The organism is Brevibacterium sp. CT2-23B, assembly GCF_013168765.1.
GTDB lineage: Bacteria > Actinomycetota > Actinomycetes > Actinomycetales > Brevibacteriaceae > Brevibacterium > Brevibacterium sediminis.
Genome location: NZ_JABBYK010000002.1, coordinates 1 through 57671 on the forward strand (window position 1 = coordinate 1; position 57671 = coordinate 57671).

The following is a 57671-nucleotide window of genomic DNA, read 5'->3' on the forward strand; positions in this document are numbered from 1 at the left end:
AGGTTGCTGGGCCGCCGTCAGGTAGGAATTGAGGGGAGAGTCAGCGGACTTCGATGCTGTAGCTGTAGCCCTGCTCGGTGAGGAAGCGGCGGCGCTGAGCGGCAAAATGCTCATCGACGGTATCGGCGGCGACGACCGTGTAGAACGTGGCCGAACCCTTGTCTTCCTTCGGACGCAGGATCCGCCCGAGGCGCTGAGCCTCCTCCTGCCGGGACCCGAACGCTCCGGAGACCTGGATCGCCACCGAGGCGGCCGGCAGATCCACAGAGAAGTTCGCGACCTTCGAGACCACAAGCACCGGGATCTCCCCGGACCGGAACTCGCGGAAGAGCTCCTGGCGCACCGATTCTGGAGTCTGCCCGGTGAGCACGGGCGCACCGAGTTCGGCTCCGATCTCCTCGAGCTGGTCGAGATACTGACCGATGACGAGGATCTGCGCATCCGGGTGATCGGCGACGAGCTCGGAGACGATCGGCAGCTTCGCATCCGAGGTCGCCGCCAACCGGTACCGGTCCTCCCCGTCGGCGCGGGCATACGCTGTTCGGGTTCCGCCGTCGAGCCGGACGCGGACCTCATGGCAGGCGGCCGAAGCGATATAGCCGAGTCGTTCGAGTTCCTTCCATGGCACCTCGTACTGCTTGGGCCCGATGAGGGAGAACACCTCGTCCTCGCGTCCGTCCTCACGCACCAGCGTCGCGGTCAGGCCGAGGCGACGGCGAGCCTGCAAGCTTGCGGTCAGTCGGAAGATCGGCGCCGGAAGCAGATGCACCTCGTCATAGATGACCAGGCCCCAGTCCTTGGCATCGAGGAGCTCGAGGTGGAGGTACGAACCCTTCCTGCGGGTGGTGAGCACCTGGTAGGTGGCGATGGTGATCGGGCGGATCTCCTTCGTCGATCCCGAATATTCGCCGACCTCGTCCTCGGTCAGGGTGGTGCGGCGCAGGATCTCGTCCTTCCACTGCTTGGCCGAGACCGAGTTCGTCACGAGGATGAGCGTCGTCGTCTGTACCCGAGACATGGTGGCCACACCGACGACTGTCTTCCCTGCACCGCACGGCAGAACGACGACCCCGGACTCACCGGACAGCGACTGGTCGATCGCCTGCTTCTGGTAGTCGCGCAGATGCCATTGACCGCCGTGGGCATCATCGGACAGGGAGATCTCGTGGGCTTCACCGTCGACGTAGCCGGCGTGGTCGGAGACCGGGTGGCCCAGCTGCAGCAGGGCGTGTTTGAGCTCCCCGCGCTCGGAGGGGTGGACGAGGACGGATTCGGCATCGATGCGTTTGCCGAACTTGCCGACGAGGTCGGGCTGACCGACGAGCTCATCGAGCAGTCCCGTCTCCGTCGAGGTCAGGGTCAAGCCGTGGATCGGGTGGTCGATGAGGGTGAGCACACCGAAGCGGTCCATGATGTCGACGATGTCGACGAGCAGCTCATGCGGGACCGGGTACTTCGCGAATTCGAGGAGCACATCGACGACGGATTCGGCATCATGGCCGCTGGCGCGAGCGTTCCACAGCCCCAGCGGAGTGATCTCATAGGTGTGGATGTACTCCGGGGTCCGTGACAGCTGCGCAAACGGGGCGATCGCCACGGCCGCCTCGACGGCCAGAGGATGTCCCGATTCCAGCAGCACAGTCCGATCGGACTGCACGATCAACGGACCATTCATTCAATACTTCCCTTCCCGAAGTGTGATGACACCAGAGGACACAACACGTCCATCACCCCGATTGTTCCCGCTCCGAGCTACCTGACGGGGGCCCAGCAACCTGGCGCCAGGTTGCTGGGCCCCCGTCAGGTAGCAATTAGGGGGAGGGGTCGACGGAGACGATGCGGGCGACGGACAGGGAAGCCTCGGCGCCGGTGGTCGTCACCACTCCGCGGACGCGGCCGGCGTTGAGGGTGGTCGGCAGCATCTCGATCGTCCGTTCCTTGCCGTGGGAATCCGCGATCCGGATGAGCACGCGACGCTTCTCCTCCGCCGCTTCCCGCAGCCGATCCATATGCCCTAAAGGCTCATCCGTGCTCACCTGGGCGGCCGCCGCCGGTGCGGACCGCAGGATTCGAATATATTCGCCGAGGTGGCCGTCGCTGACCCGCGGACGTCGCCTCACGCTGACCTCGGGTTCCGATTCGGTGATCACCCGGCGCTTGCGCACCGGCCCGGCCGCCGAATGCAGCAGAGCATGGTGATCCCCGGCCTCGAGCAGATGCATCGTCCGCTCCGGGCCCAGCTGAGCGATCGCCACGGTCGGAGCCAGCCGTTCGAGACCGGCCGGCATCATCGCCTGATCGGAGAGGATGACATCGAGGTCGACCGGGTCGTCGACGATGAGCACCGCCCGGGCCCCTGCCACCCGCACCCGCCGCAGCTTCGAGGCCGTGTTCTGCACGAGGAATTCCAAGGTCGACGGCAGCTCTTCGGCACTGATGCCTGCGAGTTCGGCCAAGGCCTCCTCCGGGGTGGTCCCGGACTGCATGGTGTCTTCGATGGTCTCAGCGTCGATGCGATAGACGGTGCCCTGGCCGCGTGCCTCGACGACGGCATACTTGCGCAGAATATGGTGGACCCGTGGTTCGATCGGGCCGGTGGCCACGGCGGTGAGATCGGACTGGATGAGCACTGTGTCGACCTCGGCCCCCAGCCCCTCGGCGACCGCGGCGATGACATCGCCGGGCACTGTCAGGGCCTCGACGGACACACCCAACGGCAGGATCGAGGGGTCCTGCTCGGCATGCTCGGCCATCGCCCGATCCAGCCCGGCGGCCAGTCGAAGACCGAACCGGCTCGGACCGAAATGATCCGGCTCTTGCAGCGGAGTCGTCGCCAACCCGAAGCTCACACAGGTGTGGAGAACGGCCTCGGTCATTGCGAATTCGTGCGCCGGCAGCAGCGGATGCCGACGCAGCACCTCGGCATGGATCCACCCGGCCGACCGTGCCGAGCCCAGACCGATGTCATGGAGGACGGAGAGCACGGCGAAGCGCAGCAGCGGCATCGCCGGCACCGACAGCCCATAGCCCTTGAACAGGGACTTCTTCGGAGCCGCGAGCACCGTGAGGCGTTCGTTCTCGCTCGCCCCCGCCGCCAGCTGCGTGACGTCGAGCAGATCGCGCAGCCACGCCCCGACCAGCGCCGCCCACAGTTCGGCACGATCGCCGGCGAGGGCGGAGTCGGCATCGTCGGCGGCCGTCCACTGCGGATCGAGCGCATCGTCGAGGACCCCGATGAGGTGCAGCGATTTCGCCGCCTGCAGCAGGGTGATCGTCTGCTCGAGACCCAGTTCGAGGGTGCGGGCGAGTCGGGAGACGTCTCGTTTCGAGATGCCGCCGCTGGTCAGCCGGGAGATCGGGGAGGCGGCGAGCTCATCGACGAGGCCGCGCAGAGATGAGATGACCTCGGCCACGGCGGCCTGTTCGCTGTTGTGGATGAGCGGCTGGCCGATCGTGGCCGTGCTCGCATCGACCGACGAAGGGTTGATCTGCCACGGATATGCCCTGGCTGATTCGGCCGCCGAGGTGGGCAGCAGGGTGATGGCCTCGGACTGGATCCGCCAGTTCCCATCCCCACCGGCCGGCCATGCCAGGCCGAGGCCGCGCAGTCGGGGCAGGGCCGCCTCGGCGAGGGCGGGATCGATATGCGGATTGCCGGTGATCTTGATCTCCGGCGTCGTCCGGGCCGCCTTGGCCAAGGCGATGAAGACCTCGAGCGACTGCGCATCGAGAGCTTCGATGCCGCGGGAGACCCCGATGCGCGAGGACGCGGCCGCGGCCAGGGCCGCCATCGTCGGGGACTCGGGTTGGAGGAGGTCGCGTCGAGTCCGGACGAAGGACTCGAAGTCGGCATCTGCACTGTGGGACAGCCACTGGCTGAAGGTCATTGACATCGCAGATCAGTCTATCGCGAGGGGTACAATGGAGGCGCAGAGAAGGATCAGAGATCGGACGGAAGGACGCGCATTGTCAGCCACTCGAGTCGACACGACCATCGTCGTCGCCGCGGTTGCCGCCGCAGCCATCGGGGCGCTCGGCCTCATCGGCGTCCTCGGCCAGGCCTGGATGGGACTCACGCCCAGTCCGCTGCTGACCTACCTGCCCATGATCCTCGTGCCCATCGCCGTCATCCTCGCCTGCGTGGCCATGATCCGAGCCGCCATCCGACGCAGACAGACCGGGGTGGGCCACCGCTGAAACCATCACTCATGCCTCACCCTGCAGGTTCGGGTACGGGCATGAGCCCCACCCGCACAATGTGATCGAATGGTGCGGATCCCCACCTCGCCGAGGCGGCCGACCACCCAATCGCGTACGCCCCCGTGATCTCCCGCCGCGGACAAGGTGCTCACCGCCACCCTGCACGTGACCTCCACGGACAGGTGAGAGCCAGGGATCACAGCGCCGATGCGATGCCCTCGGTCCCGCAGTCGGCATGGTCTGACTGACGGCGATGAGGGCACACGAGCACAGCGACCACACCACCCGACCTGCTTGCCGGCCGCGGAATCCGACTCCGCAGCCGACCGACACACAGCCCGCACCTGCGGGCACCGTACGATCAGCCCGCTTCAACGGGTACGAACAGACAGAAAGGACATCATGCCCACCGGACGCGTGAAATGGTTCGATGCCGACAAGGGCTTCGGCTTCGTGATCGCCGAGGACGGCTCGCAGGCCTTCCTCCATTCCTCCGTGCTGCCCGAGGGAGTCGAAGTCACCAAGGGCACCCGGCTCGAATACGATGTCGTCGATTCCCGCCGCGGAGCGCAGGTGCTCAAGGCCCGCCCGATCACCACTCCCGGCAAAGTCGCCAAGGCCCGCCGACGTCCGGCCGTGGACATGGCAGTTATGGTTGAAGATGTCATCAAAGTTTTGGATGACCTCAACAACGGACTGCAGCACGGCCGTTACCCGGACCCCACCCATGGGAACAAGGTCGCCAGCCTGCTGCGGGCGATTGCCGACGATTTGGAGTCCTGATGTCATCACTGTTCAGTGATTGGCTGGCCCGGCAGACCGCCGCGCCCGTCGAGAACGACGCCGAACAGACCACCGAGGCGGCCCCCGGCAGCGATGTGCCGACCGCTGCGGGCGAATCGGCCGCCGCTGGAAGTGCGGTCGCCGCGGATTCCGGCACGGCTGCCTCGGCGAAGGCATCGAAGACCGGTCGTCCGCGATCGGGCACGGAGAAGGTCGTCCTCGACGCCCAGCTGGCCGCGGCGATCGACATCGCCCGCACCGCCATCACCGAGGTGGCCGGCACCGCCGTCGTCGGCGAACACCTGGGCACGGTGGCCGAGGCGACCCGCCTGGTCACCCACTACTTCGTGTGCACCGACCCGACCTACCGCGGTTGGCGGTGGGTGGCCGTGCTCGCCCGCGCTCCGCGTGCGAAGAAGGTCACGGTCTGCGAAACCGCGCTGCTGCCCGGGCCCGATGCTCTCGTCGCCCCTGAGTGGGTGCCGTGGGAGGAACGGCTCGAACCCGGCGATATGGGCCCGCGCGACACCCTGCCGAAGCTCGACCAGGATCCGAACCTGCAGCCGGGCTTCCAGCAGACCGAGGACAATTCGGCGGACAACGTCGACCAGATCCAGAACTTCGAATTCGGTCTCGGTCGTGAACGCGTGCTCTCCTCCGACGGGCTGAGCGCGGCTGCGAGCCGATGGGCGGAATCCGACGCCGGACCCGACAGCGAGTTCGCCTCGCGCGCGGCCGGACACTGCGGCAGCTGCGGCTACCTCATGCCGATCGCCGGATCGCTGCGCCAGAAGTTCGGGGTCTGCGCCAATGCGTGGTCGCCGTTCGACGGTCGCGTGGTCGGCCTCGAATCCGGGTGCGGTGCGCATTCGGAGACCGATGTGAGACGGCCGAACAACGAGCCTGCTGAAGCGGTCGTCGACGACTACTCCGGCGAGCTCGAGTTCCAGGAGGGCTGAACCACTCGATGTCCCAGATGTTCCGGTCGCTGTCGGAGCCGAACTACCGGCACTGGTTCGCCGGTGCCCTGATCTCCAACACCGGGACATGGATGCAGCGCACGGCGCAGGACTGGATCGTCCTGACCATGCTCACGGACAACAACGCTTCGGCGCTCGGCCTCACCATGGCGCTGCAGCTGGGACCGCAGCTGATCATGTTCCCGTTCGCGGGAAACCTCGTCGACAAGTTCGACAAACGGCGTCTGCTCATGGTCACTCAGGCGCTGCTGGGATTCATCGGACTCGTCCTCTTCGTCCTCACCATCACCGACGTCATCGTCCTCTGGCACGTCTACGTGCTCGCGTTCACGCTCGGGATGCTCACAACCCTGGACAACCCGGCCAGGCAGGCCTTCGTCTCCGAACTCGTCGGTGAGAAGCTGCTGCCGAATGCCGTCAGCCTCAACTCGGCGTCCTTCAACGGCGCCCGCATGATCGGTCCGGCCGTGGCCGGTGTGCTCACCGCTGTCATCGGGCCCGGTCCCGTCTTCCTCATCAGCGGACTCGGCTTCGCGGCGACGCTCACGGTGCTCCTCCGGCTCGACAAATCGAAGCTGCACCCTTCCGGTCGGCGTGGCAAGGGCGGAGTCCTCGGCGGACTGAAGTATCTGCGCAGACGCCCGGACATCACGGTCGTGCTCGTCGTGCTGTTCATCGTCGCTACCTTCGGATTCAACTTCAACATCTACACGGCGACGATGGCGAAGATCGAATTCGGCAAGGATGCCAGCGGCTTCGGCCTGCTCAACTCCGTCATGGCCATAGGATCGGTGACCGGAGCGCTCGCCTCGGCCAGGCGGGAGAAGCCCCGCCTGCGATTCATCTTCGGAGCCGCCGGCGGATTCGGTGTGGCCGTCGGCGTGGCATCGCTGATGCCCAACTACTATCTCTTCGCCGCCTCGCTGATGTTCGTCGGCTTCGCATCGCTGACGATGATGACCTCGGCGAATGCCTATGTGCAGACGACCACCGCGCCGAACTACCGCGGCCGAGTCATGGCCATCTACGCGGCCGTCGTCATGGGCGGCACCCCGATCGGGGCACCCCTGGCCGGCTGGGTGGCCGATGCCTTCGGACCGCGGATGGCGCTCGTTGTCGGAGCCGCCTCGGGGATCATCGCCTTCGCCGTGGGCCTGCTGTGGATGATCATGGCCAAGGACTTGCGCCTCCACCGGGATCCGAAGTCGCGGATCCGGCTGCACATGAGCTATCAGGGCAGGCCGCCGGGCGGCAGCGGACACTGACGGGTTCGAGCGGGCGGGGCAACTGTCCGCAGGTGGGAGTTCGACCTGGGGCGGTGTCGGGCGGAAGCCGGCACTCTGCGGGGGTTGGCACTCGGCGGGTCCGGAGGTTCGTGTCATAGAATTTCGATCGACCGCCTCGGCGAGGGATTCGAGGGTCGAGCAATGGAAACGGACGGACTGTGACAACTGACATCATCACCTCGGTGCTCGTCGGCCTGGCGATCCTCGTCGGCTGTCTGGGCATCATCGTGCCGGTGCTGCCCGGGTCGATCCTCATCGCCATCGCGGTGCTCATCTGGGCGATCATCATCGGCGGACCGACCGCATGGATCATCTTCGCCATCGTCGCCGTGTTCGTCGCGGCCGGGATGAGTGCCTCGCTCGTGCTCACCGGCCGCAAACTCAAATCCATGCAGGTGCCGAACTCCTCGGTGCTGCTGGGCGGAGTGCTCGCCGTCATCGGATTCTTCGTCATTCCGGTGCTGGGCCTGCCGATCGGCTTCGTCGCCGGCCTCTACCTCGCCGAGTATTCCCGCCTCAAGGACGGAAAGACGGCGTGGAACTCCAGCTGGGAGTCGATCAAGGTGATCGGCCTCGGTGCGGGCATCGAGTTCATCCTCGCGATGCTCGCCGGCATCACCTTCGGCATCGGCGTGCTCATCCACTTCTTCGCCTGAGGCTCGCAAGCATCCGTCACCGTTAGGGCTTAATTGCATCGTTGCAGTGGGGTGTTTTGTCGCGAAGGGTGAGGGATGCCCCAAGTTCCGCCCGTGGCGCATGCATCCGTCACCGGTAGCGGCAATACGTCCTCGGAGTGGCTTCTCCTACCGCGGCAAACGCATCCGACGCACTGAGTGCCATAACACCCCTTTGCAACGGGTCGTTATGGCACTGAGTGGAGGAGTTGCGCGGCCGAGGTGCTGGCGGCCGACACTGGAAACTTGCGTATGCGTTGCGTCCGCAGCCGCCGGTCGCGGCTCTGCGCTACTTGAGGGCGTCGATGACGAAGTCGATGCAGTTAAGCAGTGCCCGCACATCGTCGGGGTCGACGGAGACGAAGGTCGCGATGCGCAGCTGGTTGCGGCCGAGCTTGCGGTAGGGCTCCACGTCGACGACGCCATTGGCCCGCAACACCTTGGCCACAGCAGCAGCATTCACCGACTCATCGAAATCGACGGTGGCCACGACCGACGAACGATCCGCAGCGTCTGCAACATAGGGGTGGGCCGCCTCGGCGGAATCCGCCCAGTCGTAGACGAGCCCGGAGGACTCAGCGGTCCGCTCGGCTGCCCAGGACAGACCGCCGTTGCCGTTGATCCACTCGATCTGTTCGGCGAGCAGCAGCAGGGTTGCGACGGCCGGAGTGTTGTAGGTCTGGTCTTTGGCCGAGTTCTCGATCGCGGTGACGAGGTCGAGCGAGGTCGGGATCCAGCGTCCGGAGTCCTTGATCTCCTGCGCGCGGGCGATCGCGCGCGGCGACATGATCGACACCCACAGTCCGCCGTCGGAGCCCATGTTCTTCTGCGGGGCGAAGTAGTAGACGTCGGTCTCGGCGATGTCGACAGCCAGTCCGCCGGCACCTGAGGTGGCATCGATGACGACGAGGGCATCCTCGGCGATCCCGGTCGGACGTGCGATCCGAGTGGCCACACCGGTCGAGGTCTCATTGTGGGGCCAGGCGAAGACGTCGGCGGCGGACTCTCCGGTGGCCGCCTCGGCGGGGGAGTCCACGAGACCAGCGGCAGCCAGGGCCTCCGGTGTCGGGATCGCAGCGGTGCCAGGTTCGGCGCCCAGGACGAGGGACGACTTCAGGTGCGGGGCGGTGTCGGTGGCCTTTGCGAACTTCTGTCCGAACTCGCCGAAGGTCGCGTGGGCTGCCCGTTCGCGGACGAGGCCGAAGGCCGCGATGTCCCAGAACACGGTGGACCCGCCGTTGCCGAGCACCACTTCGTAGCCCTCGGGCAGGCTGAACAGGTCGGTCAGTCCGGAGCGGATGCGGCCGACGAGGTTCTTCACCGGGGCCTGGCGGTGGCTGGTGCCGAGCACCTTCGTCGCAGCAGCGTTGAGTGCCTCGATCTGAGCGGGGCGGATGCGGGCCGGGCCGGACCCGAAGCGTCCGTCGGCGGGCAGGAGGTTCTTCGGGATCTCAATATTCGTCGCAGTCACGCTCGGCATTCTACGGCGGGCCCGCCCGGCGTCCGGGACCGGTCCGTCATGTGACGGACGTGCCGTCTCGACAATCCCGGTTTCGACCGCCCCACCGAGGCGGGGCCCCGCACCCATCGAGGCGGGGCTCGACCGCCCCACCGAAGCGGAACCCGGCTGACTCGTGTCCGTGCCGCGTCGTAGAGTGAAGACATGAGTGAGCCCGTCGATCGTCTCCCACAGACCCGGAAGTCCTATGACTCAGCCGTCTTCGAACACCCGGACACCGCACCCCTGGACCTGCTGCGCCAGTGGTACGACGAGGCGGCCGGCCACGTCCGCGAACCGAATGCGATGACCGTCTCGACCATAGACGAATGGGGCCCGAGCTCGCGCATCGTCCTGCTCAAAGGCCTCGACGAGCGCGGACTCCTGTTCTTCACCGACTACGACTCCGCGAAGGGCCGGCAACTGCGGGCCGACCCCCGCATCGCCGTGAACTTCCCGTGGCAGGACATGGAACGACAGGTCCGCATCCGCGGCCTCGCCGAGGTGGCCGCTCCCGAGGACTCGGACGCGTACTTCGCCGTCCGCCCCCGTGGATCGCAGATCGGGGCGACCGTGTCCAAGCAGTCCCAGCCGGTGACCAGCCGCGAGCAGATGCAAGCCGAATACGATGCCGCGGCGGCTGAGCTCGAGGGTCAGGACGTTCCGCGGCCCGACCATTGGGGCGGATTCCGCGTGCGCGTCTTCGAGATCGAATTCTGGCAGGGCCAGCAGAACCGGTTCCACGACCGCTGGGTCTTCCGCCGCGCCGACGGCAGCCACGAAGCAGCCGACCTCGACGACGCCTCGGCCTGGGAGGTCGTCCGCCTCTACCCCTGAGGCTCTTCCTCAGGGACCTGACCTTCCGTGTTGCAGAACGAATCAGCACAGGGCGCCGGCCACCCAGCACAATGGTCACAACATGCGCACCGCAACCGGGCGCAGACGATGCAAAGGAGCACCCATGACACCCCCAGCACTCAGCACCCAGTACGGGCCCGACGCCGTCTTCGACAACCTCATCGGCGGAGCCCGGGTGCCCAGCGACGACCGGTCGACGAATACGAACCCGTCCGACCCGTCCGATGTGATCGGCCGCTACGCCCGCGCGGATGCCGCCACGGTCGCCTCGGCGATCGATGCCGCCCGCGCTGCCGCCCCGGCCTGGGCGGACCTCGGCACACAGCAGCGATTCGCGATCCTCGACAAGGCCGGCAGCCTCATCGCCGAACGCGCCGACGAACTCGGCGATCTGCTCGCCCGGGAAGAGGGCAAACAGCTCGCCGAAGCCAAGGGCGAGGTGCTGCGCGCCTCCCAGATCTTCAAGTTCTTCGCCGGTGAGACCATTCGCAACACCGGTGAGGTCGTCGACTCGGTCCGCCCCGGGCTCATCGCCGAGATGACGCACGAGCCCATCGGCGTCATCGGCATCATCACCCCGTGGAACTTCCCGATCGCCATCCCGGCCTGGAAGATCGCCCCGGCTCTGGCCTTCGGCAATACGATCGTGTTCAAACCTGCCGAACTCGTCCCCGCCAGTGCGTACGCTCTGGTCGCTATCCTCGCCGAGGCGGGGCTGCCCGATGGGGTCCTCAACCTCGTCATGGGGCCGGGCTCCGTCGTTGGGGAGGCGTTGACCACCTCGGCGAAGGTCGACGCCGTGACCTTCACCGGATCCGTCGCCGTCGGACGGTCCGTCATCGCATCGGCTGCGGCCCACCAGATCAGAGTGCAGTGCGAAATGGGCGGGAAGAATCCGCTCGTCGTGCTCGGCGACGCCGACCTCGAAGCGGCCGCCGAGGCCGCGATCAACGGAGCCTTCTTCTCCACCGGCCAGCGCTGCACCGCGTCCTCCCGCCTCATCGTCACCTCCGATGTCCACGACGAATTCGTCGCGCTGCTCAAGGAGAAGATGGCGGCGCTGACCGTCGGAGACGCCCGCGCCGAGGGCGTCGCCATCGGACCCGTGGTCTCCAAGACCCAGCTCGACCAGGACCTCGATTACATCGCCAAGGCCCGAGCCGAAGGCGGGGAGGTCACCGGCGGTGAGCTCATCGATTCGGACACGGAGGGGTACTTCCTCGCGCCCGCACTCGTCACGGGCACGAAGCCGGGCGACACGATCAACGTCGAAGAGGTCTTCGGTCCGGTCGCCTCGGTGATCGAGGTCGCCGACTACGACGAAGCGCTGGCCGTGGCCAACGACACCGAGTTCGGACTGTCCGCGGGCATCTTCACGACCTCCCTGAAATATTCGACCCACTTCAAGCGTTACGCCGATGCCGGGATGGTCATGGTCAATGCTCCGACTGCAGGAGTGGATTATCACGTGTCCTTCGGCGGACGGAAAGGGTCGAGCTATGGTCCCCGCGAACAGGCTCGGGCGGCACGCGAGTTCTTCACAGTGCACAAGACGACCTACACGAACGCGGGCTGAGCCGGGCGGTGCGAATTCTTCCCGAACGGGCAGATGCAGACCCCGGTCGAGCCGTCAGGCGCTGACCGAGGTCGCCTCCGGGACGGGGCGAATCCTCGAATCACGGGAATTGCTGAACGCACGATAGGATTGGGGCAGATCGCAACGGCCGCGAACGGGTTCGCCTGCGCGGGGCGGGGCAGGGTCGGAACGACCCGAAATGGTGACAACGCCTGAAACGGTCGAAACGACCTGAAGACGAAGAGTGGAGTGGCTGGTCAGAAGTGAACGACCTCATTGATACAACCGAGATGTACCTCAAATCGATCATCGAGCTCGAAGAACAGTCGATCGTGCCTTTGCGTGCCCGCATCGCCGAGCGCCTGGACCATTCCGGCCCCACCGTGTCACAGACCGTGGCGCGGATGGAGCGCGACGGACTGCTCCACGTCGGCAACGACCGCCATCTCGAGCTCACTCCGGAGGGCCGACGGATCGCCACCGACGTCATGCGCAAGCACCGCCTTGCCGAGCGTCTCCTCTCCGATGTCGTCGGACTCGAATGGGAACTCGTCCACGACGAGGCCTGCCGCTGGGAGCACGTGATGAGCGAGCAGGTCGAGCGCAAGCTCGTGACGTTGCTCTCGGAGACCTCCACCGGGCCCTACGGCAACCCGATCCCCGGACTCGACGTCATCGGCGGCGAGGCCTCGAAGACCACCGACGTCATCGACCTCGCCACGGCAGTCGGCCGGGACGGTGCGAAGAAGCTGACGATCGCTTGGCTGGCCGAACCCCTGCAGGTCGATATCCATCTGCTTCAGCAGTTCCAGGTCGCCGGCGTCCTGCCGGGCAGCGACGTCGAAATCTCTCGCAACGGCGAATACATCACCGTGCAGGTGCCCGGCGCGCAGGACGTACTCGACCTGCCAGTCGAGACCGCCTCGCACGTCTTCGCCTACCGAAGCTGAGACGCCCAGAGGCCTCCGCCGATAGCGGCGAGACTGAGTCTCGGTAACGGGACGAGAGGGCGTTTCGGTGACGGCAGCGCTGTGTCTCGATAACGACGAGACCGAGCAACGGTAACGAAAGACCGGGTGCCCGAACCCCGATTCGTTACAAATGACTGTGATCTCTGACCCAGGGAGTGGATTTTCCACCCCTGGGTCACGTCGTATAACGAGAAAATGTTACGAATATTCTACGCCGTTTAGGGCCTCTGACCTGCGTTTTTATGGATAACATCACGGTTCTCCTCCGGTGGTTGTGACAAAAACGTGACAATCAGTCACCGATTGGTTACAGTTGTGGAGGTCGTTCACGCAATGACGACTGCACAGCGAGAACCGAACGCCGCGCTCGCTGTGGGATACCAAGGACCAAGAGCGGCGGTTGGCCCGGAAAGCCAATAGGTGCGAGAGGGAAAACGTGGCAACTAAGCAGCATGGCCGCCGCGCCGCCGATGCCAAGGTCAAGACTCCACTGACCGAACTCACTGAACTTCTGAACGCCAACTCAGGCGTCTTCGGCCGTCGCGCAGCAGTTGTCGCTGCCAGCGGTGGTCTGCTGACCGCCGCAGTGATGCCGGCCGCCGGCCAGGGAGCCGACGACCAGAGCAAGGTCTCCGCAGAAGCCGAGACCACCCAGAAGGTCGATTTCGAGAACCAGACCGTCACCATCGGCGACGACTCGAAGGACAAGAAGGACGACAAGAAGTCCGATTCCTTCGGTGTCGAGAGCAAGGCCATCACCGCTGAAGCTGCTCCGAAGCCCAAGCCGAAGCCCAAGCCGGTCGAAACCTCCACTCCCGCCTCCGACGAATCCGCCGGAACCTCCGACGACACCGCCAACAGCGGATCGTCCGATTCGGGCGAGTCCGACTCCAAGGACTCGGGATCCATCGACGGATCCAAGGCCGAGCAGGTCCTCGCCTGGGCTCAGAAGGGCGTCGGAACCCCCTACGTCATGGGCGGAACCAGCCAGAGCGGCTGGGACTGCTCCGGCTACACCTCGTGGGTCTACAGCCACGTCGGCGTGAACCTGCCCCGCACCTCCGGTGCACAGAAGGGTGCAGGCCAGATCGTCTCGCAGTCCGAAGCCAAGCCCGGTGACCTCATCTGGCACCCCGGCCACGTCGGCATCTACGCCGGTGGCGGACAGATGTACGATGCCGGTTCGCCGAGCTCGGGAACCTCGAAGCGCAGCTACAGCTGGATGGGCAACGTCACTTTCATCCGCGTTCTCTGATCTTCTTTCCGATTGCTCCCCGTGAGACTCGACGGTCCTCGAGTCGCACGGGGAGCTTTCGTATGCCCGGAAACTTCGCGCGCCCGCTCGCACCTACCGGATTCGGTGAACGGAAACCGAAGTTTCCGTGACGCGAGCCGTATGAATTGGGTCACGGGCGCGCGCGGCGTTACTCTGGAGAAGATTGAGTTCCATAAACGGTGGACACCAAGTGGTGTCAACCGCTGATGCGAAGGAAAGCGGATGGGGCATAGTCGAATAATTCGAATAGCCGCTCCAGTCTCTGGTGCGGAGTACATATCTGTCTCCGTGCCCTCTTTCCCAGGCGTCGTGCCCATGAGCACGGCGCCTTTTGTGTTCCCCGGGGCCGGGGCAGCCGGTTTCGGCCCGATAGAGAAGAAGATGAGGGGCGAGATATGAAGACTCTCGTGCTGAACGCCGGTTATGAACCGCTGTCGATCGTTCCGTTCACACGAGCCGTGGTGCTCGTGCTGACCGGAAAGGCGACAGTTCTGGCCGCAGAGGACATTCCGGTGAGATCCGAGCACATGAGTCTCGATCAGCCCTCCGTCATCCTGCTCACCCGCTATGTGCGCCCGCCGAGCAACCGCCGCGTCTCGCTCTCCCGTCGCGGAGTCCTGCGTCGGGACGGCCACCGCTGCGCCTATTGCTCGAAACCGGCGTACACCGTCGACCACGTCGTCCCACGGTCTCGCGGAGGAGCGAACACCTGGGAGAATCTCGTCGCGTGCTGCCGCGAATGCAACAATCGCAAGGGCAATCGCACTCTCAGTGAGATCGGTTGGAAGCTCAGCTTCCTGCCGCAGGAGCCCCGCCTGGGTCAGCTGTGGATGCGTGGGATCGACAAGCCTGTCGAGAAGTGGCGACCATTCCTCGAATACTCCAGCGCTGCTTGACAACAGCTCCAGCGCCGCCTGAAAACGGGCCATCGTCCCAGATAGGGGACCGTGTTGTCCATATGTTGGCGCAATTCGGATAACGATGTGACATAGGTGAAGTTCTCACCGTCAATGTGCTCTAGGGTGGACGAAACAGAAGTTCGCTTCGACCCAAGGAGCTTGCGATGAGTGAGCAGGATCGCCCACAGAACCCCGACCCGGCCCCGGCCGGTGAGCCCGAAGCCGTCATCGTCGGAATCGACGGTTCGCCGCCGAGCCGCAATGCCCTGTCCTGGGCGATCCAAGAGGCACGCTCCCTGGACCGTCCGATCCGCCTCGTCGGCGCCTACACGATCCCGAGCGTGGCCGCGGCCGCCATCGACGTGTCCTATGTGCCCATCGACGACAGCTCGATCCGTGCGGCCGTGACGAACACGCTCAAGGAGGCCGCCGCCGAGGTGAAGGCCGCCGGTGTTCCCGTCGAGGCGGTCATCGAGATCGGAGACGCCGCTGGTGTGCTCATCGACGAATCGAAGACCGGCTGCCTCACCGTCGTCGGCTCCCGCGGGCGCGGGGGCTTCGCCGGTCGTCTCCTCGGCACGGTCTCGAGCGCTCTGCCGGCGCACTCCGCATGCCCGACAGTCGTCGTCCCCTCCTGCTGGGACAACCAGGCCGAGCGCCCCGCGCACCCGACCTCGTCGCGGCCGATCCGACAGGACGGCGTCGAGGTCGAAACCCACGACCCCAATGCCGAGTCGATCGAAGGTCTGCGCTTCGACGGGAAGGTCGTCGTCGGCGTCGACTCGCTCGGCGCCGAATCCCCGGCACTGTGGAAGGCTGCCCGACTGGCTGTGCGCCGTGGATCACCGCTGCACATCGTTGCCGTGATCACCACAACGGTCATCGGTCCCGAGTGGCTGCCGAGCACCGCCGACCTCGAACGCCTCGTCAACGAGGGCGCGGACAAACTCGTCGTCGCCAAACAGCGGCTGGCGGAGGAGTTCCCTGATCTCGACGTCACGTGGACGCTCTTCGACGGCCAGCCCGCCGAGGTGCTCGTCCGAGCCTCTGACACGGCCGAAGTGCTCGTCATCGGCTCGCGTGGCCGCGGCGGATTCGCCGGCCTCCTGCTCGGTTCGACCTCGCAGTCGGTGCTGCCGTACTCGCAGTGCCCGACGATGGTCGTCCGCGTCGCCCGCGATCACGGTCGCCGCAAGAGCAACGAGGCCCCGGCAGAGCCTGGCCTCTAGACCCCGCCTGAGTCCGTGAATCCCGATCACGAGGAGCGGATCCTTCAGGCCGGAAGACAATCACCGAGGCGGCCGATCGATACGATCGGCCGCCTCGGCGATGGTGGGTCTGGGCGACATCTGCAAGTGGATCTTGCTCGGACAGGTGGTTCTGGCGCCCCCGGGCAGATTCGAACTGCCGACACCCGCTTTAGGAGAGCGGTGCTCTATCCCCTGAGCTACGGGGGCCAGGTGGTCGTCCTCAACCACGATCACCCAGTGTAGCGTAGAAGAAACCTCACTGTTCCACGGTGTGCCAGCACCTATTATGGACAGATTCTCGTTAGGGTCGAATTGTGTCGGATTCCGTTAGAGACGAACAGTTCCCAGAACTCGGAGATGTCTTCGCCGAGTGGAAGAAGCAGGCTGCCCATCTGGGCGGTCGCGACACCATGCTTCATTTCCGGGACTCCCGTGACGGCAGTATCGACCTCTCCGGCGCCCACCCCTCCGGCCTGGCACAGCTGCTGGCCGGTCGCGCCACCCGACTCTCCAGCCTCATCCGCGACCACGACATCCTCACGGACGCGCGTCGGCGTGCGAAATCCATCCGGTCGAAGGCAGAGCAGCTCGACAACGAACGCGGCATCCGCACCGCCCACCTGGCGCTCGGATTCGCTTCGTGGACGGAGAAGGACGCGAAGTTCAAGTTCAATGCCCCCGTCGTCATGCGCCACATCACGCTGGTGCCTCGTGGGTCCCGAGTCGAGGACTACGAGATCGTGCTCGACAACGAGATCACGATCAACCCCGCTCTCGTCCAGCATCTGCGCGAGGAATACGACCTCGACGTGCCCGTCGACGAATGGGTCGACGCGACCGGCGGACCGCACGGCTTCGACCCGGGCCCGGCTCTCGACCGCCTGCGCGATCTGGGGCAGAACGTGCCCGGTCTGCGGATCAACCACCGCCTGATCATCTCGACGTTCGCGAACATCGCAAACCCGTTCTCTACCGACTACCTGCCTACCCAGCATCCCGTTCTGCGGGCGCTGGCCGGTGACGAGGACGTGCGTGCCTCCCTCGGCGGGCCCTCGTATGTGCCGCAGCCGGGCGTGCTCCCGGACGAGAAGATCGCCGCCGCCGAGAAGGCCGAAGCCGAGCAGAAGCGAGCCGAAGCGAAGAGAGTCGCCGGCGTCGACGCTGCCGCCGAGTCCGCAGACAAGGACACCGAACCCGCAGGCGGCGAGAAGTCGGCGCCTGAAGCGACCTCCGCGGACGCAGCGAAGTCAGGAGCTGAGACCAAGACTGCGGAAACGGCAGAAGGCGACCCCGCCGAGGATGCTGCTGAGTCCGCTGTTGAGTCGGCAACCAGCGGCGAGAAGACCGGTGAGAAAGCTGCGTCCGAGAAGCCTGCGGCCGAGAATGCTTCGTCCGAGGCAGCTGCCGGTGCCGCTGATGCAGCGGATGCCGATGCCGATGAGGACTACGGTCAGCCGACCGTGCCGATCACCGACGAACCACTCGATGCCGCAGAGCCGGTCACTGCCGCCGAGTCCGCCGTCGACACGACCACCGACGACGAGAAGACGTCGACCGATGCCGAAGCTGTATCGGCGACCAAGTCTGAGAAGACAGCACCCGCGGCTGAAGCCGACGGTGAAGACGTCGTACCCGCTGCGCTTCAGGAGCCGATCACCCCTCTTCCCGACCGGAAGCCGCAGGAGGAATTCCTCGTCATCGACGTCGACGGTGACCAGCAGGCCGTCGTCGACGCTGCCGTGTCCGGTCACTCCGTCGTCGTCGACACCCCGCCCGGAACCGGTGCCACCCAGGTTGCCGTCGCCGTGGCCACCACACTGGCACACACCGGCAAGAGCGTCCTCTTCCTCGCGCAGACCTCCGATGCGCTCGACGATTTCTCTGCTCGCCTCGGCGAGGTCGGACTCTCCGACTTCGCGGTCGACACCCGCGCTGGTTCGGAAGACATCCGCAAACAGCTCATCGGTCTCATCGCCTCGGCAGAGAAGTCCGAACGCCCGGACCTGTCTCACCTGCTGACCGAACTCAACGAACAGCGGGCGACCCTGGCCGACCACGTCTCCTCCCTGCACCGCAGGCGCAAGCCGTGGGACGTCTCCGTCTACGAAACCATGCAGCACCTCGCCGAACTGACCTCCGGTGATGACTCCCCGCAGACACCGGTGCGCTTCGATGACGATATCCTCGGCGCCAGCGACGACCGCCGGAACATCCTGCGCGGCAAACTCGGTGAACTCGCCGGACTGGGTGCTTTCACCCTCGATGTCGAAGACACCGTCTGGTTCGGAGCCGATCTCAAATCCGTCGAAGAGGCCGAAGCCGCACGCACCGTGGCCGAACGCATCGGTCGGATGATCCCCGACCTCGTCGCTGCCACCGAACCGGTGCTGCAGAAGGCGAAACTCAATCCGCGCCGCAATGTCGATGACTGGTCCCGCGCCGTCCGCGTGCTCCTGCGCGTGCGCAAGACGCTCGACAACTTCGCACCCGACATCTACGACCACCGCCTCGATGACCTCATCGCCGCCACTGGCACACCCGAATACCGGGCCGATGTCGGCGTCGAGATGGGCATGATGCAGCGCCGTCGACTGAAGAAGTCGGCCGCGGAGTTCCTCCGGCCCGGCGCCGAGGTGGCTGACCTCCACGAGGCACTCATCGACGTCCGAGCCCAGCGGGTCATCCTGTCGGACCTCGCCGGACATGACGGCCGCCCGCAGATCCCGCGCGGCGTCCTCGAAGCCGACGAGATCCTCCAGAGCGTGGAAGCCGATATGGCCAAGCTCGCCCCGATCCTCGAGACGACGCCGGACGGCGGGGACCTCGGATCGATGCTCATCGAGGAACTTCAGGCACGTGCCGAAGCGATGGGCAGCGATTCGGAGAACCTCGCCGATCTGCCCGAACGGTCCCGCCTGCAGCGTGAACTCGACGGCGAGGGCCTCGGCGATCTCATGGCCGATCTGCGCAGGCGCAAGGTCGACGAGTCACTCGTCGGCCCCGAGTTCGACCTCGCATATTGGGCCTCCGTACTGCAGACCATGGCCGGTGAAGATCCTGCGATCGGCCGCCACGACGGTGCCGCTCTCCACCAGGTGGCCGAAGGCTTCCGCGAGAACGACCGCGCATTCGTCGCCGCCGGTGCCTCCCGACTGCGCTACAACCATGCGCAGGCATGGAAGCGCGGAATCGAATCCGACCCGATCGCCGCCGGAGTCATCAAACAGGAGCTGCTGTCGAAGCACACCTCGACGAAGCGGATCTCCACGCAGGCACCCGAACTGCTGACGACTCTGGCCCCGGTGTGGATGGGCAGCCCGTACACGGTGCCCGAACTCTTCTCCGCTCTGCCTCTCTTCGATGCGGTCGTCATCGCCGATGCCGGACGGCTCTCGGTCGCCGATGTCGTCCCCGGAATCACCCGAGCCCGTCAGGTCATCTCCCTCGGAGACTCCCGCCTGCTCGGACCGCGCCCGTTCTCGATCGCGGTCGATCGCTTCGGCATGGACGACGGGAAACATCCCCGCTCGGTGCAGGACCGCCTCGGCGAGTTCCTGCCGCGGATGCGACTGTCGAACTCCTACCGCTTGTCCCCGGTCGGGCTCATCGACCTGGCCAACCGGCACTTCTACGATTCGACGATTTCGACGCTGCCGACCGCGCATACCGGTGAGGGCAGCGGCCTCGAATTCTCCTATGTCGCCGACGGCAGGGGCCCCACGGACATCGGGACCGGGCGGGTCGAGAGCCCCGACGCCGAGGTCAAACGCGTCGTCGATCTGGTGCTCAAGCACGCGCGGAATCGGTCGCGGGAGTCATTGGCCGTCGTCGCGCTCACCCCGCATCATGCGCAGCGAGTGGCTACGGCGATCTCGCGGGCGATGAAGGATCTGCCGTATGTGGCGGCGTTCTTCAACGATTCTTCGAAGGAACCATTCGTCGTCACCGACGCCGAACGCGTCCAGGGCATGTCGCGCGATGCCGTGATCTTCACCCTCGGCTATGGCCGCACCGTCCACGGTCGCGTCATCCACGACTTCGGTCCGCTGTCCGGGCCGGATGGTCGTCGCATCCTCGCGGCCACGATGACGCGGGCCAGGAAGCGGCTGACCCTGGTCTCGAGCATCGAGGCCGAGGACTTCGATCGCAGCAAACTCAACGGGGGAGCGGTCATGCTCCCACAGCTGCTCGAAGAGGTCGCGACCGGCGGCGTCCACCAGCCCGGACCGCACGGCGAGATCTACGATCCGCTGTTCAATGACATCGCCGACCGGCTGCTGCAGCTCGGCGTCGTCGCTCACGAACACTACAACGGCATCGACCTGGCCGTGGCGAACTCCACCGAGGACGAGCACGGAATGATCATCGCCGTCGCCGGTGACGGACCCGAATACGCGTCGATGCGCAGCCTGCGCCAGCGGGATCGGGTGCTGCCCGAACAGCTGAGCCGCCGAGGCTGGAAGTTCATGCGCGTGTGGTCGACCGATGCGTTCGTCGACCCGCAGACAGAGACCGAGAAGATCTTCGAGACCTGGCGTGCCACCGTGGAGACGATGAGCCCGCAGGCCGTGCTCAACGCGGCACGTGCCGCGTCGGTGGTCGTCGGCCGCACCGGCAGCCGACCGAAGCTCGTGCCCGGTCTGCCGATGCACAAGTACTCCGCCGAAGGCCTCGATCAGATGATCGACTGGATCCAGTCGGATGCGGTCGTGCGCGGCGACGGTGAGATCAAAGATCTGCTGCGCACCGCCCTGGCGCAGAAGGGCAACTCGAGCCGCGGCGATTCCCAATTGCAGGCCGCCGTCGACCGCTACCGCGAACGCCATGCGCAGGCGAAGAAAGTCACGGGCGCTGAGGTGTTCATCCCACGGTCGAACTCGGCCGGCCCTGTCGAAAACGACATCTTGCCGACCTTCGACACCGGTAAGATCCGTGCCGATGAGCTCCGCTCCGCCGGCCTCGTCCAGACCGCAAGCAATGACCAGGTCCCCGAGGCGGCCGACGAGTCCGCCCACGCTGATTCGGTTGATGCGAAGTCTGACAGTGCCGGTGAGGACAGTGCACGTTCGTCCGCGGAGGCAACTGCCACGCACGACTCTGAGGCCGCCAGTGCAGCTGGGGCCGAGTCCGCAGATGCGGGTTCCGCCGACGAGGATTCGACCGCCGCTGACATTGGCGGGTCGGATTCGGCCGAGGCGGAGTCGGGTGAGGCGGAGTCGGCTGAGTCCGGGACGGACGGGACCGCCTCGGCGAAGTCGGGGTCGAAGAACGACGATGCCTGACCGGCCCGCCGGCGCCGAGGATGCTGATTGCGACCGAGAAACGGGCGGCAGTGACCGAGAAACGGTTGATCCCAGTGTCATGGGGGCAGGCGGTGAGCCGGAAGAGCCATCGCACGGGGACGGCGAGTCCGGCGCTGAGCCGGTACAGCCATCACATGGCGACGGCGATGCCGAAACTGATGAGTCTCGGAGGGCCCGGGTCGAAGCGGCGAAGCGTCGATATCGAGCGACTCTGCGCAATGAAGCCGACTCCGGTGGCGGCGGCTTCAGCGAGGACTACTACCGTTCGCAGAAGCCCCCGCACTGGTCATAGCTCCTGATCCGTCTGGTGGCTTCGATCTGTCCGGGCATCTCCGCGCCCTTTACGGTCGGTCAATAGCGCCCGATCGGTCTCAGAAAGGCTGATAGGTTTCAAGCGGGCTGGAGAGGTTTCAGACATGAAGAAGGCCCGCTCTCGGATGAGAGCGGGCCTTCTTCGCGATCGGCTGGTGATCAGTGCCGCGGAGGCTGGTTCGGATCGATCGGACCGTCGGTAGCGGGACCCTCGGCAGGTCCGGCAGGCGAGGCAACCTGGTTGCGCAGGATCTCGCGGATGTCGCCGAGCAGATCCTCGGTGGTCGGAGGAACTTCTTCTTCGGGAGCTCCGCGCTTGCGCAGCTCGTTGAGCTTGTTCATCGGCACGATGATGATGAAGTAGACGATGGCGGCCACGATGAGGAAGTTGATGGCCGCAGTGATGACCGCACCGATATCAAGGGTGGCCTCGGGCACGCCTTCCTTGAGCGGGATCTGCAGGGCCGGTCCCTCAGCGCCACCGACAGCGGCGATGAGCGGGTTGATGATCTTGTCTGAGAAGGCGGTGACGATGGCGGTGAAAGCGCCGCCGATGATGACCGCTGTTGCGAGTTCGACGACATTCCCCTGGAGAATGAAGTCTCTGAATCCCTTAAGCATTAGAGAAACCCTTTCGGTGTGTGTTCACTGAAATGCTGTTATCGAATAGCTCAATTACGTTCCAATAGTACACATGGGTAACTCATTGTCAGCAGAAATGTTCTGCGAGTCTGATCATCGTATTGATGCTGCGGGTAATCGTTGTGATGCTCCGGGTAATCGGAACGCAGTGATGAATGCCGGTCGGGTGAACGCAGACTTCTCCGACCACCGCAGATCAGCAGGGCGGACGGCCCGGCGATGACATGGTTCAGCGAGGGAGGATTGCAAAGCTGATGGGGAGTCCGGCGAACTCGGCGACACGCCCGGCATCATCGGCGGAGAGGATCACGGAAACAAGTTGTCCTGACTCCGCGGCTATTCCTTCGGGTTTGTCGACGAGACGGGCGATCGTCACTTTCTCGACGACGATTTCCGACCCGCCATCGGGCAGGGACGAGAAGAGACGGATCTTCTGCCCCGGCTGGAGCAGTGCCGCCGAGGCGTCATCGGCCAGACGGATCGGCATGAGCAGATCGCGACTGCCTTTCGGCAGCGCCTGCTGATCGAGAACGATCGACGAGGTCAGGGGTGACCCCTTCGACAACCCCGCCGAGGTGGCCCGTCCCTTCACCTCATCAACCGACCTGAATGCCTTGTCGGGGACGAGGTCGGAAGGGAACTGAGTGAGAGTGAGGTCCTGGGCCTTGAGCTCGGTTCCGGGCGCCAGGTCCGACTTCGCGACGACGATCGCCGTTCCTGCGCTGCTCGGTGTGAGCACCCAGACGGCAAGAGCGCAGGCGCATGCGAGGCAGATGGCGGCGAGGATGCGCTGCGGCCGAATGCGAGACGGCCGTGACCAGCTAGAAGACGAGGACCGGATGCGGTGGAAGATGCCCATGCGCCGAGTCTGCGGCGGTGCGCGGCCCGCGGCAAGGGTACGGTACTTGCCTGTGGACAGTTCGTGCCGTCCACAGGCGATCGGTGTTTGAGTGACGAGAGCCGGTTCGGCGCGGTTTCCGGTCGGCTGGCGGCTGAGGCGAATCGCCTCGTGGGTAGAGGCGGTCAGCTGGCGGCTGGGAAGGTGCGCCAGCGACCGGCGTTGTTCAGCTGGCGGCTGGGGTGCTTGCTGCCGAGGAGCTGCTCGATGACGAAGTCGACGAGCTGGAAGATTCCATCGACGACGAGCTCGAGGACTCCTTCGAGGAGGAGTCTGAACTCGAGGAGCTGACGGTGCTCGACTTGCTCGAGCGGGAGTCAGTGGCGTAGAAGCCGGATCCCTTGAAGCTGATGCCCACGGCGCCGAAGACCTTCTTCAGGCGGCCCTGGCATTCCGGGCAGACGGTGAGCGAGTCATCGCTGAAGTCCTGATGAATATCAAAGGCGTGACCACAGCTCTTGCAGGCGTAGGAGTAGACGGGCATTCGAGACCTTTCTTCGACGACAAGATTATAGTGCACGTCGGAACCTCCCCGGAGCACCGGTCCGCAATATGCACAAGGTTATCCACATATCAACACGCGCGAGTGGGTGCTGATTCCCGACGATCAGGCCGTGAAGATGTGAGTTCCGTCGTCGGTGACGGCCTCCGGGATGCGCAGGTCCCAGACTTCTGCGGCGAGACCCTTGAGGTTGAGCTCGTAGGCGAAGCACACCCCGACAACGCGGGGACCCGAGCCAGGAGCTTCCGAACCAGAAGCTGCCGAACCATTGCGTTCCGAACCAGGGGGCTCGGAACCAGGAAGTCCCGATCCGAAAAGGCCCGACCCGAGAGGCTCGGCCCCGTGCGGGCCGAAGGTCCTGTCGTAGAAGCCGCCTCCGTTTCCCAGCCGAGCACCATCGGTGCCGAAGCCCAGGGCGGGGACGAAGACGAGGTCGAGGCCGATCGTGGGGGAGAGCAGCTGGGCGGCGGTGAGCAGCTCACCATCCCGGGCCGGTTCGCGGATTCCCCATCGGCCCTGCGGTCTCAGGCTGGCCATTGAACCAGTGACCTGGCCGAACATCAAAGGTTCGCCCACCTTGGTGACGACGGGCAGGTAGACGGTGCCGCCGGATGCGAGAAACTGATCGAGTGCCGGGTCGAGGTCCGGCTCTCCGGGCAGCGCCGCATAGGCAAGAAGGGAACGAACCGGTGTTTCTCGGATGAGGTCCCACGCAGCGGCCGCCACCGCCCCCGCAGCCGCCGTGGTCCCCGGAGTCGCCTCGATGAGGGAGCGGTCTGCGCGAGCTGCGCGGATGCGGGACCGCAGCTGCGCCTTCGAAGTTTGTGAGTCCACGCATTTCAGACTAACCGGGGTTGGCGGATTCGTTAAGATGACTTCATGAGTGATGAAGTGCAGCGCACCGTTCGCAAGGCCGTGATCCCCGTCGCCGGTCTCGGAACTCGGTTCCTCCCCGCCACGAAAGCCACCCCCAAAGAGATGCTCCCGGTCGTCGATAAGCCGGCGATCCAGTACGTCATCGAGGAAGCCGTCGATGCCGGTCTGCAGGACGTTCTCATGATCACCGGTCGGAACAAGCGGCCGCTGGAGGATCATTTCGACCGGGTTGACGGGCTCGAGGCAGCGCTCGCGCAGAAGGGCGACGACAAGAAGCTCGCCGCGGTGCGCCATCCCTCGGAACTCGCTGATATCCACTATGTGCGCCAGGGCGATCCCAAGGGACTCGGCCATGCCGTGCTCAAGGGGCGTCAGCATGTGGGCAATGAGCCGTTCGCGGTCCTCCTCGGTGATGACCTCATCGATGAGCGCAGCCCGATCCTGCCGAAGATGATCGAGGTCGCGGAGAAGACCGGCGGCAGTGTCGTCGCCCTCATGGAGGTTCCGCCCGAGGCGATCCACCTCTACGGCTGTGCCGCCGTCGAGTCCACTGCTGACGACGAGGTCGTCAAGGTCACCGACCTCGTCGAGAAGCCCGCCACCGAGGATGCTCCGTCGAATCTCGCCATCATCGGCCGCTACGTGCTGGCGCCGGAGATCTTCGATGTCCTCGAGACGACGAAGCCGGGACGCGGCAACGAGATCCAGCTCACCGATGCCCTGCAGGAGCTCGCCGGAGACGACGAGGGCCACGGCGTCTACGGAGTCGTGTTCAAGGGCGCTCGCTACGACACGGGAGACAAGCTCGACTACCTCAAGGCCGTTGTGCAGATCGCATGCGACCGGGAGGACCTCGGCGACGATCTCAAAGCGTGGCTGCGCGAGTTCGTGCCGACGCTGGACTGAGCGCCGACACGGCTCCGAGCCGACCGTCCTGGTTCAGCCCATCCGGGCAGACCGACCTTGATCCCGAGAGCGAGGGCAGCCGTGTGTGGCCCGTCATCCTGACTGATCGACAGTCCGATATCGTGCTGCGACCGCTGCGCCGCCGCGACGAAGAGGCCTGGCGAGAGGTCCGCCGATTCAACCGCGACTGGCTGCGCCCGTGGGATGCGACCCTGCCTGCGCCGGGCCAGGAGCTGCCGGGGTTCCGCACGATGGTGCGGATGCAGGACAAACAGGCCAAACGCGGGCAGACCGTGCCGTTCGCCATCGAGGTCGACGGGAACTTCCGCGGACAGATCACCGTATCGGGACTGAGCTGGGGTTCGATCCTGTCCGGGCAGATCGGTTACTGGATCGACTCGCGCGTGGCCGGGCGCGGTATCACTCCGGTCGCCGTGGCGATGGCCGCCGACCACTGCTTCTTCGCCCTCGGACTCCACCGCATCGAAATCAACATCCGCCCGGAGAACACCGCGAGCCTGCGCGTGGTCGAGAAGCTGGGTCTGCGCGATGAGGGGCTGCGCGAGAAGTACATGCACATCGATGGGCAGTGGTGCGACCACCGCACCTTCGCCCTCCTCGCCGAGGAGGTCCCTCAGGGTCTGCTGGCCGCTTACAGGCACGGCACCGGCGGGTGGTAGACGCGAACCGGGGACGTCCAGCCGCCGCCTGGGAATTCGGTGAACTTCGCCCCAGTTTGACCGACACACCTCGCGTCTTCACGACTTCCCTGATGCCTGCAACTTAGGGTGGCATTGTGGACACCAGCATCATCGTCGTCATCGCCATCGTCGTGGTCTTCGCCGTTGCTGTGCCCGCAATGATTCGGAAGTCCGCGACGGATCTCTCGCGCGTCGAAATCGACACGGTTCCGGACAATGCGGCCGTCGTCTCCGCCGAGACAGCCATCCCCGGGCACGACCATTCGGAGCGCATCCAGGTCTTTCACGACAAACCTCGGAAGGTGCCGTCGGTTCCGACCCCGGACGTCTCACAGGAAGTCGAGGCCCCGAAGCTGAGTCTCTCGGCCTCCACTCCCGAGTTCGCCGTCATCGACGGTCACGCCGAAGCACACACCATCACCGAGGCCGCTGAGCACGCCCAGCTCAACGTCCTTCCCGTTGCGGTCGGTGAAACCTACTCCTCCCTGTCCGCCGACCATGCGGCCGTCGGTCGCGGTGTTGTCGTTTCCAGCGTAGGCGTCGGCACTGACACGGGTGTTCGTGCAGGCGCTGCCACTGACAATGTGCGACTGCTCCACCCCGCGGTCCATGCCGTCTTCAACGACAGCGGCCGCTCCGTCGGGCAGTCGGACAGACAGGGCCGTTCGCCACAGGCCCATCCGCCGCACTCGACCGGCGCGGGGCACAAGGCGTCGACGAGCCGGATGGCTTCGGCCGGCGCCGGTCCAGCTCCTCACGGAGGCGGACCACGTGAAGGCCGGTCCCGGACGGGACGCGGCGGCCACCTCGGCGAGGGGATGGCCGGCACAGATGGACAGAACCGACAGATTTCCAATCCGACCATCGGAACCGATGAGGAACATGCGATGACCGAGCAAGCCACGACCCTGCGGGAGTCACTGAAGTCGCTGAACACCATGGTCAGGGGCTTCTCCCTGGTCTTCCTCGCCTCGGTTCTCGGCATCCTTGTGTCGAGTGTGCTCGCGGCCTTCTCGGTCGTGCACATCGCCTTGGCCGGTGTCTTCCTCGGGCTCGCGGTCGTCACTCTCTTCCTCGTGCGCACGCTCAATCTGCGCAAGCGGGAGGCGAAGAAGAAGCTGCGACGTCTGCAGGAGACCGCACGGTCACGGTCAGCGGGCCAGCCGAAGCGTGCCGCTGAGCCGGAGCACGCCGCCAAGGTCGAGCGTGCCGCCGAGCCGAAGTCGGCCGAACCGTCGACTGCCACGGCACGACAGACTGCCACAGCCAGGACGACTGATGCTCAGCCTGTAGCTGGATCGCAGCCAGCTCGCACGGGCGCGAAGTCCGCGAAGTCGCAGACCGTTCCGGTCAAGCAGCAGCCTCGCACGGCCCCGGCATCGACCTCGAGCGGAACCGCTGCCCGGATCGCCGCGGCCGCCCAGGGCACAAGCGCGGCGGCGAAGGCCGCGCAGGCTCGCGCTGCGATGAACCGCTCCGCCGCGGCGAAGAAGTCCCGCGAAGAGGCCGACACCGGAGAGATCCCGCTCGTGCGCATCCGCAAGGAAGCCGCCGAGGGCCACACCACGCGCCAGGTCCTCCTCACCGGACCGATCCCGGTCGTGAAGGAGAACGCCACCGCAGACGGTGACGCGACTTCCGCCGAGGTGGCCGCCGGCTCGGAGGCCGCCTCGACGTCGGGCACCGTCGCCACCGCGGAATCAACGTCGACGGCAGAGCCAAAGGCGACGAGTACCAACATCGACCGCGAGAACGATGCCGACGCCGCCTCGGCGACGTCTGCAGAGAAGGCTCGGACCGAGTCCACCAAGACCCCGGTCTCTCTCGGAGCCGACCTCCTCACTGAGACCGAAACCGTCGCAGATGCGGCCGGTCGAAAGGAAGTCGATGCGGATGTGCACGCTGCACTTGATGCGGCGGCTCGCACGGTCGAGGACCCGTTCATGCAACGCCTGAAATCGCGCGACGGCTGGTCGCCGACCCCGCTGCCGGTGCCCAGCTATGTCGACGCACCCGAAGCCGAGCATCCGGTGCCCTCGGCATCGGCGGCCGATGCCAGCTCGTACGAAACCGAGGCCCGCAGCCGTGAAGATATCGCGGCTCAGTTCGCCGAAGAGCTCGGCTACCGGCCGGAACTCAGCGACTCCGCCCGCGAGGAAGGACCCCTTGGCCACGGGCGCAAGGCGATCCGGACGACGAAGGCCGCCGACCTCGGTGCAGTCAACGACGTTCTCGCTCGCCGGCGCGCGTGAAGCCCCGAAGTCGCTGAAGCGAGGTCCGCACGGATTTCGCGATGCCGACGCAGAAGCCCCGCCAATCGGCGGGGCTTCTGCGTGCCAGGGTTACGGTGTCCACGAGGGTGAGTCGCTGGCAGCCCGCTTCACGACAGATAGCAGCCGTTCTAAAGCGTGCTGTCTGCCGTGGAGGGTGCCGCCAGCGATCAGGCGCTGAAGACCGACCAGCAGATCGCATCGCGGCGTGCCTGATCTTCCAGCACGAGTTCGCGGACTTCATTCGGCAGCCGGTCACGCTGCCAGTCGCGTTCGGCGCGACCGGCCCCAAGGTCCTTCCCCGATGTCCCTCGGGCCGCTTTGATCGCGTAGGCCGCCGCCCCCAGATCGTGTTCGGCGACGTGTCCGACACAGGCCGACTGCCCCGCCGCATAAGCGGCGAACCGGGCTGGCCCACGCAAGGGTCGTGCCGCACTCATGGCATGACCGCCGAGGGCGCGAGCCTCCATCATCGGCATTTCACCAGCTGCCCACGCCCGGGCGGCGGCAATGGCTTCGCGAGGTCGCTCGTCCTCGGGGCAGACGGCTTCGAAGACCGGCAGGACGTGTTCGGCGCAGTCGGCGGCCCACAGCGCGAGAAGACGGTGGTCGGCATCGGTGAGGGAGCCGCCTCGGCGAATCGTGATCATCCGAGGATCTCGGACCTCCGGCAGGATCACGGATGAACCCGGACGATCACCCTTGCGGCGGGGCAGCTGTTCGTCATTGGGAGCGCCCGCCGAAGTCCTCAGCGATCGACGCCGCGACGGCCTGTAGGCGTGGGACGACGTCGTCCTCGATCGAGAGTCCACGCAGATGGGACGTGTGCAATGAGACATTGAGCGCGGCCAAGGTGGTATCGCCTCGGCGGACGGGCACGGCCAATCCTCGCAGCCCCTCGTCGAGCTCCTGCGATACGAGGCACCATCCCTGTTCGCGGATGCGCTCGAGTTCCCTGCCGAGCTCCTCCCTGGAAGACACTGTCCTGTCGGTGAATGTGGAGATCTCGGTGCGGTCGAGGAAAGCCTGCCGAACCGTCGGCGGCAGCTCGGAAACGAGGATCCGGCCCATCGACGTCGCCCAGGCGGGCAGTCGATTGCCGAGATTGACGGTGACGGTGTGCAGCCGCGGAGCAGTGGCGCGGGCGATGTAGACGATATCGTCCTCATCGAGGATGCTCAGCGTCGCGGATTCGTCGAGATCGTTCGCGAGCCGGTTGAGATGGGGCTGAGCGACCTTCGGAAGGTCGAGCCCGGCGAGGAACCCTGCACCGATGTCGAGCACGCGCGGGGTGAGCGAGAACTGGGTGCCGTCACTGCTGAGATACCCGAGATCGACTAGCGTGAGAAGGAACCTGCGGGCAGCAGCCCGAGTCAGACTCGTCGCCTCGGCAACCTGAGTGACCGTCAGTCGCGGATCGTCAGAAGTGAACGCCAACAGCACCGACAGCGTCTTTTCGGCAGACTTCACGTAATGGTCGCCGGTCGACGCATCTGCTCCTGAATTCTTCTCTGACTTCACCGTCCCAGGGTATCGGCAAGGTCCGATCCATTCTGCATTGTGCGCTATGTGCACACATGTACGTTTACCGCACATCGTGATACTGTGATCTGCGACAAGCACGAGCACGCCCTCATCGCGGAGGAACCGCGAGGCCATCATTCGAAGGGGAATGTCATGTCAGCACCGGACAGCACGCACGCGGGAGCCTCCGCGGAACTCAAGCGGGCCAGGCGGGCCGCCGCCGGGTCGTTCATCGGCGCAGTCGTCGAATGGTACGACTTCCTCCTCTACGGAATCGTCGCCGCACTGGTCTTCGGGGAGCTCTTCTTCCCCGACTACAGTTCCCATGCGGGAACACTCGCCGCATTCGCGACCTTCGGCGTCGGATTCATCTTCCGCCCGCTCGGCGGCATCATCTTCGGCCACTTCGGCGACCGCCTCGGGCGCAAGTCGATGCTCGTGTGGACGATGACGATCATGGGCGTGGCCACTGCTCTCATCGGATTCCTGCCAACCTACCAATCCGTCGGCTGGCTCGCTCCTGCCTTGCTGGTGCTGCTGCGTTGCATCCAGGGGATCGCCGTCGGCGGGGAATGGGGCGGTGCGGCGCTCATGGCCGTCGAAAGCGCACCGTCGAAGCTGCGGGCATTCTTCTCCAGTGGAGTGCAGATCGGATATTCCTTCGGGCTGCTGCTGGCCACCGGGCTCGTGGCTCTGCTCAGCAGCAATTTCTCCGCTGAAGCATTCCTTGCCTGGGGTTGGCGCATTCCGTTCTTCTTCAGTGCCGTCCTCGTCCTCGTCGGGCTGTGGATCCGTGCAGGCGTCGAGGAATCCGAGGAGTACGTCGAGCGTGTGAAGAATGCGAAGACCGACAAGACCGCGAAGCTGCCGATCTTAGAGGCCTTCAAACGCTATCCGGCACAGATCTTCCAAATCGTCGGGCTGCGCTTCATCGAACTGCTGACCATGTACATCGTCACGACCTTTGCTCTGTCGTATTCGACCGAGCAACTCGGGCTCGATCGACAGATCATGCTCAACATCACTCTTCTCGTCGGTGGTCTCGGCATCGTCACGATCCCCGCCTTTGCCTACCTCTCCGACCGCTACGGGCGCCTGCGGGTCTACCTCACCGGCGGCGTCATCGGCCTTGTCGGCACCGTCCCGTTCTTCCTCTTCCTCGAGGCCGGCAACATCGTCGGCATCGTCATCTTCGCCGTTCTGCTCATCAACATCGCCCACGATGCCGTCGTCAGCGTCCAGCAGCCGCTGTTCGCTGAGATGTTCAGTCCCGAATTCCGCTACAGCGGAGCGGGCGTCGGGTACCAGCTCGCCAGTGCCATCGCCGGCGGCTTCACCCCCTTCATCGCGACATTCCTCGTCGGACTCGGCAACGGGACCTGGTACCTCGTGGCGGCCTACCTCGGGGGCGGCTGCCTCATCTCGATCTCGATCGCCATGCACCTCGTGCGCAAATGGCAGATCGGCCGCCGCGCCGAACGCTCCACTGTCGAATCCACTCAGGTCGTGTCCGCCTGATGGTTCGCTGCCCCTCTTTCGCCGCCGCCCTGCCGACCGGTGAGAAGCGCGTCGAAGCGAAGTCTGCCTCGAGCGGAACGATCCAGTCTGTCGAGATCACCGCGCCAGGTCGCGTCGAGGTCCTCACTCGACCGGGACCGCCTGGGCGCCCTGCCTCCGGGCATGTGAGGGTGCGGATGCTCGCGGTGGGAATCTGCGGCACCGATCTCAGCCTGGCCTCCGGTTCGCGGACGCCTCCCGAGCTGCCGTGGCGACTCGGACACGAAGGTATCGGAGAGGTCATCGAGGTGGGGCGCGGGGCCGAGGAATGGGCGATCGGCGACAGAGTCGCGCTTGAACCCAACATCACCTGTGGGCGGTGCGAGTACTGTCTTCGGGGCGTGACCTCGGCATGTGTCTCCCGGCTGAGCGCCGGCGTGCTCACTCAGCCGGGATTCCTCGCCGAGGTGGTCGACCATCCCAGCGGATTCTGCCACCGCGTGCCGGCTGGGATACCTGTGGAGCGCGCCGTATGCGCCGAACCGTTGGCGGTTGCTGCTGCGGCGATCCGCCGCACCGAACTGCAAAGTGGGGAAAACGTCCTCATCATCGGTGCCGGAGCTCAAGGACTGTTGGCAATACTCGTTTTCGTGGATCTCGGCTATCGTCCCTGGGTGAGTGAACCGGACGAGGCCCGGCTCCGATTGGCGGTCGAGCTCGGAGCCCGGGCATTCGTCCCCGGCGCCGGCCCGGCACCTCAGGTCGTCATCGATGCGGCCGGAGTCTCAGAGGGACTCGCGGCAGTCGTCGACCAGCTCTCTCCTTTCGCAAAGGTCACAATCGTCGGAGAGGATCAGGACCGCCTCGGTGCGTCGAGCTTCGATATCGTCCAGCGGCAGCTGAGCATTCGTGGCTCTTTCATCTACGAGCACCCGCAGGATATGGCGACCGCGGTCGCCATGCTCGAGACGCTGCCGACCGAGGCTATCGTCGGCCCGGCACTCTCGCTCGACGAAGCACCCCATCTGCTCGGTATCAATGCCGGCCGTCGGCCCGGGGTCAAACAGTGGGTGGACCTGCGCGGCTGACCGTCCCGGGGGAGCGCCGAGGGAGTCAGCCGCCGTCGAAGATCGCGCGCAGCAGCGGCTTTCCGGGCCCGGGTCAGCTGCGGGGCATCGCCACGTACTTGACCTCGAGGAACTCGTCGATGCCCACACGGCCGCCCTCCCTGCCGAGGCCGGACATCTTCACTCCGCCGAATGGCGCCGCCGGATTCGAAACCAGTCCGGTGTTGAGTCCGACCATGCCGACCTCCATCTTGTCGGCAAGGCCGAGGGCGCGTTCGACGTTCTCGCTGAACAGGTAGCCGACGAGCCCGAACTCTGTCTCATTGGCCAGAGCGATGCCCTCTTCGTCCGAGTCGAAAGTGACGATCGGTGCCACGGGGCCGAAGATCTCCGTGGTGCGGATCTCGGCGTCATCGGGAATGTCGGTCATCACCGTCGGGGTGTAGAAGAACCCATTGCCTTCGATCCGGGACCCTCCGGTGAGGACCTTTGCTCCCTTGGCCACGGCCTCATCGACGAGGCCGGCGACCTTGTCGAGGGAATCCTGATCGACGAGCGGGCCCATCTCGGTGTCCTCGTCGAGGCCGTTGCCGACCTTCATCGCGCCGATGCGTTCGGCCAACCGCGAGGAGAATTCCTCTGCCAGTGAGGAATGGACGAACATGCGGTTCGCCGCGGTGCAGGCCTCGCCGCCGTTGCGCATCTTCGCGACCACCGCGCCTTCGACAGCCTTTTCGATGTCGGCATCGGCGAAGACGACGAACGGAGCGTTGCCCCCGAGCTCCATCGAGGTCTTCATGACTGTGTCGGCAGCCTGCTTGAGCAGCCCCACCCCGACCTCGGTGGACCCGGTGAATGTGACCTTGCGGACGATGCCTGACTCCATCCAGGGAGTGACGACACGGCGCGCAGACTCGGAAGTGACGAGGTTGAGCACCCCGGCGGGGAGTCCGGCTTCGACGAGGACGTCGACGAGCATGAGCGACGTCAGCGGGGTCAGCTTCGCAGGTTTGAACACCATGGTGCAGCCGGCGGCGATGGCGGGACCGATTTTGCGAGCGCCCATGGCAAGAGGGAAGTTCCACGGGGTGATGAGAATGCAGGGACCGACGGGTTCGCGGGAGATGAGCATGCGGTTCTTGCCGTCCGGCGACTGCGAGTAGTCGCCTTCGACGCGCACCGCCTCTTCGGAGAACCAGCGGAAGAATTCGGCGCCGTAGGTGACCTCGCCCTTGGACTCGGCGAAGGGCTTGCCCATCTCGGCGGTCATGACCGCGGCGATGTCGTCGGCACGATCGATGAGCAGTTCGAAGGTCCGCCGCAGGATCTCGGAGCGCTCTCGCGGCGAGGTGGCCGCCCAGCCTGACTGTGTGTCACCGGCGACCTTGATGGCTTCTTCGGCATCGGCGGCGGAGCCGTCGGCCACGGTGGTGATGAGATCGCCTGTCGCGGGATTTCGAACCTCGATGGTCTTGCCGCCTTCGGCCTCTCGCCATCTGCCGCCGATGAACAGTCCGGTGCCCAGCTTGTCGATGATCGGGGTGATGTCCACGACGCGTCCTCCTTGAGTGTCGTCAGTGCAGAACCGCGTGGTCGGCGTGAGAACGTCCCCGCCGCAGTATCGTAACGCGGCCGCTTCCAGTCTAGTCCTCGTCGGGCCACTGCGCCTTGGGCATTTCGCTGCCGTCGCCTGTCAGGCGCCGGACCTGTAGGGCTCATCGCCTCCGGAACCGCCGTCGACCGCATCCGAAGCGCGGGCGATCATCGACAGTGACGCATGAGCCAGCGCACTCGCGGCGATGAGCAGACGATTGGACATCGTGATGCCGCGGATCACGCTCAGGCAGACCCTGTCGCGACTGTGCTCGACGCTGATCGGGCGGACATGAGACTGAGCGATAGGGGCAATGGCCCGGCATTGGGCGACGATCGAATCGACGGTGACCGGGTATCCACCCGCATCGACCACCGCGACGACACGGGCCAGTGCATTCCTCGCTGCCGATTCCTCATCGGGCCAACCGAGGCGATCGATCACCTCGGAGACCAGATCATCGAAGCGGTCAGGGACGGGGGAGGTTGCGGTCGGATGTCCTCCAGAGGCCCGCAGGGCGAACGGCGGGGAACCCGGTGCGCGCTGCGCCGAGGCGGGCAGTCCGGAATTCCCGCGCAAGGCGAGCTCCTGGCATACGCCCATCAGCTCGATCGTCGGCAGCGATTCGTCATCGATGGCGCGGGTGAGTTCAGCGATGTCGGCGATTGGAGTGGCCAGCTCCTCGCGCAGCCAGCGGATGAGCGCCAGCCGGTGCAGATGCGCCTCGTCGTAGACGGCCGTCGTCGCATTCTTCTTCTGTCCAGGCGGCAGAAGCCCCTCGTGGATGTAGTACTTGATACTCGCCGCCGAGACGCCGGCGGCCTTTGCCAATGCGCTGAGCTTCACTGTGCCCCTACTTCTGCGGGTTGCTTTTGCAGGTTTCGTCCTCGACGACGGTGAATGGATAGTGGAAGCGGCGTTCACTATCCATGTTGCCCCACTTGGTTAGTGACACTATCTTAATGACATGTTCTCACTCTTCATCGCCATCCATGCCATCGCCGCCACGGGTGTCGTCCTGCTGGGACCCATCCAGATCATCCGCCGCACCAAGGACCGCAAGCACCGTTTCATCGGACGGTCCTGGGTCATTCTCATGTACTTCGTGTGCACCAGCGGAATGTTCATCTACTCGCTCACCGGTTCCTTCACGCTCTTCCACGCCCTGGCGATCTGGACCTTCATCTCCACCACGCTCGGCGTCATCGCGATCCGCCGTGGCAATGTCCGCCGCCACATCGGAATGATGGTCGGCTCCTATCTGGGTGCACTGATCGCAGGCATCTTTGCCGCTGCAGTCCCCGGACGAGAGATCCCACAGCTGGCAGTCAATGACCCAGGACTGCTGTGGTCACTCGTCGCCGCGGTCATCATCGTGGCAGTCACCGCCTGGGCGATCTTCGTCCTGCGCTTCGTCTCCGGACACGACCGTCAACAGGAGATCGTCGAGAGCGCGAACATCGTGGGCAATGCAGAAGAAGGCGCCAGCGGCGAACCGCTGACGCCCGCGAAATTAAGCGAAGCAGGCCCGGTCACTGCGTAATGACGACTCTGGGGTGCGAGTTGACGTCCCCGGGCAGGGAGCTGACGAGACCGAGCGTGACGCTCAGGCGACGAACTTGTCGAACTCGTCGTTCTTGACCAGGAAATTCTGCACGTAGGAGCACGTCGTCCGGAACTTCAGCCCCTCCTCGGCGCTGGTCTCCAGTGCATAGCGCACCAGCTTGGCGGCCAAGCCACGGCCGCCCCACTCGGGGGACACCTCGGTGTGGGTGAAGATGCGCACCGGGCCGTCGGCGGCGTCATCGGCACTCGCCTCACGGTCGATGTAATCGACGAGACCGATGACCTTTCCGGAGTGGGAGACGGTGAAGCGTTTGGCCGCAGCATCCTCGGTGATGGTGAAGGTCTCTCCCGAGATGTCGATGTCCATGGTCATTCCTCCCGAATGTCCGTGCCGGCGGCACTGCGCGATGGTCGTCGGCGTTCGATCGGCGATCGCCGCTGTCCTGACAACTGACACTATAGTTCTGTTTCTGAGGAAGCGACTAGCCTGGTCTGACGCAGCCGACCGGACGATCTTGAAGGAGTCCCACCTATGACCGCACACCCCTCGGCGACCCTGGTCGACGCGCACCGCCAGAAGCTGCGCGCAGTCGGATTCGAGGTCACCGAACTGACGTCCGCCGACATTCCCGACTACGTCGAGCTCGTGTCTTCGGCCTACCGCGGCGAGGGATCGAAACAGGGGTGGACCACCGAGGCGGACCTGCTCGGGGGACAACGGCTCGACGGTCCGATGGCCGAGGACATGCTCGCCGAGGCGGACTCCCAGATCCTGCTCGCCCGCGATGATCAGGGTCGTGCCGTGGCCAGCGTCTATGTGCGAGAGCCCGAAGACGGGGCCGCCTACCTCGGGGTGCTCGCCGTCTCTCCGCTGGGACAGGGCAAAGGGCTGGGGTCGTTGCTCATCGGCCTCGCCGAGGCGTGGGTGGCCGAACATTGGGGTGCGACGTCGATGCGGATGAGCGTGATCAATAAGCGTGACGAACTCATCGCCTACTACGAACGCCGCGGCTACGTGCGCACCGGCGAAATCGAGCCCTTCCCCTACGGCGACGAACGCTTCGGTCTGCCGAAGGTCGACGACCTCGAATTCGTGTTGCTGGCCAAGCCCTTGAGCTGAGGGGCGGCAGAAGCGTGGTTGCAGCCGAAGAACGGGTTGCAGTCGGAAAATAGGTCAGCATCGGACACTTCTGTTGGAGAAAAGTGACCGATGCTGACCTATTCTTGGAGGCCCTGGAACCTGGCCCTGGCGCTCAGCCTCAGAACATCATGGCGGGCACGACGAGGCCGCCGACGAGCGCGACCGGTCCGATGACGACCATCGACATGCCGAACTTCACGAGGATGCGGGTCAGGCGCGGCTTGTCCTCGACCGGGGCGGTCGCGACGACCGTGGCACCCAGCGTCGAGAACGGTGAGACGTCGACGACCGCCGAGCACACGCCCAGAGCCGCGATGAGTGCCCAGCCGGGAACCCCACCCGCGGCGATGAGCGGCAGAGCCAGCGGCACGAGCGCGGCGAGGATGCCCGTCGTCGATGCGAAGGCCGAGACCAGGCCGCCGACGATGCAGAGGACGAAAGCGGCGATGAGCGGCGAACCGATCGACTCGGCGCCTTCACCGAGCAGGTCGACGGCTCCCATGTTCTGCAGCACGCCGACGAAGGTGATGATGCCGCCGACGAGCAGCACGGTCGGCCAGTCGATCTTCGGGATCGCGACCTTGCCCGTCTTCGGGTCGACGAGCGCGAGGATCGCTCCGAACATGAAGCAGAGCAGGCCGATGTCCGGTTCCTGACCGAGGGCCGCGAGCACGACCACGGTGCCGATGAGGCCGACCATGAAGATCACGGTGAGGATCTGTACGAAGGTGAACGGCTTGGATTCTCCCGCCACGTCGGTGGTGGAGGAGTCGAAGAGCGCTTCGTCTTCGTCATCCTCACCGAAGGCGACACTCGACGCCGAGGCGGAGCCGCGGGAGATCTTCGACTGGGCACTCCCGGCCGAAGCATGCTCGGCGGCCGCCACCGTCGTCTTCGAGAACAGCGACCGACCGTACATGAAGTAGGCGACGACGAGCATAACGAGGTAGACGGCCACGGCGATTCCGAAGAGCAGGAATGGGGAGAGGTCGATGCCGGCATCGTGGGCGGTCGAGTACGTGACGATTCCGTAGAGGCTGGTCGGGGCGAAGCCGCCGGCGCCGATGGCGAAGCAGATCGCCAGTCCCATGAGCGCGTAGTCGACACCGTACTTGCGGGCGACCTGCATTCCCACGGGCATCATCACCAGTCCCGCCAACGGTGCACCCATGGCCGCAATGCAGCCCGTGATGACGAAGAACACCGCGGGCAGCAGCACCGCCGAGGATCCGACGCGTTCGAGGGCCCAGTCGATGATTTTGTCGACGGTCCCGTTCTCCTGCGCGATCGCGAAGAAATAGGTGACCCCGGCCAGCAGGATCATGATGTCCAAGGGGAACTCGGCGATGATGTCGTCGATGGCCATATCGGTGAAGAGGAGCCCGGTTCCGGCCGCGCCGACGAGCATGAGCACGCCGATCTGCACGCCGCGGACAGCGCCGATGGCGAAGAGGGCGACGAATATGAGCAGAGCAATGATCTGAGTGAGCATGATGTCCTTGCGAAGGCTGAAGCGACACTGAGCATCGCTGGCTGATTCGCTGAGAGACTACCAGTGTTACCGGCGGGTACCGCTGAGGCGTGTCCGATCCGTCGGAAAGTCCCGATAGACGGAAAATCCTCCCCAATTGCTACCTGACGGCGGCCCAGCAACCTCGCGCGAGGTTGCTGGGCCGCCGTCAGGTAGCAATTGGGGAGGGTTAGGTGAGGAGGATGGCTCCGCCGAGGGCGATGAGGGCGACGATGATCGTGACGAGTGCGGCCAGGGCGATCGGCCGGGCGCCGAGGTTCTTCAGTGATCGCCACTGCACTCCGCGGCCGAGGGCGAACATCGCCATAGCCAGGCATACTGTCTGGATCCAGCTGAGACCGGTGACCGCGATCTCGGGCAGCAGGCCGAAGGTGCGCAGGGCCGCCATGATGAGGAAGCCGACGACGAAGAGCGGAACGATCGGCGGACGTTTGCCCTGCGCCGGAGTCTGCTTCGCCGCGATCGACACCGGCCCACCGGTCGATACCGCCCCCGCGGCCGATGCACCCGACCCGTTGCTCTCTCCAGTCGACCCCGCGGCTGCTGAGGTTCCGGTGGAACCGGCGGCCGCCTCGGTGCCGGTGTTCGTCAGTGCCTTGTCCTCGCTGCGGCGCACTGCGTAGCTGAACACGGCGACGGTGGGGGCGAGCATGATGACGCGGGCGAGTTTGACGAGGACGGCGATCTCGAGGGCCGCGGGGCCGATGATCCCGCCGATCGCCACGACCTGGGCAACCTCATGGGTAGCGGCACCGCCCCACATTCCGGCGGTCTCCGGGGACAGACCCAGGGCGGTCGAGAGTCCGGGCACGATCGCGATCATCAGGGTGCCGAAGAGGACGACGAGGCCGATCGCGGCCGCCACATCCTCCTTCTTCGACTTCAGAGTCGACTCGACTCCGGCGACGGCGGCGGCACCGCAGATGCCGAATCCGCTCCCGATGAGCACGGCCAGGGGGCGGTCGACCTTGAGCGGTCCCGCCAGGGCCAGGGCCGAAAGGATGCCGGCGGCGACGATGACGGCGGCGAGCACGAGAACGAGCCACCCGAGGTCGAGGATGTCGCCGAGCACCACCTGCGCGCCGAGGGCGACGATGCCCAGGCGCAGCAGCGGCTTCGCGGCGAAGTTGAGTCCGGGCATGAACGCCTCGGGCAGGTTGGGCACGAGATTGCCCAGAAGGATTCCGAGCACGATCGCCACGAGCAGCGGTGAGAGCACGGGGGCGAGCATGGAGATCGGCCACGCGACGGCCGTGGCTGCAGCGGCGACGGCGAGTCCGGGTAAGAGGGAGACGAAGCGGTTCATGACTTCAGTCTGTCAACGCCTGCACGGTCGCAGTAGACGGTGATTTCTTAGCAACCCATATGGATCTGATATGTCATGATGAGCATATGCACGACCTCGGGAATATGAAGAACTGGCCCGAGCTCCAGGCTCTGGGGCTGCTGGTGGCCCTCAGCGGCAACGCCAGGTCGATCGGCCAGGCCGCGGCGAAACTCGATCTCGCCCAGCCGAATGCCTCCCGCAGCCTGCGCAACCTCGAACGCGATCTCAAGGTGCCGCTGCTGCGGCGCTCTCCGCGGGGCACCGAACTCACCGTCGAGGGCCGCGCCGTCGCCGAATGGGCATCGAATGTCATCGAAGCCTACGACACGCTCTACGCCGGGGCCCGCGCGATCCAGGACGCCCGCGCCGGAACCGTCAAGGTCAGCGCTTCGCTGACGGTCGCCGAATACCTCATGCCCCACCACCTCACGACCTTCCGTGCCGCACACCCGACGATCGACATCGGTCTGTCGGTGGAGAACTCCGCGACCGTCATCGACCGGGTGCGCCGGCAGACCTGCGACCTCGGGCTCATCGAATCCGTGTCCCTGCCGCAGGACCTCAACGCCGAGGTGGTCGGCCGTGACCGACTCATGATCGCCTGTGCCCCGGACTTCGCCCACGCTTGGACGAAGCCGGTCACCGCCGAGGAGCTGGCGCAGGTGCCGCTGCTGGTGCGTGAGATCGGTTCGGGCACCAGGGAAGTCATCGACTCGGCACTGCTCGGAGCGGGAGGAGTGCGCGTGGCGGGGGAGTACGGATCGAACTCCGCCCTGCGCATTGCCGCCGCCACATCCGTGGCCCCGGCCGTTCTGTCCGAACTCGCCCTGCGCGATGACTTCCGAGCCGGACGTCTGGTGCCGCTGCCGGTGGCCGACGACGTCGACCTCACCCGCGAGCTCCACGCCGTATGGGCCCGGAACCGACGGCAGTCACCCGGGGCGCGTCTGCTGCTCGAGCACATGATCGACAGTCTCGAGTGACAGGATCCGAACGACGGGACCCGAGTGAAGGGGCCTAAGTGAAGGGGGCTCGAGCAGGTCGAAGTCTCCGCGCCGTCCGAAGCAGCGGACACCGGGCGAACCCTTCAGAGTTTCGGAAAAGTGTCCGAAATATCGCTGTCGATTCCGTGTGATGCGGTGAGGCATATATTGGGGACATGACACAGCCCGAGCCAGCCTCCTCTCCCGCCCGTCATCCCGAGTTCGCTCCGGACACCATCGTCGTCGAGACCGGACGACCTCAGCGCGTCGATGGCGCCTCGGTGAACCCGCCGATCGATCTGTCCTCGACCTTCGTGAGCGCGGGCGACATCTCGAACTCGCCATATGCCTATGCCCGCTTCGACACTCCCGCATGGACGCCCTTCGAAGAGGCGCTCGGTCAGCTCGAACATGCGAGCCTGCCCGGACTGGTCTTCGGCTCCGGCCTGGCGGCGATCTCGGCCGTGATCAGCCTCGTGCCCGCCGGAGGCACCCTGATCATCCCCACCCACAGCTACCAGGGAGCGCTCGCCTCAGCCGAGCAGATCGCTGGGCGGCAGAACTTCGACCTTGTCACCGTTGATATCGCCGACACCGAGGCGGTCATCGCCGCCCTCGACGAAGCGGGGCACGCGACGGCGGGCGAAGCCGCATCCCCGGGGATGCTGTGGATCGAATCGCCGACGAACCCGATGCTCGAGGTCGCCGACGTTCCCGCGCTGACCGCGGCAGCCAAGGACCGTGGATTCCTCGTCTCCGTCGACAACACCTTCGCCACCCCGCTGCTGCAGACTCCGCTCGACCTGGGCGCCGATATCGTCGTGCACTCGGTGACGAAATACCTCGCCGGGCACTCCGACGTCGTCCTCGGTGCGGTCGTGACCAGCAGCACCGGACTGCGCGAAGAACTGCACACGGAACGATCCATGCGGGGCGGAATCGCCGGTCCCTTCGAGGTCTGGCTGGCCCTGCGCGGACTGCGCACCCTGGCGGTGCGCCTCGACCGCGCGCAGGCCAACGCCCAGGTCATCGCCGAGCGCCTCGCCGCCCACCCGGCCGTCGTCGAAACCCGCTACCCGGGCCTGCCGAACGACCCCGGCCACGCCCGCGCGTCCGCGCAGATGAACGGATTCGGCGCGATCATCTCCTTCACCGTCGCGACCGCGGACAAGGCCACCGCCATCGCCGAGGCGGTCCGACTGTGGACGCCGGCGACCTCCCTGGGCGGGGTGGAATCCCTCATCGAACGGCGCCGCCGACACCCCTCGGAACCGGCGACAGTGCCCGAGGGGCTCATTCGGTTGAGCGTCGGCATCGAGAACCTCGACGACCTCTGGGCCGACCTCGAGGCGGCCCTTGCCTGATGAGGCAGACGCCCGACTATGTGCTCGACCGACCCAGCGCGGACGACCTCGACCAGTTCTTCTCCATCGACTCCGACCCGCGGGTCTGGACGCACCTGCCCAGTGGCCGTCTGACCGATGAGGAAGAGGCCGAAGCGATCCTCGTCCGACTGGCCTCGCAGTGGGAACTCGACGGAATCGGACCCTGGATGGTCAGGCAGAAACCGGGCGGGGACATCCTCGGCCATTGCGGCTGCTCGCTGCGCGGAGTCTCCGGCCCCGGTGCCTCACGCGGCACACCCGGAGCGTTCTGGAACCTCGGATACCGGTTCCGGCCCGAAGCGCAGTGGCGTGGCTTGGCGACAGCGGTCTCGCGGGAGGCGATGGAGGCCGCGGCAGACATCGACCCGGAGCTGCCGGTCGTGGCGTATCTGCTCGAGGTCAATACCGCCTCGGCGGAGGTCGCTCGCAGGCTCGGCCTCGAGCTCGTTCACCGCGCACCCGACGCCGGCAATCCCGACCCGACCGCCGTCCGCCTGGTCTTCGCCGACCGGGAACTCACCGCCGCCCAGCTCGACGCCACATTGGCTTGAGCACGACGCATTCCGCCGAGAAACGGGCTGCGTGCCGAGACACGGGTGTGGGCGGGCGTTTCTCGACGCTTGACCCGTTTCTCGGCGAAGAACGAAGCTGCTCGGGCGTGTGACGCAGATCAACTTAACGTACGTTAAAGTGACGGTAGATGCTTCCGCCCGCCCGAGAGCGGACGGAAGCAGAAGCCCCGAAAGCTACCCGGATCATCGGATTCGTACGAAGGAGTCGCATTGTCCACCAGCGTTCTCACCGAAGTCAGCGGCGATGTCACGACCGTGACCATCAACCGTCCGGAGAGCCTCAACGCGCTCAACGAGGAGACATTCCAGGCCATCGGCACGGCTGTCACCGAGGCGGCCGCGAAATCCCGTGCCATCATCCTCACCGGCAGCGAACGGTCCTTCAGCTCCGGAGCGGACCTGCAGGGTGGAGTGGCGAAGCGCGAAGGCATCGACCTCGCCGGGGCGAATAAGATCATCGCCGCGATCCTCGACCTGCCCATCCCCACGATCGCCGCAGTGTCCGGGCCGGCAGCCGGCATCGGCTGTTCCCTCGCCCTGGCCTGCGATTATCTGGTGATGAGCGAGAAGTCCTATCTCATGCTGCCGTTCACGAAGATCGGGCTCATGCCCGACGGGGGCTCCACTGCCCTGGTCGCTGCCTCGGCCGGACGACACCGAGCCCTGCGCCTGGCGCTGACCGGAGAGAAGCTGCAGGCCGCCGACGCCCTCGACTGGGGACTGGCCAGCGAGGTCGTTCCGGGTGGAAGCCACCTGGAACGTGCCGGAGAAGTCGCCGCGGTCTTCGCGCAGGGCCCGACCCGTGCCCTGGCAGCTTCGAAGCGAGCGATCAACCGGGCCAGCCTGGCCGAACTCGACGCGTCCTTCGCCCGCGAGGTCGAAGGACAGGATGCGCTGCGTGCGAGCAACGACTTCGCCGAGGGGGTCGCCGCCTTCCTCGACAAGAGGGCACCCGGCTTCACCGGGGAATGATTGTGGGTCGGCGCGGACGAAACGGTTCATGACTGCCAGACCGCACGCTGGTCCATAGCGGCCGGACCGCAGACCGGTTGATAACTGTTTGACCACGAATCAAGGCATCTGCATCCGCACCGCCTCCCCACCTGATGTGATGGTGACGACCGCCCACCACGAAACCGGCGATCACGATTCTTCTCCCGTCGCGGCCACAGCGACGAGGAGGAACCGGAGCACGAACGAAGGAGTCTCATGCTGACAGGAATCCCGTCCACCCTGGGCGACAGCTACCAGCTCAACACCACCAGCCTCATCCGCCATGCAGCCACCGTCTTCGGCGATGCCGAGGTCGTCTACCGCCGTTCGGACGGATCCTGGGGCCGGTCGAACTACGCCGACGAGTTCAAGCGCATGGCGCAGCTCGCCCACGGCCTCGCCGACCTCGGTGTCGGCGCCGGCTCCATGGTCGGAGTCCTCGACTGGAACTCTCGCCGCCACCTCGAGCTCTACTTCGCCGTGCCCGGTGTGGCCGCGACCATGCTCCAGCTCAACCTGCGCCTGGCTCCCGAGGACCTCGCCTACGTCGTCAGCCACTCGAAGTCGGACTGGATCTTCGTCGACGAATCGCTGCTGACCGTCGCCGAATCGCTGGCCCCGAAGCTCGACGTCAAGGGCTGGGTCGTCATGACCGACAAGCCGATCGCCGAGATCGAGACGAGCCTGACCAGCGTCGTCTCCTACGAAGACCTCATCGCGGAGAAGTCCGAGACCTACGACTGGCCCGTCGTCGACGAGAAGACCGCCGCCTACGCCGGATACACCACCGGCACAACCGGCCGCCCCAAGGGTGTGTACTACTCGCACCGGTCGATCTACCTGCACACAATGGGCGGTCTGGCCGCACTCCACGCGAACTTCGACGACTGCGTCATGCCCATCACCCCGATGTTCCATGTGCTGTCGTGGGGCTTCCCGCAGAATGCTGTGGCCGCCGGCGCCAAGCTCGTCCTGCCCGGCAAGTTCGCCGCCGAGGAATTCGGTGCCATCGCCCAAGCCTTCGTCGAGGAGAAGGTCACCCTGGCCAACGGCGCCCCCGCCATCTTCGGGCCGATGCTGCAGATGATGAAGAAGATGCCGCAGGCCCCGGACCTCAGCGGTGTCCGTCTCGTCTCCGGGTCGTCCGAGCCGCCGCTGTCGATGATGCGCGGGTTCAAGGAGGTCACCGGGGCCGACGTCATCCACGGCTACGGTGCCACCGAAACCACCCCGCTGGCGTCGACGAACTGGAAGATCCGTCCCGGTCTAGACCTCGACGAGGAAGAGAAGTGGGACCTCAAACGCTCGCAGGGCCTGCCGATCATCGGTGTCGAAATGAAGACCGTCGACCCCGAGGGCAATGAGCTGCCACGCGACGGAAAGTCCATGGGCGAGCTCCTCATGCGCGGACCCTGGATCACCGAGTCCTACTACCAGCTGCCCGACAACGCCGACCGGTTCCTCGACGGGTGGTGGCGCTCGGGCGATGTCGGCACCATCGACCAGTACGGCTACCTGAAGATCACCGACCGACTCAAGGACGTCATCAAGTCCGGAGGCGAGTGGATCTCGTCGATCGACATGGAGAACGCGATCCTCGACAACCCCGACGTCAGCGAGGCCGCCGTCATCGGCGTCCCCGACGAGAAGTGGGATGAGCGGCCCGTCGCCTACGTTGTGGCCAACCCCGGCACCGAGGTGACCCGGGACTCGATCGTCGAAACGTTGAGTGCTCGTTTTGCCAAGTGGCAGATGCCCGACGAGGTCAGGGTCGTCGAGGAGATGCCGCGCACCTCGGTGGGCAAACTCGACAAGAAGCTGCTGCGCAAGGACTGGGAAGAGTCCTGATCGCAAGGTTGAGCTAGGCAGGGGCTGATCTGGGCAGGGGCGGTCGAGCCCCGGGCCTGACCGATCACAGCAGCAGCCAGCCGAGCACCCCGGCGCCGATCACCGTCGCCCACGCCGGGACCTTCCACATGGTCCCGGCGACGAAGGCGGCGACGGCCAGCGCCAGGGTCGCAGGCGAGGTGATCCCCTCGACGAACACAGGATCGTAGAGCGCGGCCCCCAGCAGCCCCACGACGGCGGCATTGACTCCGGTCAGTGCCGCCGTCGCCGGTTCCCAGGCACGCAGCCGTTCCCAGAACGGCAGGATCCCGACGACCAGCAGACCCGCCGGAAGGAAGATCGCCAACAGGGCGATACCGGCACCGAGGATGCCGCTCGGTCCCGTCGTCATCGACGCTCCGAGGAACGCCGCGAAGGTGAACAGCGGACCGGGAACGGCCTGTGCTGCACCGTAGCCGGCGAGGAACGTGTCGTGGCCGACCAGACCGGTGGGCACGAGTTCGGCTTCGAGCAACGGCAGGACGACATGACCGCCGCCGAAGACCAGGGCCCCGGCCCGATAGAAGATATCGATGAGGCGAATGGTCGCATCCCCGGTCGCCGCGGTGAGCGCGGGCAGTCCGAGGAGCAGAGCGGCGAAGGCGATGAGGGAGGCGATGCCCAACCGTCTGGCACCGCGGGAGGCGATGCGGCTCTCGGGGGAATGGGGCCCGACCGCGGCAGCTGCTGACTCGGAGGCGGAAACTGAATTGGAATCGACCGCTGTGTAGGGTGCGGCCGCCTCGGCGGAGGATTCCTGCTCTTTCCCACTTTCGTCGGGCCGTTTCAGCCAGACGAGGCCGAGAACTCCGCCGAGGACGATCGCGGCGATCTGGACGAGCGCCGTCGGCACCATCGAATCCGGGATGACGAGCATGAGGATGAGGGCGACAGCGGCGATGCTCGCACGACGAGCATCCGGGGTCAGAGTTTTCGCCATCGACTGCACGGCACCGGCGACGACGGCCACCGCGGCAGCCTTGAGCCCGAGCAGCCACCCGGCATCCCCGAGGTCACCGAAGGCCGAGAGCCCCAACGCGAAGAAGGTGAGCAGAATCGCCGACGGCAGAGTGAAGCTCACCCACGCGGCCGCGAGCCCGGGCAGGCCCGCACGGCGCAGCCCGAGTCCCATGCCGACCTGGCTCGACGCAGGGCCGGGCAGCATCTGGCACAGGGCCACGAGGTCGGCGTACTCACGGTCGTCCAGCCAAGAACGGCGGCTGACGAAGGTCTCGCGGAAGTACCCTAGGTGGGCGACGGGACCGCCGAACGACGTCAGGCCGAGGCGCAGGAACGATCCGGCCACCTCGGCGAGGGGCGCCGGACCAGGCGGCTGTGTGGCCGCCGTATCACTGTTCATCGGTCCTCCGCTTCGCTCAGGTGAACACCTCAGTGAACACGTATCAGGTGACGCCGAGGTGAACGGGACAGCTGCCGGCAGCGCGAGCAGGCTCGCCGCGCCGGGCGAACGGGCAGCGAAGGTGAACGCTCAGGGGTGGTGGAGGAGGTAGGTGCCGCCCTTGAGGCAGGTGTCGACGACCCAGCCGTCGCCGACGAGCCCGGTCAGCGCCGTGCGCAGCGCCAGTCGCCAGCGGCTGGCGAGATCGGCATCCTGTCCGCGCAGGTCCTCGATATCGGAGGGGAAATCCAGCGAGACGAACTCGGTCTCCTTCGGAACCTCGCTCAGCAGCGGCTCCCCGTCGTCATCGGCGCGCAGGCAGGGGAACGCCGATCCGGGATCGACGACCGAGGCGCGTGCCGGACGGTCGAGCGGCCAGGACACCATCATCCGGTCGCTGGCCTGGCCGGAGTTCACCCCATCGCGCATCTGCCCGTAGAAGTCCTCGAGGTATTCGACCATTCCGACGCCCAGACGCTGGAAGTTGAAGTACGCATTGCGGGCGATGAGCGGGTCGAAAGTCCAGGTCATCTCGGTGATGCCGAGGTTGAGGCACCACAGACGCTGGTGCAGCTTCATCGCGGATCCGGCCCCGCAACCGATGATCTGATGGCGGACTCCGGCGATATGCGAGTGCATGACCGAACCCAGAGGCTGGCCGAAGAAGCCGATGGTCACACCGATCATCTCGTCGGGTTCGTCGACGCTGTACGCAGCGGAGACATAGTTGCCGGCGTGGGCGAAGGCGATGATGAGGCTGGGTTCGAACACGTTCGTGCCGGTCTCGTCAACGTTCCAGACTTCGTCGAGCAGCAGTGAGGCCTTGGCCGCCTCGTCGGCGGTGTGGATCTCGCGCACCTTGATGCGTGCGGTCTCGGCCGCGGCGGCGTATTCGTCCTCCGCCAGGGCGATGATCTCCGAGTCCACTGTTCTCAGTTCTGGGTTCGCGCTCATGGTGACATTGTGCCACCAGGACGCGACCTCGGCGGGAGGCACACGGCAACGATTCGACTACGGCGAACGGGCAGGTGTCTGCCGCCGCACGCTTGGGTGAATGCCCTCGCACGCCCCAGTGAACTCCGCCGCTCGAGCAGGTGGGGCGGGTATAGCCTGGTCGCATGAGCTCAACAGTCGCCGTCATCGGCGCCGGAACCATCGGCCGATCGTTCGCCTTCCTCTTCGCCCGCAGCGGGTACACGGTGCGGGTCTTCGACCCGCGTCCCGACCTCGCCGAGGTGGTCGCCGGCTTACAGGCCGACGTCACCGCTGATGCCTCCGCCGAAGATGAGTTGGCCTCTGAAGTCGGCACCGTGGAACTCGCCGAATCCGTCGAGGCCGCAGTGGCAGGTGTCGTCTTCGTCCAGGAATCCGGTCCCGAGGATCCGGAATCGAAACCCGTGCTGTTCTCTCAGATCGCCGAGGCGGCTCCGGCCGGGGCCGTGTTCGCCACATCGTCGTCGACGATCCCGGCCTCAACGATCGCGGCCGCACTGCCCGAGTCCGCGGCCTCCCGCGTCATCGTCGGCCACCCGTTCAATCCACCGCACCTCATGCCTCTCGTCGAGGTCGTGCCGTCGCCGCAGACCTCCCAGGAGACCGTGGAGGCCGCGGTCGAGTTCTACCGCAGCTGCGGGCGCGAACCGGTGGTGCTGGGGCGCGAGATCCGCGGATTCGTCGGCAACCGGCTGCAGAATGCGCTGATGAAAGAGGCGATCTCGCTCGTGCAGAACGGCGTCGTCACTGCCGAGGGGCTCGACACAGTGATGAAGAATTCGCTGGGTCTGCGCTGGTCGGCCATCGGCCAGTTCGAAGGCATGCACTTCGGCGGGGGAGAGGCCGGGATCCGCGGTTTCATGGACCATATCGGACCGGCGTTCGCCGCCATCGAGGACCTGCCCGTCGACGTCGATCCCGCAGGTATGGAAGATGTCTTCCAACAGGTCGAAGACGCTTATGGCCCGACCCCGACCCCACAGGCTGCCGCGGTCCGCGATCGGATCCAGAAGGCGGTGCTCGAGGCCCGCGGTCAGGGGCGCTGAAACGTCTTCCCACGTGCTGACCGTTGGCCCGTGTTGGTGACGAGTCAGACACTCTCACCAGTATGAATAAGGAATCTTTGAGGTGATTCCCAGCGTTGTACTGAGTACAAGTGCATTGGGGCTCCGGGGCAACCTGCCCCGGACGTTGCAATGCGATCACCTCAGGAGGAAATCACCATGGGCGGATTCTTCACCGGCGTCGAATCGCCGGGAATGATCGATTGGGCCACGATGCCCACCTACAACACGATCATGTCAGTGGCGGTCGGTGCCGGACTGCTCGCCGTCGTCCTGTTCTACCGGGAACTGCGCCGTGCCGGAGGGGCGGCCGGAGTCGGTGACAGCGCAGGATCGAAATGGCGTGGAGGCAGACACGTGCTCAGCACCGACGGATGGGCGCTGATCTTCGGCGTGCTGGGACTCATCCTCACCCTGACCGGTCTGCACATGACGCTGACCTGGCCGCTGGCGGCGGGCGGATTCGCCTTCGACAACGTCATCTTCGGTGAGACGAGCCTCGCCTTCGGCGTGCTCATGCTCGCCGCTGCCTGGTATCTGTGGCAGCGCGGGGCCGACCTCAAGGCCGATGCCGATCCGCTGGGGATGGCGGCAAGCACGGTGAAGCCGCTGTCGATCTTCATCGCCGCTCTCGGACTCGCGCTCTTCGCCATCGCACTCGCGGGAACGGTCTACCAGCTCTTCGCCGCTCCGCCGCAGGAGCCGATCTCCGGTGCCTTTGCTGACTACCCGGTCATCGAAGCCACATTCATGTCACTGCTCTTCGCCCTGGTCGGTCTCGGAGCGGTGCTGTTCCCCTTCGCGGTGCGCAAGGTGCTGAGCACCCCGGTCGACGCGCAAGTCGGTGGAGCTGCGATCTCCGTGACCGGCGTGGTCTGGACGATCACCGGAATCGTGTTCGTCCTCTTCGGCGCGATGAACTTCTACACACACATCGGACTGATCGTCAACACGATGTGATCAGCCGCAGCGGCTCAGACCGCTGCTTGGTAGAAGTACGTGGTGCGTTCGGCGATGAGGCCCTCGGTGTCGAAGAGGAAGAAGTCCGCGAAGCCCACCGAGGCCTCTGAGCCGTCCTTGAGACGACCGCTGAAGACACCGCGACTGGAAGCGCGATCACCGTCGACGAGGATCTCCTGCAGCGAATGCGCACCGGACTCGATGACGCGTTCGCCATGGTAGAAGTCGGTGATCTGCCGGCCGACCATCGTCGGGTAGCCTGGCCGATCATAGCTGGCGTCCGCGGCGAACAGCACCGAAGTGGCGTCCGCATCTCCGGCATCGACGGTGGTGTAGTAGCGCTTCACGAGTTCAGTCACACTGGCCATGGCACTACCGTAACAGTGACTCATGTCATAGTCGGGCCGACCCTTGGTCCTCGCTGACCCGCCGGGTCTCCCTTCGTCGCCGACGGCGACCTCATTTCGCATTTCTGTCCCTCATCGGGTTAGTATCGACCTGTTAATGATAACGAGTCTCACTAACTAGAGAGTGCGAATAATGAAACGACACCACACGATGCTCGGATCGGCGGTGGTCGCCTCTGCACTGCTGCTCACCGGCTGCCAAGCCGGCGACGACGCCACCGACTATGACGCGGGCAGTTCGGACAAGAAGACCGCAGGCGCCGCAGACGACAAGGAGGACACAGGGCACGCCCAGGAGCTCGCCGCCGCCCAGCCGCGGCTCGTGACAACCTACGACGGCGGGATCCTCACTCTCGATGCGACGACTCTCGACGTCATCGACGATACGAAGCTCGAAGGCTTCAACCGCCTCAATCCCGTCGGTGACGGCCGCCACCTCATGGTCTCCGTCGCCGAAGGCTTCCGCCTCTTCGACGCCGGAGTCTGGACCCAGCCCCACGGCGACCACACCCACAGCTACGCCGCCGACCCGCAGCTCACCGACACCGTCTTCGACACCGAACTGCCCGGACACGTCGTCAACCACGGCGAGGCCACCGTGCTCTTCGGTGACGGCGACGGCAAGATCCAGACCTTCGACACCGAGGACTTCTCCGACGGCGCCCCGAAGCCCCAGGTCGCCGAGGTCGACGAACCCCACCACGGTGTCGCCGTGAAACTTGCTGACGGGTCGATGCTGCACACCGTCGGAACCGAGGACGAACGCTCGGGTGCGAAAGTCGTCGACAGCTCCGGCAAAGAGATCGCGAGCAGCGACGAGTGCCCCGGAGTCCACGGCGAAGCCGCTGCGAAGGACGAGGTCATCGCGCTCGGCTGCGAGGACGGAATCCTGCTGTACAAGGAGGGGAAGTTCGAGAAGATCGTCGCTCCCGATTCCTTCGGCCGCATCGGCAACCAGTCCGGAAGCGACGAGTCGCAGTACATCCTCGGCGATTACAAGGTCGACGAAGATGCCGAGCTCGAACGTCCCGAACGGGTGAGCGTCACGGATACGAAGACCGGCAAGCTCTCGCTCGTCGACCTCGGCGCCTCCTACAGCTTCCGGTCACTGGGCCGTGGACCCGAAGGGAAGGGCGTCGTCCTGACCACAGACGGGAAGCTGAAGATCATCGACCCTGCGACCGCCTCGGTGACGGAGGAGTACCCGGTCGTCGACGAATGGGAAGAGCCCGTCGAGTGGCAGAAGGCCCGCCCGACGCTCTTCGTCCAGGACGAGGTCGCCTACGTCAGCGATCCGGCGGAGAAGACGATCCACATCGTCGATCTCGAATCCGGTGAGGTGATGGCCGAGAAGTCGCTGCCGCACGCACCGAACGAACTCACCGGCGTCACCGGCTGAGGGATCGGGACGAACCCGACCGGCGGTGTCCCTGGGCACTCCGCCGGTCGGGTCGGCCGCCTCGGTGGCGGCTGAGAATCTGCCCAGGAGATGAGACCGCCGTTGCCGACGCCGGAGTTCGGCCATAGCGTGGGGGATGGACCTGCGATCACACCATCGGTGATCGCCTCAACCCCGTCGAAGTGAAAGAGGACAGCCATGACCACCATGTATCGCGTCACCGACCCGGCGACCGGCCAAGTCGCCGAAGAATTCCCCACCGCCACCGATGCCGAGATCCTCGCCGCCCTCGATCGTTCGGCGACGACATTCGACGAGTGGAGCCGGACCACGGTGGCCGAGCGCGCCGCCATCCTCACGCGCGTGTCCGAGATCTACGCCGAGCGTGCCGAGGAGCTCGCCGAAGTCATCAAGCTCGAAATGGGCAAGTCCGTGCCCGAGGGCAAGGGCGAGGTCCAGCTGAGCTCGATGATCTACAAGTACTTCGCCGACAACGCCGAAGCCTTCATGGCCGACGAACCACTGCGCGGACCCACGGACGCCACCGCCATGATCCGCCGCAAGCCCGTCGGCTCGCTGCTGGGCATCATGCCCTGGAACTTCCCCTACTACCAGGTGGCCCGCTTCGCCGCCCCGAACCTGGCCCTGGGCAACACGATCCTGCTCAAGCACGCCCCGCAGTGCCCCCGCTCGGCGCAGATCATGGAAGAGATCTTCATCGAGGCAGGCCTGCCCGAAGGCGCGTACATCAACATCTACGCCAGCAACGAACAGGTCGCCGACATCATCCTGCCCGACCCGCGCAACCACGGTGTGTCCCTGACCGGATCAGAACGCGCCGGTGCCGCCGTCGCTGCCGAGGCCGGAAAGAACCTCAAGAAGGTCGTGCTCGAACTCGGCGGATCCGACCCCTATATCCTGCTCGACACGGACGACGTCCAGAAGTCTGCGAAGACGTTCTTCAACACCCGCATGGGCAACACCGGCCAGGCCTGCAACTCGCCCAAGCGGATGATCGTCATGGACGACATCTACGACGACTTCGTCTCCTCCATCACCGAGGCGGCCAAGAAGAACACACCCGCCGTTCCCGGCGAGGAAGGCTCCCGCCTGTCCCCGCTGTCGTCGGTGGCCGCCGCCGACCGCTTCGTCGAGCAGGTCCAGGACACCGTCAGCGAGGGCGCGACCCTGCTGGCCGGCGGTAAGAAGTACGACGGCGGTGGAGCCTACGTCGAACCCGTCGTCCTCACCGATGTGCAGAAGGGCATGCGCGGGTACTACGAAGAGCTCTTCGGACCCGCTGTCATCATCTACAAGGTCAGCAGCGAGGAAGAAGCCGTCGAGCTCGCCAACGACACCCCCTTCGGCCTGGGGGCTGCCGTGTTCTCCAGCGACATCGCCCGTGCCGAACGCGTCGGCGACCAGATCGATTCCGGCATGGTCTTCCTCAACGCTCCGGAAGGCAGCCGCGAATACCTGCCCTTCGGCGGAGTCAAGCGCTCCGGTGTCGGACGGGAACTCGGTCCGCTGGCGATGGACGAATTCGTCAACAAGCAGCTCGTGTACAAACAGGACTGATCGGTCCGCGCGGAGCCCGAGAATTCGGGTTCCGATCGTGACCGGGTTGTGATCGCGCTCAGGGCGCTGTCTCTTACAGGGACAGCGCCCTGATTGTATGCTGAGACCACGCACAGCCAATTCTCATAGTTCTCAGCGGGAGGTCTTCCCATGTCGGCACCGAAGCCGTCGACCCAGGTCAACGCCGCAGCCTCAAAAGGGATCATGCGGCCGGTCAACCGATTCCTCGAACAGTGGATTCCCTCGGCCCTGACCTTCGCCATCGTCCTCACCCTCATCGTCGCCGTCCTCGCGTTCATCTTCACCGACGCCGGGCCCACGGAGGTCGTCACCGGCTGGGGTGAGGGACTGGCCGGTCTGCTCGAGTTCATGACGCAGATGTGTCTGATCCTCCTGCTCGGACACATCCTCGCCAACACCGGACCGGTGCGGAAGCTGCTGGCATGGTTGGCCCGGGTGCCCGGCAACGCCACCTTCGCCTATGTCTTCGTCTTCGTCGTCGCCGCGCTCGCCAGCCTCATCACCTGGGGACTCGGCCTCGTCGTCGGCGCCCTGCTCGCCCGTGAGATCGCAGTGCAGTCGCGCGAACGCGGAATCAAGGTCCATTTCCCGCTGCTCGTCGCCGCCGGCTATTCCGGATTCGTCGTCTGGCACATGGGGTATTCGGGATCGGGTCCGCTGACCGCGGCCACCCCGGACTCCTTCCTCTCCGAGTCCCTCGGCGGGAAGACAGTTCCGGTGTCGGAGACGATCTTCGCCGGCTGGAACCTATTGGCGATCGCCGGAGTCATCATCGTCTGCGCGCTCCTCTTCTTCCTCGTCGCACCCAAGTCCGGCGCCACCGTCTACGAACTCCCCGCCTCGGTGAGTTCGGAGGGGCAGAGCGAGGTCGACGAGGAGGTCGTCACTCCGGCCGACCGGATCGACGCCTCACGAGTGCTCACCCTCATCGTCGGTCTCGCTCTCGTCGCCTATCTCATCATCCACTTTGCCCAGGGCGGGGGACTGACCCTCGACATCGTCAACTGGTCGTTCCTCGCGCTCATCCTCCTGCTCGTGCGCAACCCGTTCGAGCTCATCCACCTGACGAAGGAGGCGGCGTCGAACGTCGGCGAGATCCTCCTGCAGTTCCCGCTCTACGCGGGAATCCTCGGCATCATGTCGACCACCGGACTCATCGCCGTGTTCTCCGACGCCTTCGTCTCGATCTCGAACACCACGACCTTCGGCGTCCTCGCCCTGCTCTCGGCCGGACTCGTCAACTTCTTCGTCCCCTCCGGCGGTGGACAGTTCGCCGTGCAGGGCCCGATCATGCTCGATGCGGCCAACCAGCTCGGCGTGGACCCGTCGATCGCGATCATGGCCGTGTCCTACGGCGACCAGTGGACGAATATGCTCCAGCCCTTCTGGGCGCTGCCGGTGCTCGCGATCGCCGGGCTGAAGATGCGCGACATCCTCGGCTACACCGTCATCACTTTCCTCGGCTCAGGGGTGGTGATGGCTGCCGCGCTGCTCCTCGTCTCCCTCTGAGACTCGATGAACGTTCCGCCGAGGCGGTTGGGACTTGACCGACGATGACCCGATCGGTGAAGCCCCACCTCGGCGAGGGTGAGTCGCTGATCTGCAGATTCGCGTGGCATCACAGGATAAGTGACCGGAAGTGTCTATGTGGTAACCTCCGTTGTTGGCCGTCCCCGGGGATCCGGGGGATCGGCGATGACGGAAATTCTTGAAGCAACAGCCGTTGATCATGCTCGGTTGAGCACCCTGTTCGACCGGGTCCGATGCCACGACGCAACAGCGTCCGGATAAGGAGCACAACCATGTCAGCATCAGTCGACACCCCGCCGGGTGAACCGAAGGGAGAGGCGAAGGGCAAGGTGAAGCCGTCGCTGCCTCCAGTGAATAAGAAGGTGTTCCTGGCGGCAGCACTGGTGGCGCTCGCCATCACCGTATGGGCCCTCATCTCACCAACCAACGCCGAGACGGTCCTCGGTGCAGTCGTCGGCTGGACCTCCGATTGGTTCGGCTGGTTCTACGTCCTCCTCGTCCTCGCTGTTCTCGTCTTCGTCATCTACTTGGCGGCCTCCCGCTACGGAAACACGAAGCTCGGCCCCGAACACTCGAAACCCGAATTCGGCCTCGTCGCCTGGGCGTCCATGCTCTTCGCCGCCGGCATCAGCACCGACCTCATGTTCTTCGCCGTGGCCGAACCGGTCACGATGTACCTCACCCCGCCGAGCACCGAAGCCGAAACTGTGGACGCGGCCCGCGAATCCACTGTGTGGGCGCTCTTTCACTACGGTCTGAGCGGCTGGGGACTCTACGCACTCATGGGTATGGCCCTGGCCTACTTCGCCTACCGGATGAATATGCCGCTGGCGATCCGCTCGGCGCTGGCCCCGATCTTCGGCAAGCGCGTCCATGGTGCTTTGGGTGAGACGGTCGACTTCGCCGCCCTGCTGGGCACGATCTTCGGTGTGGCCACCTCGTTGGGCATCGGCGTCGTCATGGTCAACGTCGGCCTCAACACTGTCCTCGGAATACCCATCGGCGTCGGCACCCAGGTCGGCATCGTCGTCGTCGGAGTCGGTGTCGCCACGCTCTCGGCAGTCTCAGGTGTGGACAAGGGAATCAAGTTCCTCTCCATCCTCAACGTCGTCCTCGCGATCGCTTTGAGCCTCTGGGTGCTCGTGGCCGGAAACACGAAGTTCCTGCTCAACGCCTTCGTCCTCAATGTCACGGACTTCGTCCGCCTGTTTCCGAACATGGCAGGACAGACCTTCGCCTTCGAAGACACCGGAACATGGATGACCGACTGGACCCTGTTCTTCTGGGCCTGGTGGATCGCCTTCGCGTCGTTCGTCGGACTCTTCCTCGCCCGCATCTCCCGCGGACGCACCATCCGCCAGTTCGTGCTGGGCACCCTGACGATTCCGTTCATCTACATCTTCATGTGGATCTCGATCTACGGAAACTCGGCTCTGGACATCATCCGCAGCGGAGACAAGAAGTTCGGTGAGTCGGTCATGCTCAGTCCTGAGGGCGGGTTCTACGACCTGCTCTCCCGGTACCCGGCCTTCGCCGTCATCGCCGCTCTGGCCACGATCACGGCCCTGCTGTTCTACGTCACCACCGCTGACTCCGCGGCCCTGGTGATGGCGAACCTGTCGTCGAACCTGCGCAACCCCGCCGAGGACGGACGCGCCGGACTGCGCATCTTCTGGGCCCTGTCGACCGGCGCCCTGACAGTGGCGATGCTGCTCGTCGGGGGCATCGGCGCCCTGCAGAACGCGACGGTGATCATGGGCCTGCCCTTCGCCTTCGTCGTCATCCTCGTGATGATCGGCCTGTACAAGGCGCTGCGGGTCGAGGCGAACCGCGTCGACAGCGTCGATACGACCCTGCCCGGCTCTCTGGCCCGTCGCTCCCGCGGTCCCGGCCACGAGACTTGGCAGCGTCAGCTCGGGCGGGTGCTGTCCTTCCCGAACAAGGCGCGTGCCGAGGAGTTCGAGCAGAAGGTCCTCATCCCCACCCTCCACGAGGTAGCCGAAGAGATGGAGGGCCGCGGAATCTCGTCACGCTGCGGTCGCGTCGACTCCGAAGGCGTGTTCGTCGACGACGGCGAACTCTTCCAGTTCGAGGTCGACGGAGACGGGGAATACCCGTTCCGCTATCAGGTGTGGCCGCACAAGGTCAGCGTGCCGTCATTCGGCGGAATGGTCCCCCGCGGAACCGGCGAGGACTACTACCGGATGGAGGTCTACCTCGACGGCGGCACCGGTCAGGGCTACGACATCATGGGCTTCTCGAAGGAGCAGATCATCGATGACGTGCTCGACCAGTACGAACGTCACGTCGAATTCCTCCAACTCCAGGAGAACATCACCCACCGCGATGACTGAATCGCGATGTCCGGATGACTGATTCCGGCGGGTGAGTGCGGCGCCCGGGATCCCTGGCCTGACGGCCGGCGGTTCCGGGCGCCGTCATTTCTCGCACCGAGAATGCGTCGATCTCAAGCGCCGAGGCCGACGGACGCTGCGTGGTGGGCTCGGGGGCGGCCAGGTGATCACCTTGCCGTCACGGTGCGCAGGGTTCGGGCGACGGACAGGGCCGTCAGCCCGCTGGTGGCAGGGTTCT

The 57671-nt window shown here is 65.6% G+C and carries 48 protein-coding genes and 1 tRNA gene (1 of these 49 running past the window's edge); 30 read left to right on the forward strand and 19 right to left on the reverse strand.

The genetic code is table 11. The annotated features are described in order from the left end of the window. Positions 1-40: 40 nt before the first annotated feature. Together HIM68_RS05060 and HIM68_RS05065 are read right to left on the reverse strand one after the other, a co-directional pair. Positions 41-1675: a DNA repair helicase XPB gene (locus HIM68_RS05060; protein WP_137211323.1), complete on the reverse strand. Its 1635-nt coding sequence runs from the start codon at positions 1673-1675 to the stop codon at positions 41-43. Between the two features lie 136 nt (positions 1676-1811). Next, positions 1812-3893: a helicase-associated domain-containing protein gene (locus tag HIM68_RS05065; RefSeq protein ID WP_172170333.1), complete on the reverse strand. Its 2082-nt coding sequence runs from the start codon at positions 3891-3893 to the stop codon at positions 1812-1814. Positions 3894-3966: 73 nt separating this feature from the next. Here HIM68_RS05065 and HIM68_RS05070 point away from each other — a divergent pair, with 73 nt between their 5' ends. The 5 genes from HIM68_RS05070 to HIM68_RS05090 all read left to right on the forward strand — a co-directional run bounded on the left by HIM68_RS05070 (position 3967) and on the right by HIM68_RS05090 (position 7905). Beyond that, positions 3967-4197 (forward strand): hypothetical protein, encoded by a 231-nt coding sequence (locus HIM68_RS05070; protein ID WP_101543627.1) that lies wholly within the window; start codon positions 3967-3969, stop codon positions 4195-4197. A gap of 405 nt (positions 4198-4602) precedes the next feature. Beyond that, positions 4603-4983, forward strand: coding sequence for a cold-shock protein (locus HIM68_RS05075; protein WP_101543626.1), 381 nt, complete (start codon positions 4603-4605; stop codon positions 4981-4983). Further along, positions 4983-5942 carry a DUF3027 domain-containing protein gene (locus HIM68_RS05080; RefSeq protein WP_172170335.1) on the forward strand — a complete coding sequence of 320 codons (960 nt, stop codon included), beginning with the start codon at positions 4983-4985 and terminating at the stop codon, positions 5940-5942. The genes HIM68_RS05075 and HIM68_RS05080 overlap by 1 nt, the downstream gene beginning before the upstream one ends. Before the next feature lie 8 nt (positions 5943-5950). Continuing rightward, positions 5951-7228, forward strand: a complete 1278-nt coding sequence (locus tag HIM68_RS05085) for an MFS transporter (protein ID WP_172170337.1) — start codon at positions 5951-5953, stop codon at positions 7226-7228. A 179-nt stretch (positions 7229-7407) separates the two neighbouring features. Then, on the forward strand, positions 7408-7905 hold the full coding sequence (locus tag HIM68_RS05090) for a DUF456 domain-containing protein (RefSeq protein ID WP_172170339.1): 498 nt from the start codon (positions 7408-7410) through the stop codon (positions 7903-7905). A 307-nt stretch (positions 7906-8212) separates the two neighbouring features. Here HIM68_RS05090 and serC read toward each other — a convergent pair whose 3' ends face one another. Then, positions 8213-9394 (reverse strand): phosphoserine transaminase, encoded by a 1182-nt coding sequence (gene serC, locus HIM68_RS05095; RefSeq protein WP_172170341.1) that lies wholly within the window; start codon positions 9392-9394, stop codon positions 8213-8215. 192 nt (positions 9395-9586) lie between these two features. Between serC and pdxH the strand changes: the two genes are divergently transcribed. The 6 genes from pdxH (at position 9587) to HIM68_RS05125 (ending at position 16230) form a co-directional block, all read left to right on the forward strand. Further along, complete coding sequence (gene pdxH / locus HIM68_RS05100) at positions 9587-10258, forward strand: pyridoxamine 5'-phosphate oxidase (protein ID WP_172170343.1); 672 nt, start codon at positions 9587-9589, stop codon at positions 10256-10258. Positions 10259-10382: 124 nt separating this feature from the next. Further along, entirely contained in the window at positions 10383-11855 is a 1473-nt protein-coding gene (locus HIM68_RS05105; RefSeq protein WP_172170345.1) for an aldehyde dehydrogenase family protein, read from the forward strand. Positions 11856-12118: 263 nt separating this feature from the next. After that, positions 12119-12805, forward strand: coding sequence for a metal-dependent transcriptional regulator (locus HIM68_RS05110; RefSeq protein ID WP_139908932.1), 687 nt, complete (start codon positions 12119-12121; stop codon positions 12803-12805). Between the two features lie 457 nt (positions 12806-13262). After that, a complete protein-coding gene (locus HIM68_RS05115) occupies positions 13263-14081 on the forward strand; it encodes a C40 family peptidase (protein ID WP_172170347.1) in 819 nt (272 codons plus the stop codon). 416 nt (positions 14082-14497) lie between these two features. Beyond that, positions 14498-14998: an HNH endonuclease gene (locus HIM68_RS05120; protein ID WP_139468172.1), complete on the forward strand. Its 501-nt coding sequence runs from the start codon at positions 14498-14500 to the stop codon at positions 14996-14998. Between the two features lie 167 nt (positions 14999-15165). Continuing rightward, positions 15166-16230, forward strand: coding sequence for a universal stress protein (locus HIM68_RS05125; RefSeq protein ID WP_172170349.1), 1065 nt, complete (start codon positions 15166-15168; stop codon positions 16228-16230). 152 nt (positions 16231-16382) lie between these two features. On the opposite strand, the gene HIM68_RS05130 is transcribed toward HIM68_RS05125, so the two are convergent. Continuing rightward, positions 16383-16458, reverse strand: a tRNA-Arg gene (locus tag HIM68_RS05130). Between the two features lie 107 nt (positions 16459-16565). On the opposite strand from HIM68_RS05130, the gene HIM68_RS05135 reads away from it, so the two are divergent. Then, on the forward strand, positions 16566-21533 hold the full coding sequence (locus HIM68_RS05135; protein ID WP_367647436.1) for a DUF4011 domain-containing protein: 4968 nt from the start codon (positions 16566-16568) through the stop codon (positions 21531-21533). 492 nt (positions 21534-22025) lie between these two features. On the opposite strand, the gene mscL is transcribed toward HIM68_RS05135, so the two are convergent. From mscL to HIM68_RS05155, 4 genes are all read right to left on the reverse strand, one after another. After that, positions 22026-22487, reverse strand: a complete 462-nt coding sequence (gene mscL / locus HIM68_RS05140) for a large conductance mechanosensitive channel protein MscL (protein WP_062862383.1) — start codon at positions 22485-22487, stop codon at positions 22026-22028. A gap of 250 nt (positions 22488-22737) precedes the next feature. Next, the gene (locus HIM68_RS05145) at positions 22738-23367 is read right to left on the reverse strand and encodes an SAF domain-containing protein (protein ID WP_172170351.1); all 630 of its coding nucleotides are present in this window, start codon (positions 23365-23367) and stop codon (positions 22738-22740) included. Positions 23368-23572: 205 nt separating this feature from the next. Continuing rightward, on the reverse strand, positions 23573-23890 hold the full coding sequence (locus HIM68_RS05150; protein ID WP_172170353.1) for an FmdB family zinc ribbon protein: 318 nt from the start codon (positions 23888-23890) through the stop codon (positions 23573-23575). A gap of 123 nt (positions 23891-24013) precedes the next feature. Further along, entirely contained in the window at positions 24014-24742 is a 729-nt protein-coding gene (locus tag HIM68_RS05155) for a 5-formyltetrahydrofolate cyclo-ligase (protein ID WP_367647437.1), read from the reverse strand. A 45-nt stretch (positions 24743-24787) separates the two neighbouring features. On the opposite strand from HIM68_RS05155, the gene galU reads away from it, so the two are divergent. From galU to HIM68_RS05170, 3 genes are all read left to right on the forward strand, one after another. Then, entirely contained in the window at positions 24788-25690 is a 903-nt protein-coding gene (gene galU, locus HIM68_RS05160) for a UTP--glucose-1-phosphate uridylyltransferase GalU (protein WP_139468177.1), read from the forward strand. Between the two features lie 83 nt (positions 25691-25773). Next, positions 25774-26370 (forward strand): GNAT family N-acetyltransferase, encoded by a 597-nt coding sequence (locus tag HIM68_RS05165; RefSeq protein WP_139468299.1) that lies wholly within the window; start codon positions 25774-25776, stop codon positions 26368-26370. Positions 26371-26486: 116 nt separating this feature from the next. After that, complete coding sequence (locus HIM68_RS05170; protein ID WP_172170355.1) at positions 26487-28643, forward strand: hypothetical protein; 2157 nt, start codon at positions 26487-26489, stop codon at positions 28641-28643. A 188-nt stretch (positions 28644-28831) separates the two neighbouring features. Here the strand turns inward: HIM68_RS05170 and HIM68_RS05175 are convergent, their stop codons facing one another. Further along, positions 28832-29311, reverse strand: coding sequence for a putative immunity protein (locus HIM68_RS05175; RefSeq protein WP_216656957.1), 480 nt, complete (start codon positions 29309-29311; stop codon positions 28832-28834). Between the two features lie 73 nt (positions 29312-29384). Continuing rightward, the gene (locus HIM68_RS05180; protein WP_367647438.1) at positions 29385-30182 is read right to left on the reverse strand and encodes an IclR family transcriptional regulator C-terminal domain-containing protein; all 798 of its coding nucleotides are present in this window, start codon (positions 30180-30182) and stop codon (positions 29385-29387) included. A 156-nt stretch (positions 30183-30338) separates the two neighbouring features. On the opposite strand from HIM68_RS05180, the gene shiA reads away from it, so the two are divergent. After that, positions 30339-31703: a shikimate transporter gene (shiA, locus tag HIM68_RS05185; protein ID WP_172170361.1), complete on the forward strand. Its 1365-nt coding sequence runs from the start codon at positions 30339-30341 to the stop codon at positions 31701-31703. Further along, positions 31703-32770, forward strand: coding sequence for a zinc-binding dehydrogenase (locus HIM68_RS05190; protein ID WP_172170363.1), 1068 nt, complete (start codon positions 31703-31705; stop codon positions 32768-32770). The genes shiA and HIM68_RS05190 overlap by 1 nt, the downstream gene beginning before the upstream one ends. A 73-nt stretch (positions 32771-32843) precedes the next feature. Here HIM68_RS05190 and HIM68_RS05195 read toward each other — a convergent pair whose 3' ends face one another. Both HIM68_RS05195 and HIM68_RS05200 read right to left on the reverse strand, forming a co-directional pair. Beyond that, complete coding sequence (locus HIM68_RS05195; RefSeq protein ID WP_172170365.1) at positions 32844-34301, reverse strand: NAD-dependent succinate-semialdehyde dehydrogenase; 1458 nt, start codon at positions 34299-34301, stop codon at positions 32844-32846. A gap of 141 nt (positions 34302-34442) precedes the next feature. Continuing rightward, entirely contained in the window at positions 34443-35189 is a 747-nt protein-coding gene (locus HIM68_RS05200) for a MerR family transcriptional regulator (RefSeq protein WP_172170367.1), read from the reverse strand. A 121-nt stretch (positions 35190-35310) separates the two neighbouring features. Between HIM68_RS05200 and HIM68_RS05205 the strand changes: the two genes are divergently transcribed. Continuing rightward, positions 35311-35886 carry a DUF2306 domain-containing protein gene (locus tag HIM68_RS05205; protein ID WP_172170369.1) on the forward strand — a complete coding sequence of 192 codons (576 nt, stop codon included), beginning with the start codon at positions 35311-35313 and terminating at the stop codon, positions 35884-35886. Between the two features lie 63 nt (positions 35887-35949). On the opposite strand, the gene HIM68_RS05210 is transcribed toward HIM68_RS05205, so the two are convergent. Beyond that, positions 35950-36276: a GNAT family N-acetyltransferase gene (locus HIM68_RS05210; RefSeq protein ID WP_172170371.1), complete on the reverse strand. Its 327-nt coding sequence runs from the start codon at positions 36274-36276 to the stop codon at positions 35950-35952. A 165-nt stretch (positions 36277-36441) separates the two neighbouring features. Here HIM68_RS05210 and HIM68_RS05215 point away from each other — a divergent pair, with 165 nt between their 5' ends. Next, entirely contained in the window at positions 36442-37029 is a 588-nt protein-coding gene (locus HIM68_RS05215) for a GNAT family N-acetyltransferase (RefSeq protein ID WP_139468186.1), read from the forward strand. Between the two features lie 139 nt (positions 37030-37168). Here the strand turns inward: HIM68_RS05215 and HIM68_RS05220 are convergent, their stop codons facing one another. Further along, a complete protein-coding gene (locus HIM68_RS05220; protein WP_172170373.1) occupies positions 37169-38542 on the reverse strand; it encodes an SLC13 family permease in 1374 nt (457 codons plus the stop codon). Between the two features lie 208 nt (positions 38543-38750). After that, positions 38751-39887, reverse strand: a complete 1137-nt coding sequence (locus tag HIM68_RS05225; RefSeq protein WP_172170375.1) for a putative sulfate exporter family transporter — start codon at positions 39885-39887, stop codon at positions 38751-38753. Between the two features lie 86 nt (positions 39888-39973). Here HIM68_RS05225 and HIM68_RS05230 point away from each other — a divergent pair, with 86 nt between their 5' ends. The 5 genes from HIM68_RS05230 to HIM68_RS05250 all read left to right on the forward strand — a co-directional run bounded on the left by HIM68_RS05230 (position 39974) and on the right by HIM68_RS05250 (position 45689). Then, entirely contained in the window at positions 39974-40891 is a 918-nt protein-coding gene (locus tag HIM68_RS05230) for a LysR family transcriptional regulator (RefSeq protein ID WP_172170377.1), read from the forward strand. Between the two features lie 176 nt (positions 40892-41067). Further along, on the forward strand, positions 41068-42255 hold the full coding sequence (locus HIM68_RS05235) for a PLP-dependent aspartate aminotransferase family protein (protein WP_172170379.1): 1188 nt from the start codon (positions 41068-41070) through the stop codon (positions 42253-42255). Further along, positions 42255-42827 (forward strand): GNAT family N-acetyltransferase, encoded by a 573-nt coding sequence (locus HIM68_RS05240; protein ID WP_172170381.1) that lies wholly within the window; start codon positions 42255-42257, stop codon positions 42825-42827. Before HIM68_RS05235 ends, HIM68_RS05240 begins: the two co-directional genes overlap by 1 nt. 231 nt (positions 42828-43058) lie before the next feature. Further along, positions 43059-43820 (forward strand): enoyl-CoA hydratase, encoded by a 762-nt coding sequence (locus tag HIM68_RS05245; RefSeq protein ID WP_172170383.1) that lies wholly within the window; start codon positions 43059-43061, stop codon positions 43818-43820. Positions 43821-44057: 237 nt separating this feature from the next. Next, entirely contained in the window at positions 44058-45689 is a 1632-nt protein-coding gene (locus HIM68_RS05250) for a long-chain-fatty-acid--CoA ligase (RefSeq protein ID WP_172170385.1), read from the forward strand. A gap of 64 nt (positions 45690-45753) precedes the next feature. Here the strand turns inward: HIM68_RS05250 and chrA are convergent, their stop codons facing one another. Both chrA and HIM68_RS05260 read right to left on the reverse strand, forming a co-directional pair. After that, a complete protein-coding gene (gene chrA / locus HIM68_RS05255; RefSeq protein WP_172170387.1) occupies positions 45754-47088 on the reverse strand; it encodes a chromate efflux transporter in 1335 nt (444 codons plus the stop codon). Between the two features lie 129 nt (positions 47089-47217). Continuing rightward, the gene (locus tag HIM68_RS05260; RefSeq protein ID WP_172170389.1) at positions 47218-48081 is read right to left on the reverse strand and encodes a hypothetical protein; all 864 of its coding nucleotides are present in this window, start codon (positions 48079-48081) and stop codon (positions 47218-47220) included. Between the two features lie 164 nt (positions 48082-48245). On the opposite strand from HIM68_RS05260, the gene HIM68_RS05265 reads away from it, so the two are divergent. Together HIM68_RS05265 and HIM68_RS05270 are read left to right on the forward strand one after the other, a co-directional pair. Beyond that, on the forward strand, positions 48246-49166 hold the full coding sequence (locus HIM68_RS05265; protein WP_172170391.1) for a 3-hydroxyacyl-CoA dehydrogenase NAD-binding domain-containing protein: 921 nt from the start codon (positions 48246-48248) through the stop codon (positions 49164-49166). Between the two features lie 177 nt (positions 49167-49343). Continuing rightward, a complete protein-coding gene (locus HIM68_RS05270; RefSeq protein ID WP_172170392.1) occupies positions 49344-50144 on the forward strand; it encodes a DUF981 family protein in 801 nt (266 codons plus the stop codon). Between the two features lie 14 nt (positions 50145-50158). On the opposite strand, the gene HIM68_RS05275 is transcribed toward HIM68_RS05270, so the two are convergent. Then, entirely contained in the window at positions 50159-50512 is a 354-nt protein-coding gene (locus tag HIM68_RS05275) for a nuclear transport factor 2 family protein (RefSeq protein WP_139468197.1), read from the reverse strand. Between the two features lie 172 nt (positions 50513-50684). On the opposite strand from HIM68_RS05275, the gene aztD reads away from it, so the two are divergent. From aztD to betT, 4 genes are all read left to right on the forward strand, one after another. Beyond that, the gene (gene aztD, locus HIM68_RS05280; RefSeq protein WP_172170394.1) at positions 50685-51950 is read left to right on the forward strand and encodes a zinc metallochaperone AztD; all 1266 of its coding nucleotides are present in this window, start codon (positions 50685-50687) and stop codon (positions 51948-51950) included. Between the two features lie 198 nt (positions 51951-52148). Beyond that, positions 52149-53528, forward strand: a complete 1380-nt coding sequence (locus HIM68_RS05285; protein ID WP_172170396.1) for an NAD-dependent succinate-semialdehyde dehydrogenase — start codon at positions 52149-52151, stop codon at positions 53526-53528. A 150-nt stretch (positions 53529-53678) separates the two neighbouring features. Then, complete coding sequence (locus HIM68_RS05290) at positions 53679-55058, forward strand: short-chain fatty acid transporter (protein WP_172170398.1); 1380 nt, start codon at positions 53679-53681, stop codon at positions 55056-55058. 293 nt (positions 55059-55351) lie between these two features. Further along, positions 55352-57433 (forward strand): choline BCCT transporter BetT, encoded by a 2082-nt coding sequence (gene betT / locus HIM68_RS05295; protein ID WP_139468201.1) that lies wholly within the window; start codon positions 55352-55354, stop codon positions 57431-57433. 167 nt (positions 57434-57600) lie between these two features. On the opposite strand, the gene HIM68_RS05300 is transcribed toward betT, so the two are convergent. Further along, positions 57601-57671: the 3' end of an aspartate dehydrogenase domain-containing protein gene (locus HIM68_RS05300; RefSeq protein WP_172170400.1), read on the reverse strand. The gene runs 889 nt beyond the window's last position; the window shows 71 of its 960 coding nt (coding positions 890-960); its start codon lies off the right edge, out of view; it ends in the stop codon at positions 57601-57603.

Excerpts from the sequence above, each read along its gene's own strand:
- HIM68_RS05275 (WP_139468197.1), bottom strand. The coding sequence starts at position 50,512 with ATGGCCAGTGTGACTGAACTCGTGAAGCGCTACTACACCACCGTCGAT.
- HIM68_RS05210 (WP_172170371.1), bottom strand. The coding sequence starts at position 36,276 with ATGGACATCGACATCTCGGGAGAGACCTTCACCATCACCGAGGATGCT.
- betT (WP_139468201.1), top strand. The coding sequence starts at position 55,352 with ATGTCAGCATCAGTCGACACCCCGCCGGGTGAACCGAAGGGAGAGGCG.
- HIM68_RS05235 (WP_172170379.1), top strand. The coding sequence starts at position 41,068 with ATGACACAGCCCGAGCCAGCCTCCTCTCCCGCCCGTCATCCCGAGTTC.
- HIM68_RS05205 (WP_172170369.1), top strand. The coding sequence starts at position 35,311 with ATGTTCTCACTCTTCATCGCCATCCATGCCATCGCCGCCACGGGTGTC.
- HIM68_RS05065 (WP_172170333.1), bottom strand. The coding sequence starts at position 3,893 with ATGTCAATGACCTTCAGCCAGTGGCTGTCCCACAGTGCAGATGCCGAC.
- HIM68_RS05285 (WP_172170396.1), top strand. The coding sequence starts at position 52,149 with ATGACCACCATGTATCGCGTCACCGACCCGGCGACCGGCCAAGTCGCC.
- HIM68_RS05225 (WP_172170375.1), bottom strand. The coding sequence starts at position 39,887 with ATGAACCGCTTCGTCTCCCTCTTACCCGGACTCGCCGTCGCCGCTGCA.
- galU (WP_139468177.1), top strand. The coding sequence starts at position 24,788 with ATGAGTGATGAAGTGCAGCGCACCGTTCGCAAGGCCGTGATCCCCGTC.
- chrA (WP_172170387.1), bottom strand. The coding sequence starts at position 47,088 with ATGAACAGTGATACGGCGGCCACACAGCCGCCTGGTCCGGCGCCCCTC.
- mscL (WP_062862383.1), bottom strand. The coding sequence starts at position 22,487 with ATGCTTAAGGGATTCAGAGACTTCATTCTCCAGGGGAATGTCGTCGAA.
- pdxH (WP_172170343.1), top strand. The coding sequence starts at position 9,587 with ATGAGTGAGCCCGTCGATCGTCTCCCACAGACCCGGAAGTCCTATGAC.
- HIM68_RS05075 (WP_101543626.1), top strand. The coding sequence starts at position 4,603 with ATGCCCACCGGACGCGTGAAATGGTTCGATGCCGACAAGGGCTTCGGC.
- HIM68_RS05215 (WP_139468186.1), top strand. The coding sequence starts at position 36,442 with ATGACCGCACACCCCTCGGCGACCCTGGTCGACGCGCACCGCCAGAAG.
- HIM68_RS05250 (WP_172170385.1), top strand. The coding sequence starts at position 44,058 with ATGCTGACAGGAATCCCGTCCACCCTGGGCGACAGCTACCAGCTCAAC.
- HIM68_RS05145 (WP_172170351.1), bottom strand. The coding sequence starts at position 23,367 with ATGGGCATCTTCCACCGCATCCGGTCCTCGTCTTCTAGCTGGTCACGG.
- HIM68_RS05290 (WP_172170398.1), top strand. The coding sequence starts at position 53,679 with ATGTCGGCACCGAAGCCGTCGACCCAGGTCAACGCCGCAGCCTCAAAA.
- shiA (WP_172170361.1), top strand. The coding sequence starts at position 30,339 with ATGTCAGCACCGGACAGCACGCACGCGGGAGCCTCCGCGGAACTCAAG.
- HIM68_RS05060 (WP_137211323.1), bottom strand. The coding sequence starts at position 1,675 with ATGAATGGTCCGTTGATCGTGCAGTCCGATCGGACTGTGCTGCTGGAA.
- HIM68_RS05230 (WP_172170377.1), top strand. The coding sequence starts at position 39,974 with ATGCACGACCTCGGGAATATGAAGAACTGGCCCGAGCTCCAGGCTCTG.
- HIM68_RS05190 (WP_172170363.1), top strand. The coding sequence starts at position 31,703 with ATGGTTCGCTGCCCCTCTTTCGCCGCCGCCCTGCCGACCGGTGAGAAG.
- HIM68_RS05120 (WP_139468172.1), top strand. The coding sequence starts at position 14,498 with ATGAAGACTCTCGTGCTGAACGCCGGTTATGAACCGCTGTCGATCGTT.
- HIM68_RS05220 (WP_172170373.1), bottom strand. The coding sequence starts at position 38,542 with ATGCTCACTCAGATCATTGCTCTGCTCATATTCGTCGCCCTCTTCGCC.
- HIM68_RS05105 (WP_172170345.1), top strand. The coding sequence starts at position 10,383 with ATGACACCCCCAGCACTCAGCACCCAGTACGGGCCCGACGCCGTCTTC.
- HIM68_RS05150 (WP_172170353.1), bottom strand. The coding sequence starts at position 23,890 with ATGCCCGTCTACTCCTACGCCTGCAAGAGCTGTGGTCACGCCTTTGAT.
- HIM68_RS05085 (WP_172170337.1), top strand. The coding sequence starts at position 5,951 with ATGTCCCAGATGTTCCGGTCGCTGTCGGAGCCGAACTACCGGCACTGG.
- HIM68_RS05265 (WP_172170391.1), top strand. The coding sequence starts at position 48,246 with ATGAGCTCAACAGTCGCCGTCATCGGCGCCGGAACCATCGGCCGATCG.
- HIM68_RS05270 (WP_172170392.1), top strand. The coding sequence starts at position 49,344 with ATGGGCGGATTCTTCACCGGCGTCGAATCGCCGGGAATGATCGATTGG.
- HIM68_RS05080 (WP_172170335.1), top strand. The coding sequence starts at position 4,983 with ATGTCATCACTGTTCAGTGATTGGCTGGCCCGGCAGACCGCCGCGCCC.
- HIM68_RS05175 (WP_216656957.1), bottom strand. The coding sequence starts at position 29,311 with ATGATCACGATTCGCCGAGGCGGCTCCCTCACCGATGCCGACCACCGT.
- aztD (WP_172170394.1), top strand. The coding sequence starts at position 50,685 with ATGAAACGACACCACACGATGCTCGGATCGGCGGTGGTCGCCTCTGCA.
- HIM68_RS05260 (WP_172170389.1), bottom strand. The coding sequence starts at position 48,081 with ATGAGCGCGAACCCAGAACTGAGAACAGTGGACTCGGAGATCATCGCC.
- HIM68_RS05240 (WP_172170381.1), top strand. The coding sequence starts at position 42,255 with ATGAGGCAGACGCCCGACTATGTGCTCGACCGACCCAGCGCGGACGAC.
- HIM68_RS05125 (WP_172170349.1), top strand. The coding sequence starts at position 15,166 with ATGAGTGAGCAGGATCGCCCACAGAACCCCGACCCGGCCCCGGCCGGT.